The organism is Syntrophales bacterium, assembly GCA_035363115.1.
In the GTDB taxonomy this organism is placed as follows: Bacteria; Desulfobacterota; Syntrophia; order Syntrophales; family PHBD01; genus PHBD01.
This window is the reverse complement of sequence record DAOSEM010000002.1, coordinates 460,975-518,645: the sequence shown is the minus strand read 5'-3', so window position 1 is coordinate 518,645 and position 57,671 is coordinate 460,975. Positions and strand designations below refer to the sequence as shown.

Annotated in this window: 49 protein-coding genes and 2 pseudogenes (1 of these 51 running past the window's edge); 38 read left to right on the top strand and 13 right to left on the bottom strand. The window is 55.2% G+C overall.

The features are described from left to right. Window positions 1–52: 52 nt before the first annotated feature. The 3 genes from PLO63_07815 (at window position 53) to PLO63_07805 (ending at window position 3,011) form a co-directional block, all read left to right on the top strand. Window positions 53–1,048: a 4Fe-4S binding protein gene (locus PLO63_07815; GenBank protein ID HOI74036.1), complete on the top strand. Its 996-nt coding sequence runs from the start codon at window positions 53–55 to the stop codon at window positions 1,046–1,048. 466 nt (window positions 1,049–1,514) lie between these two features. Further along, entirely contained in the window at window positions 1,515–1,847 is a 333-nt protein-coding gene (locus PLO63_07810) for a hypothetical protein (GenBank protein HOI74035.1), read from the top strand. 468 nt (window positions 1,848–2,315) lie between these two features. Further along, window positions 2,316–3,011 (top strand): glycoside hydrolase family 75 protein, encoded by a 696-nt coding sequence (locus PLO63_07805; protein HOI74034.1) that lies wholly within the window; start codon window positions 2,316–2,318, stop codon window positions 3,009–3,011. A 45-nt stretch (window positions 3,012–3,056) separates the two neighbouring features. Here the strand turns inward: PLO63_07805 and PLO63_07800 are convergent, their stop codons facing one another. Continuing rightward, window positions 3,057–5,966 (bottom strand): tetratricopeptide repeat protein, encoded by a 2,910-nt coding sequence (locus PLO63_07800; GenBank protein ID HOI74033.1) that lies wholly within the window; start codon window positions 5,964–5,966, stop codon window positions 3,057–3,059. Between the two features lie 145 nt (window positions 5,967–6,111). Next, window positions 6,112–6,996, bottom strand: coding sequence for a polysaccharide deacetylase family protein (locus PLO63_07795; GenBank protein ID HOI74032.1), 885 nt, complete (start codon window positions 6,994–6,996; stop codon window positions 6,112–6,114). Window positions 6,997–7,307: 311 nt separating this feature from the next. Here PLO63_07795 and PLO63_07790 point away from each other — a divergent pair, with 311 nt between their 5' ends. The 23 genes and pseudogenes from PLO63_07790 to PLO63_07680 all read left to right on the top strand — a co-directional run bounded on the left by PLO63_07790 (window position 7,308) and on the right by PLO63_07680 (window position 32,128). Then, complete coding sequence (locus tag PLO63_07790) at window positions 7,308–8,573, top strand: HEAT repeat domain-containing protein (GenBank protein ID HOI74031.1); 1,266 nt, start codon at window positions 7,308–7,310, stop codon at window positions 8,571–8,573. Next, the gene (locus PLO63_07785) at window positions 8,570–10,006 is read left to right on the top strand and encodes a glycosyltransferase (GenBank protein HOI74030.1); all 1,437 of its coding nucleotides are present in this window, start codon (window positions 8,570–8,572) and stop codon (window positions 10,004–10,006) included. The genes PLO63_07790 and PLO63_07785 overlap by 4 nt, the downstream gene beginning before the upstream one ends. A 72-nt stretch (window positions 10,007–10,078) precedes the next feature. Beyond that, on the top strand, window positions 10,079–12,250 hold the full coding sequence (locus tag PLO63_07780) for a tetratricopeptide repeat protein (protein HOI74029.1): 2,172 nt from the start codon (window positions 10,079–10,081) through the stop codon (window positions 12,248–12,250). Between the two features lie 61 nt (window positions 12,251–12,311). Further along, window positions 12,312–13,265 carry a DUF362 domain-containing protein gene (locus PLO63_07775; protein ID HOI74028.1) on the top strand — a complete coding sequence of 318 codons (954 nt, stop codon included), beginning with the start codon at window positions 12,312–12,314 and terminating at the stop codon, window positions 13,263–13,265. A 19-nt stretch (window positions 13,266–13,284) separates the two neighbouring features. Beyond that, window positions 13,285–13,863 (top strand): DUF2889 domain-containing protein, encoded by a 579-nt coding sequence (locus tag PLO63_07770; GenBank protein ID HOI74027.1) that lies wholly within the window; start codon window positions 13,285–13,287, stop codon window positions 13,861–13,863. A gap of 64 nt (window positions 13,864–13,927) precedes the next feature. After that, entirely contained in the window at window positions 13,928–14,626 is a 699-nt protein-coding gene (gene cmk / locus PLO63_07765; protein HOI74026.1) for a (d)CMP kinase, read from the top strand. 168 nt (window positions 14,627–14,794) lie between these two features. Continuing rightward, entirely contained in the window at window positions 14,795–16,555 is a 1,761-nt protein-coding gene (locus tag PLO63_07760) for a 30S ribosomal protein S1 (protein ID HOI74025.1), read from the top strand. Window positions 16,556–16,580: 25 nt separating this feature from the next. Continuing rightward, a complete protein-coding gene (gene sppA, locus PLO63_07755; protein ID HOI74024.1) occupies window positions 16,581–17,483 on the top strand; it encodes a signal peptide peptidase SppA in 903 nt (300 codons plus the stop codon). A 37-nt stretch (window positions 17,484–17,520) separates the two neighbouring features. After that, window positions 17,521–18,309, top strand: coding sequence for an enoyl-CoA hydratase/isomerase family protein (locus tag PLO63_07750; protein HOI74023.1), 789 nt, complete (start codon window positions 17,521–17,523; stop codon window positions 18,307–18,309). A gap of 157 nt (window positions 18,310–18,466) precedes the next feature. Beyond that, complete coding sequence (locus PLO63_07745; protein HOI74022.1) at window positions 18,467–19,777, top strand: homoserine dehydrogenase; 1,311 nt, start codon at window positions 18,467–18,469, stop codon at window positions 19,775–19,777. Further along, a complete protein-coding gene (locus PLO63_07740) occupies window positions 19,777–20,988 on the top strand; it encodes a cofactor-independent phosphoglycerate mutase (GenBank protein HOI74021.1) in 1,212 nt (403 codons plus the stop codon). Before PLO63_07745 ends, PLO63_07740 begins: the two co-directional genes overlap by 1 nt. After that, a complete protein-coding gene (locus PLO63_07735; GenBank protein ID HOI74020.1) occupies window positions 20,981–21,415 on the top strand; it encodes a thioesterase family protein in 435 nt (144 codons plus the stop codon). Before PLO63_07740 ends, PLO63_07735 begins: the two co-directional genes overlap by 8 nt. After that, window positions 21,405–22,076, top strand: coding sequence for a tetratricopeptide repeat protein (locus PLO63_07730; protein ID HOI74019.1), 672 nt, complete (start codon window positions 21,405–21,407; stop codon window positions 22,074–22,076). Before PLO63_07735 ends, PLO63_07730 begins: the two co-directional genes overlap by 11 nt. Window positions 22,077–22,098: 22 nt before the next feature. Further along, window positions 22,099–23,754, top strand: coding sequence for a glycosyltransferase family 39 protein (locus PLO63_07725; protein HOI74018.1), 1,656 nt, complete (start codon window positions 22,099–22,101; stop codon window positions 23,752–23,754). An 8-nt stretch (window positions 23,755–23,762) separates the two neighbouring features. Then, entirely contained in the window at window positions 23,763–25,229 is a 1,467-nt protein-coding gene (locus PLO63_07720) for a glycosyltransferase (GenBank protein HOI74017.1), read from the top strand. Window positions 25,230–25,243: 14 nt separating this feature from the next. Next, on the top strand, window positions 25,244–26,053 hold the full coding sequence (locus PLO63_07715) for a methyltransferase domain-containing protein (GenBank protein ID HOI74016.1): 810 nt from the start codon (window positions 25,244–25,246) through the stop codon (window positions 26,051–26,053). A 373-nt stretch (window positions 26,054–26,426) separates the two neighbouring features. After that, window positions 26,427–26,618: pseudogene (locus PLO63_07710) on the top strand (DapH/DapD/GlmU-related protein). Then, window positions 26,615–27,742, top strand: coding sequence for an SGNH/GDSL hydrolase family protein (locus PLO63_07705; GenBank protein ID HOI74015.1), 1,128 nt, complete (start codon window positions 26,615–26,617; stop codon window positions 27,740–27,742). Before PLO63_07710 ends, PLO63_07705 begins: the two are co-directional and overlap by 4 nt. Then, on the top strand, window positions 27,739–29,559 hold the full coding sequence (gene iorA / locus PLO63_07700) for an indolepyruvate ferredoxin oxidoreductase subunit alpha (protein HOI74014.1): 1,821 nt from the start codon (window positions 27,739–27,741) through the stop codon (window positions 29,557–29,559). The genes PLO63_07705 and iorA overlap by 4 nt, the downstream gene beginning before the upstream one ends. Window positions 29,560–29,562: 3 nt before the next feature. Continuing rightward, the gene (locus PLO63_07695) at window positions 29,563–30,141 is read left to right on the top strand and encodes an indolepyruvate oxidoreductase subunit beta (GenBank protein HOI74013.1); all 579 of its coding nucleotides are present in this window, start codon (window positions 29,563–29,565) and stop codon (window positions 30,139–30,141) included. 220 nt (window positions 30,142–30,361) lie between these two features. Continuing rightward, window positions 30,362–31,306: a DnaJ C-terminal domain-containing protein gene (locus tag PLO63_07690; protein HOI74012.1), complete on the top strand. Its 945-nt coding sequence runs from the start codon at window positions 30,362–30,364 to the stop codon at window positions 31,304–31,306. 11 nt (window positions 31,307–31,317) lie between these two features. Next, a complete protein-coding gene (locus tag PLO63_07685; protein ID HOI74011.1) occupies window positions 31,318–31,698 on the top strand; it encodes a hypothetical protein in 381 nt (126 codons plus the stop codon). 91 nt (window positions 31,699–31,789) lie between these two features. After that, window positions 31,790–32,128, top strand: a complete 339-nt coding sequence (locus tag PLO63_07680) for a hypothetical protein (protein ID HOI74010.1) — start codon at window positions 31,790–31,792, stop codon at window positions 32,126–32,128. A gap of 41 nt (window positions 32,129–32,169) precedes the next feature. On the opposite strand, the gene PLO63_07675 is transcribed toward PLO63_07680, so the two are convergent. The 4 genes from PLO63_07675 to PLO63_07660 all read right to left on the bottom strand — a co-directional run bounded on the left by PLO63_07675 (window position 32,170) and on the right by PLO63_07660 (window position 36,760). Next, window positions 32,170–32,529, bottom strand: coding sequence for a cupin domain-containing protein (locus tag PLO63_07675; GenBank protein ID HOI74009.1), 360 nt, complete (start codon window positions 32,527–32,529; stop codon window positions 32,170–32,172). A 360-nt stretch (window positions 32,530–32,889) separates the two neighbouring features. Continuing rightward, window positions 32,890–33,657, bottom strand: coding sequence for an AzlC family ABC transporter permease (locus PLO63_07670; protein HOI74008.1), 768 nt, complete (start codon window positions 33,655–33,657; stop codon window positions 32,890–32,892). Window positions 33,658–33,869: 212 nt separating this feature from the next. Beyond that, window positions 33,870–35,543 carry a radical SAM protein gene (locus tag PLO63_07665; protein ID HOI74007.1) on the bottom strand — a complete coding sequence of 558 codons (1,674 nt, stop codon included), beginning with the start codon at window positions 35,541–35,543 and terminating at the stop codon, window positions 33,870–33,872. Between the two features lie 14 nt (window positions 35,544–35,557). Further along, complete coding sequence (locus PLO63_07660; GenBank protein HOI74006.1) at window positions 35,558–36,760, bottom strand: pitrilysin family protein; 1,203 nt, start codon at window positions 36,758–36,760, stop codon at window positions 35,558–35,560. Between the two features lie 130 nt (window positions 36,761–36,890). Between PLO63_07660 and PLO63_07655 the strand changes: the two are divergent. Together PLO63_07655 and PLO63_07650 are read left to right on the top strand one after the other, a co-directional pair. Further along, window positions 36,891–37,091: pseudogene (locus tag PLO63_07655) on the top strand (IS5/IS1182 family transposase). Window positions 37,092–37,422: 331 nt separating this feature from the next. Next, window positions 37,423–37,596, top strand: a complete 174-nt coding sequence (locus PLO63_07650) for a hypothetical protein (protein ID HOI74005.1) — start codon at window positions 37,423–37,425, stop codon at window positions 37,594–37,596. 354 nt (window positions 37,597–37,950) lie between these two features. On the opposite strand, the gene PLO63_07645 is transcribed toward PLO63_07650, so the two are convergent. The 6 genes from PLO63_07645 to PLO63_07620 form a co-directional block, all read right to left on the bottom strand. Next, window positions 37,951–38,619, bottom strand: coding sequence for a UPF0280 family protein (locus PLO63_07645; GenBank protein HOI74004.1), 669 nt, complete (start codon window positions 38,617–38,619; stop codon window positions 37,951–37,953). Between the two features lie 50 nt (window positions 38,620–38,669). Further along, window positions 38,670–42,131, bottom strand: a complete 3,462-nt coding sequence (dnaE, locus tag PLO63_07640) for a DNA polymerase III subunit alpha (protein HOI74003.1) — start codon at window positions 42,129–42,131, stop codon at window positions 38,670–38,672. 42 nt (window positions 42,132–42,173) lie between these two features. Continuing rightward, window positions 42,174–43,634, bottom strand: coding sequence for an IMP dehydrogenase (guaB, locus tag PLO63_07635; GenBank protein ID HOI74002.1), 1,461 nt, complete (start codon window positions 43,632–43,634; stop codon window positions 42,174–42,176). 30 nt (window positions 43,635–43,664) lie between these two features. Further along, window positions 43,665–44,156, bottom strand: a complete 492-nt coding sequence (locus PLO63_07630) for a DUF1285 domain-containing protein (protein HOI74001.1) — start codon at window positions 44,154–44,156, stop codon at window positions 43,665–43,667. A 6-nt stretch (window positions 44,157–44,162) separates the two neighbouring features. Beyond that, window positions 44,163–44,615 (bottom strand): D-aminoacyl-tRNA deacylase, encoded by a 453-nt coding sequence (gene dtd, locus PLO63_07625; GenBank protein HOI74000.1) that lies wholly within the window; start codon window positions 44,613–44,615, stop codon window positions 44,163–44,165. A 142-nt stretch (window positions 44,616–44,757) separates the two neighbouring features. Then, on the bottom strand, window positions 44,758–45,486 hold the full coding sequence (locus PLO63_07620) for an adenylate/guanylate cyclase domain-containing protein (GenBank protein ID HOI73999.1): 729 nt from the start codon (window positions 45,484–45,486) through the stop codon (window positions 44,758–44,760). Between the two features lie 69 nt (window positions 45,487–45,555). Here PLO63_07620 and PLO63_07615 point away from each other — a divergent pair, with 69 nt between their 5' ends. Next, window positions 45,556–46,380: a hypothetical protein gene (locus PLO63_07615; GenBank protein HOI73998.1), complete on the top strand. Its 825-nt coding sequence runs from the start codon at window positions 45,556–45,558 to the stop codon at window positions 46,378–46,380. A 493-nt stretch (window positions 46,381–46,873) separates the two neighbouring features. Then, window positions 46,874–48,049 carry a radical SAM protein gene (locus PLO63_07610; GenBank protein HOI73997.1) on the top strand — a complete coding sequence of 392 codons (1,176 nt, stop codon included), beginning with the start codon at window positions 46,874–46,876 and terminating at the stop codon, window positions 48,047–48,049. A gap of 158 nt (window positions 48,050–48,207) precedes the next feature. Here PLO63_07610 and PLO63_07605 read toward each other — a convergent pair whose 3' ends face one another. Then, the gene (locus tag PLO63_07605; GenBank protein ID HOI73996.1) at window positions 48,208–49,365 is read right to left on the bottom strand and encodes an acyl-CoA dehydrogenase family protein; all 1,158 of its coding nucleotides are present in this window, start codon (window positions 49,363–49,365) and stop codon (window positions 48,208–48,210) included. A 286-nt stretch (window positions 49,366–49,651) separates the two neighbouring features. On the opposite strand from PLO63_07605, the gene PLO63_07600 reads away from it, so the two are divergent. The 8 genes from PLO63_07600 to PLO63_07565 form a co-directional block, all read left to right on the top strand. Beyond that, window positions 49,652–50,791, top strand: a complete 1,140-nt coding sequence (locus PLO63_07600; protein HOI73995.1) for an acyl-CoA dehydrogenase family protein — start codon at window positions 49,652–49,654, stop codon at window positions 50,789–50,791. Between the two features lie 40 nt (window positions 50,792–50,831). After that, window positions 50,832–51,599, top strand: a complete 768-nt coding sequence (locus PLO63_07595) for an electron transfer flavoprotein subunit beta/FixA family protein (GenBank protein ID HOI73994.1) — start codon at window positions 50,832–50,834, stop codon at window positions 51,597–51,599. A gap of 12 nt (window positions 51,600–51,611) precedes the next feature. Beyond that, complete coding sequence (locus PLO63_07590; protein ID HOI73993.1) at window positions 51,612–52,574, top strand: electron transfer flavoprotein subunit alpha/FixB family protein; 963 nt, start codon at window positions 51,612–51,614, stop codon at window positions 52,572–52,574. Window positions 52,575–52,610: 36 nt separating this feature from the next. Continuing rightward, window positions 52,611–52,859 carry a hypothetical protein gene (locus PLO63_07585; GenBank protein HOI73992.1) on the top strand — a complete coding sequence of 83 codons (249 nt, stop codon included), beginning with the start codon at window positions 52,611–52,613 and terminating at the stop codon, window positions 52,857–52,859. Then, window positions 52,840–54,339: a pitrilysin family protein gene (locus tag PLO63_07580; protein ID HOI73991.1), complete on the top strand. Its 1,500-nt coding sequence runs from the start codon at window positions 52,840–52,842 to the stop codon at window positions 54,337–54,339. Before PLO63_07585 ends, PLO63_07580 begins: the two co-directional genes overlap by 20 nt. Then, on the top strand, window positions 54,336–55,769 hold the full coding sequence (locus PLO63_07575) for a pitrilysin family protein (GenBank protein HOI73990.1): 1,434 nt from the start codon (window positions 54,336–54,338) through the stop codon (window positions 55,767–55,769). Before PLO63_07580 ends, PLO63_07575 begins: the two co-directional genes overlap by 4 nt. A 156-nt stretch (window positions 55,770–55,925) precedes the next feature. Further along, complete coding sequence (locus PLO63_07570; protein ID HOI73989.1) at window positions 55,926–57,173, top strand: M20 family metallo-hydrolase; 1,248 nt, start codon at window positions 55,926–55,928, stop codon at window positions 57,171–57,173. Window positions 57,174–57,501: 328 nt separating this feature from the next. Continuing rightward, a protein-coding gene (locus PLO63_07565) for an NAD(P)-binding protein (protein HOI73988.1) crosses the window boundary here: on the top strand, window positions 57,502–57,671 show its 5' portion. It continues 3,271 nt past the right edge of the window; only the first 170 of its 3,441 coding nucleotides appear in the window; its start codon is at window positions 57,502–57,504; the stop codon falls past the right edge of the window.

The following is a 57,671-nucleotide window of genomic DNA, read 5'->3' as shown; positions in this document are numbered from 1 at the left end:
TTCGAAAAGGCTCCCGGTTCATGGAAAGGACCGGGGGAGGAGAGGGAACGGAATGCCTGACGGGGATGTCTACCGGGAACTGTCGAAGAAAGTCGGCGCGGGGGAATCCGATATTGTCCCCCTCATCTGGAAGGTTGTCTGCTCCGAGGACGAGGCTCGCCTGGTCAATGCCCTGCCGGCATCGGTGGAAGATCTGTCGGAGCGGTTCGAAAAACCCCGGCCGGAGATGGATACCATCCTCCAGTCTCTCTTCCGGAAGGGTCTCGTCTTCGAGTCCTTCAAAGACGGCCGGCCAATCTATCGGATGCCGCGGCACATCATCCAGTTTCACGATGCATCGAGCCTCTGGCCGGAAGCTCCCGGCGAGTTGCTCGATCTCTGGCGCCGCTATACGGAGGAAGAGTACCCGCAGGTGCCGGCCCTGCTGAAGGCAATCCAGGCCCCCCCGTTCTTCCGGGTGATCCCCATCCATGAAAAGATCGAGCCCGAAAGCCATGTCCTGGCCTACGAGGATGCCAGCCGGATCGTCGAAAGCGCGGACCTGCTCGCCGTGACGAAGTGCCCGTGCCGGATGATCATGCGCAAGTGCGACAAACCGCTGGAGGTATGTCTCCAGATGAACCGGGGGGCTGAATACGCCATCAAGCGCGGCACGGGCCGGCGGATCGACGTCGAGGAAGCAAAGGCGATTCTCCGCAGCGCCGAGGAAGCAGGGCTGGTTCACCTGACCGAAAACAAGGCCGGGATTGGAACGGTGATCTGCAATTGCTGCCAATGCTGTTGTGTCGGCCTCCCCTACGCCCGGAAAGAGGAGACGAACAGTCTGCTCGTTCCCAGCCGGTACCGGGCCGTTGTCGAGGCGTCGTCGTGTACGGGGTGTGGAATCTGCGTGGATGAATGCCCCATGGATGCCATCTACCTGGATTCACAAGACCTGGCTGCCATCCATGATGACATTTGTATTGGTTGCGGCGTCTGCAGCCATTTCTGCCCGACGGGAGCGATCGGCATGACAGTCGCACGGGATCGGGACTTCATCCCTTCGTAGCTTCCGGATGGAAAAAATCCTCGTCCAGATCTACGAAGTTCAGGAGCCCCGGGAGGCGGGACCGCTCATTGAGCTGGGCGTCGACCACATCGGCGGTGTGATCCTCTTCCGTGAAGAGTGGAAACAGCCCCTTCTCAGGGAGTCCATCGAACTGATCAATCACTCCCCATCGAAAAGCACCCTGATTCCACTGCTTACAGAAACGGATGAGATTCTCCGGGCTCTGGAATATTACAGGCCCGGCCTGGTTCATTTCTGCGACGATATTCCTCTCCAGGACCATGATGGCATAGAGAAATCGTGCGAGCGGATGGACCGGTTGCACGAACGGGTGCGCCGAGAGTTTCCGGATGTCAGCATCATTCGCTCCGTCCCCGTTCCGGAGGCGGACCTGCCGGACGCCCAGACCGCAGAACGGGCGGTTCTTCGAGTCGCATCCCTGCTCGTCGATACTTGTGATTTCTTTATGACCGATACGCGGTTGGGATGGACGGCCGGCGCCTCTTCCGGTCAGCAGCCCGTGGAGGGATTCGTTGGGATCACCGGGAAGATTTGCCACTGGGGGATTGCCTCCGCCCTGTGCCGCAGGGTTCGCATCCCGGTGATCCTGGCCGGCGGCATCTCGCCCGACAATGTCCGGGAGGCCGTTCGGACCGTCCGTCCCGCCGGCGTGGACAGTTGCACGCTTACCAACATGACGGACTACAATGGCCGGCCGATCCGTTTCCGGAAGGATCCGGCCAGGGTGCGCAGTCTCCTCGATGAGGTCCGGCTCCTGGAAACCGCCTCTGATGATTAAGGGATCCGCCTGCCGAATATACAGTGCGTTTCTTTCCGTTGGATGAAATGGATTTGACCGATCCCGCGGTGGATCATCCGGATGGTCTCTTTCCCTTCAAACAGCCCCAATCCACTTGCAAACCATTCCTGTGTCGGATAATGTACATTCCCTTTCTATAATTCGGTCGGGATTCCAACTGCGGAGGCATCGGTTGAAAGGCCTTTGAGCAAGGGAAACGATGACGCCTGATTCAGGATTGTGAAGCACAGGGCGGGGTGAAGCCAGAGCGGAATTTTCAGTTGGATCTGTATGAAGTCACAAGGCAGCCATTTGCATGAAGAACATGGTCGATCCGCAAGGAAGAGAACGGGGATCATCGTTGCCTCTCTTGTCCTGATCGCGACCTTTTGCTTGTATATAACGTTCGTTCATCACGGTCCCGGCCGTCTCGAAGCGGCATCACCGAACAGGGCTTTCTGCGACCGAATGGTCTGGCAGGTGGTCGACAACAAGGGTGAGAAGGTTGCCGTCTGGAAGCAGCGCGGGTATGACGTCTTCTTCTTCCAGACCGGCATGACCATCGACGCGGACGGGTCACCCCATGCATACCATCCCAAAAACATCGGCATAGACGATAATGCACACGGAAAGGACGAGCAGGGAAACTGGGTCGGAATCGTCCTGGCGAACAGGAAACCGTACATCCAGAATTCCACGGATCCCGCCCCCGGGTACTACGTCTCCACAACGAGCCTTTACGACAGGACGAAGAGGCGGACAGACCCGCACAGATACGTTGACTCTGAAAAAATCCCCTATCTTGCGTTGCCGAAACAGGTCATGCACCCCGATGGCAAATGCCGGCGTGACGCCAGGGCCTGTCTGGGGGATATCGCAATCGTAAGAAATACCGAGAACGGCCTGTATTCCTTCGCCATCCTTGCGGATCAGGCGCCCAAGACCGGCATCGGAGAGGGATCGATCGCCCTCGCCACGGCACTCGGCGTGGATCCGGATGCGCGAATCGGCGGGACCAAGAGCGGGATCCAGTACCTGATCTTCCCTGGAACCGGCGATGAGCAGCCGAAGACCTTAAACGAGATCAACGCCATGGGAATGGATCTTCTGAAGCGGTGGGGGGGCATGGAGAAACTCGGAGCCTGCTTCGCCGGCGCTCGCTGAGAACCTCCCGCACCTCTCGGACTCCCACCCTCCCGATTCAGAGAGTCATTTCTTCATCTCGGTCAGCATCTGCCGGAAGCTTCTCTGAAGGCTATAGTAGGCCGGTTTCATGTAAGGCTTGACCTGCATTTCATTCCACTCCGCCCAGGCATATGCCGGCAATGCATGATTGATCCTGTTGTTGACCGAGTGCGGGAGACTCTCCTGGAAACGCGGTCCGGACTCGCCGACGGTGAAGTGCATGGCCGCAATCCCGATGGCGCCGCCCTTGGTGAAGACCGGCTCCGCCTGCCCGTCCGTTCCCCCATAGAAGAGGTGGGTGGACGGATCGGCCACATAGAGCAGCCCCCAGGGAATCCTGACCTCGATCATCGAGCCTGTTTTATCGACGTTCCAGGCGGCCAGGGTTGACGATCCGGGCAAGGCGGGATCGGCCGTGCCGGCGGGCAATTCACTCCTGTTGACGAAGATGGGCGGGAAGATGCTCCCGTCCCTCCCCCAGCGGGGAGGATTGGCCTGTATCATCATCTCTTCGAAAGAAGACCTCTCCAGGACGCCGAGTTTGACGTCTTTTTTGCGCAGAATAAGGCGTCCACCCGGCACGCCGGTATCGACAATCCACTGGTTGGGATTGAAACCATGGGCAATGAGCAGGGTGGCCATATCCGGACGGTCGAACTTCAGGAGAAACGTCGCGCCGTCCGTAATGCGCGGGGCCGGTCTGGGAAGTTCCCGGCTTCCGGCGCGGCCAGGAAGGGTGCTCAGGGCCACCCAGAAGGCTTCCTTTTTCCAGTCGATCACCGACCGGCTCTTATCCAAATCGATACGGAGATAGACGTAAGCGTAGTCGGACATGGCACGGACCGCTCGAATCCGTCCGGCTTTTGGAGATGAGTCGGCCGAAATGGTCGTTGCCTTTTCCCAGTCGCTGTCATTCCCGCGCAGGAGGGGTACCGTGGCGTTCGGCCTGTACCCGACGATGCCGAAGTTTTCTTCCGGATTGAGCATGTTCTGCCAGAATGTGCGGCGCTCGGGGGGTTGATCGAAGGGCCGGGTAAAATTGTCGGCCACGGATTTCCACCACTCGTCCAGCCACGCGAAGATGAGACCGCCGGCACAGCCGGAATCTTTGATATTTCTGGTCATGCGATCCAGGAGCTCGGCTTGGCCTTTTTCGCTGAACCCGCCGTTGTGCCATCCGTCTGGATGTACATGGGCGATTCCCCAACTGGTCGGGACCCCGTACTCGGCGACGAGGAGGGGCATGCCGCGGTGGTGCTTTTTCAGGTCGAGGAGATACCCGTAATACCGGTTCGAACCGAGATCATCGCGCGTTTTGGGGTATTCCCTGTCATACATGAGAAAGTCCGGCCAGTATGTGTAGACATGAAAAGCCGCAAACAATCCGGCGGGATAGGTGGATGTAGCGTTCAGTTTCATGACGTCGAGTGAAACGGCGTCACTGTCATTCATGTCTTTGGTCGTCGCGGCGACGGGGATCCCGCGCATCGCCATTTCTTCCGCATAGTTTGCCTCGGTGACATGGCTCATGGGATCCAATGGCGGCCAGTTCACGATGGTCATCGGCCTCTGTGCGTTGTACCTCTCCATTTCATAGGAAGCGACATAATCAATTGTCTCTGCAAACCACACCTCGCTCGGGTTCCCGTTTTTCACCTCGATATAGCGGCCTTTATAGGATGTCTTGTTCGGGTGCAGCCGGTTGGTTCCCAGGACGATGGAGGTTTCCACTTCCCGTCCCGGTCCGATGGCGAAAACGTAAGGGGAGACGTCCGCCGTGTAGATCCCGGCGGCATGCCCTGGACGGTAAGGAATCACGGCATTCCCGTGGAGAAGGTCGACCACGCGTCGTGCTTCTTCCCTGAATTCGTCCCGCCATCTGCTGTCGTAAAGATCAACCGTGTCCTCCCGTTCGGTGAGCCAGACCTCCTGCAGGAGCCACAGCGGTCGGGACGCCTTTTCGTTGTGTCTTTTCAGTGCCGTGTAAAATGCCGGGGGTAGAATCGTATAGGCCCGGATCATGTTCGATTCCATGGCGGCAATCTGATCAAACCAGACCTCGTATGCCTCCACATCCCTGGGGGCCGTCGAGGGGTACTCGCCGGGAGCGGCCGGACCGATGTTCATGCCGACAAGGTAGGTTCGCTTCCAATCCTTTCCGTCAAAGTATTCAAAGTAATCCCCTTTTGCACGATAGAGAAACTGTGTTTTCGCCGGTCTGCCCCTTGTAAGCGGGGACGATTTCTGCCACCACTGGACGTCCCCCGGCCGGATGCCATAGATTCTCGAAAGCTGAAGCCTGGCCATCTCGGTGCCGATTCCTCTCTCCATCATGAGGCGATAGACGTCCGCAGCTTCCGGAACGTTCCCCAGCCGGTAATGGCAGTCCGCCAGGGCCGACAGAACCGTTTCGTTCATTTTCCCGTCGAAAGCGATCTTCTTCAGCAGAATCCGGGCCGCCCCCCATTCGCCTTTCCGGTAGGTATCGAGGGCGATTCGAATCGGATCTTCCGGCGGCCTTTCCTCCGTCAGGTCGAGACGGCGCAGTACAGCCTGGGCCAGTTCATTGGTTTTGTCTTTTTTCAGAACGGTTTCCGCGGCCTGCTTCGCCCCCGTCCTGTCCCCGGTCTGCTCCAGCGCCATGGCGAGTCCGGCCATGCAATCCATGTTCATCCTGCCCTGTTCAAGACCCTTTTTGAAAGAGACCATTGCATCCACGGGAAGGCCCCGACGAAGATTCACATACCCGAGACCACAGTGGGCATCCGATTGCTTTTCCCGGAGTCCGATGCTGCGGCGAAAAGCCTTTTCCGCACCGTCGGGATCGTTCAGACGAAGGTAGGCCCAACCCTGGATGGACGAAAGCCCTGCATCTTTCATTGCTTTCGGCGTCGACAGGAGGGTCACCGCCTGCTCCGGCTTTCCTTGTTTCATCAGGTTCAACGCCCGGTCCGCCGGGCTTTCCGCGGAATGAGCCGTAGGTGGGGCTGGAAGAAGCAGGAAGGTTGAAATCACGATCAACGAAACCAGACGCAGAAGTCCGTTCATTCTTATCTCCATAATATTTGTTTTCATATGCTTATTTGCGTGTCGGGTAACCGGATGCCGCGTCTTTCCCGGCCGGAACCGATCCGGCCATCGGAGACACGTCTCCGAAATTGGTCGTGAGAAGCTGCCCGAACTGCTCTATCGAAAACTGCCCGTAAACCGGGTATCTGCGGATTTTCATGGGATCCATGCCAGGCATGTTCACACCCTGGTCCGTGGTCACCGTCGTGATGTATCCGGAGTCCCGGGCGATAGCGAGCAGTTCTGCGTTGTACCATCCGCTGGGCCAGGAGTAATGAACAATCGGTCGTTGGAGCTTATCTTCCATACTCTTTTTCGCTCCGGCGACCTCTGCCACGACATCGGACCGCGACCGGTTCGGAGTCTTCCCGGTGAGCCAGGAAATGAGATGGTTTCCGGGTATCCAGGGATGTGTATGTGAATGGCAGCCGACATCAAAATTTCTATCGGCCAGGATCTCCGAAAATTCCTCCCAGGTCAGGAAGGCGGGATAGGCGCCGTCGATGTACTCCAGCACGATAAAGAAGGTTGCCTTGAAGTTGTATTTTTTCATGATCGGTATGGCATTCTTCACGCTCTTCCAGCCGTCGTCAAATGTCAGGACGACCGATTTCTCGGGAAGAGATATTTTTTTATCCATATATGCTTTCAGATCATAGAGATCGATGGTCGTGTAACCGTTATCCTTTAGATATTTCATCTGCTCTTCAAAGCGGGCCACTCGAACCAGCGTATGATCCGGCGACTCTTCCGGATTGTCGGAAACCTTGTGATACATCAGAACCGTAACATGTGCAGGCGTAACGGCCATGCCCGCCGAAGAGGCGGAATTGGCACACCAGCCCTGTGATAGGAATAGCAGAAAGAAGGCCGCAGAAAAAAAAGTGGTCGTCATCCTCCTTTTCCGGTTGCAATCCTTTGAATTCTTGTTCATATTACGCCTCAATTCATTGATTTTTTCTGCGAACGGAAATGGGTTCGTCCGGCGTGATTACCATTCAGGATCTTTTTTGTCGAGACGATTTGTTTTCGTGAACCGGGAGACCAATCAACCATTCATATATATTGAGGATGTCTATCAGGCAGGGAGGCGAAGGCTTTCGGACTATACCGAAAGGTATAGGTCTATTTTCTTAAAACCATTAGACAAAAAAGATATATGGATGTATAAGTCCGACGAAAAATTACAGAGAGGCGGAAGATGATATGGGTGATTTGCGACTGATCCTGATCGTCTCTATCTTGTCGGTCTTTTCGTTCGTTCTTGGTTTCATTATCGCTTCGGTATTCCGAAGGATCAGGAACGAACGCCGTTATTCTACAATTGACCAACTCAGAGACAAGTTCCGAACCAAACTCGCGGAGATCGATTCCATCACGGCGATAGATAGATTCTCCGTCAGCCAGTGGCAATCGGCCGTTCGCAAGGGTTCTGTCGAATGGGTCGCTCTTGAGGACGTTATTTTCGAATTTGCCGAAAGAAAAGGCCAGAAAGCCTTTGCCAGGCGCCTGTTTACCGCTCTCGGCTACACCAAGCATTACCAATCTCTGCTTTCGGCCCGTTCCGCCATCGATTTGTCGATGGCGGCCGATAAACTGGGGCGGATCGGCGACCCATCCTCACTGGAGCCCCTCAGCAAACTTCTGGATCATCCAAAATCGGAAGTATCCACCGTTGCCTTCCGGGCTCTCTGCCGAATCGGGAAGCGGGATGCTCTTCATCGTTTGCTGAATGCCCTACCCAAACTGATGAAGAATGAAAACGTATCTTCAAAAACCATTCAGACATCCCTTCTCCTCTTTGAACCGTGGGCCAGTGCAACGATTATAGAATATGCAGGGAAAACTTCCGACCCGAAGATTCTCGCCCTGCTCGTCGAGACGCTGATCGGCTTCCCTCCGCACAAAGAGATGTTCGATATGGCGGTTACCCTCGTTTCCCACTCGGATCCGGAGGTTCGGGGAAAGGCGCTTCGTCTCCTGGGCAGGGAAGACAATGCTTCATATTCCTGCGATCCCGCTGTTTTCAAGCCTCTCGTCTCGGATCCGGTGTGGTTCGTTCGACTGCAGGCCGCGAAGACCATCGGCAGGATAAAATGCGATCATTACATGGAGATGCTGAAGAAGTTCGCGCTTGACGAAAAGTGGCAGGTGAGGGACGCCGCCGCGTTCGCCCTCTCCGAAATGGGTGAAGCATCCATCGATTCGTTCCGTGAACTCATGGAAACTCCGGATCGATATGCAAAGGAAAGCATCTGTGAAGAGATTCAGCGAAGCGGTTATGTCCTGGGGCTCATCGATTACCTGGGAGACCGCGAAAGCGACAGGAAAAGCAAATCAAAGCGGATTCTCCAGCTGATGCATCAACTCGGTTTTTCTTCGCCGCTTCGCGATGCCCTGGAATCGGCTTCCAGTTCTCCCCAAGTTCGAACTGAAATTCAAAGTATCCTGAATGCTGGCGGTGCCCAATGAACGAGATCCTTCAAACCATCGTAATCGGTTTCAACTACTTCATCGGTTTTTACTTCGGCCTGGTCAATGCGGTGTATTCCGTTCTCCTGGCCATCGCCTTGATCGTCATTCTCCGACATATCCGGAGGATCCGGTACGCTCCTTTCCGGGATCTGGAAAACCGCTCGGAAATGCCTCCTGTAGCAGTCCTGATCCCCGCCCGGAACGAGCGCAGCGTCATCATCCGGACCATTGAATCCGTACGGGGACTCCTTTATCCATGGACAGAGATCGTTGTCATCAACGACGGTTCCACGGACGATACGCTGCAACTGTTAATCAAGCATTACAACCTGCGAAGAATCGATCCTCTATACAGGGATATCATCAAAACGAGGCCGGTCCGGGGATTCTACTACACGAGCGAAATTCCCAATCTGATTGTGGTAGACAAGGAAAACGGGGGCAAATCGGATGCTCTCAACTGTGGAATCAATGTCTGCAAAAGCCCATATATATGCACGCTCGATGCGGACTCTGTATTTGAACCGGAATCCCTCATCCGTCTGGTAACTCCGCTTGTCCAGAGTACGGTTCCCGTTATTGCGTCGGGCGGCGTCGTTCGCGTGCTCAACGGCGTCAAGAGAGAGAATGGGGTCATGAAGCAGATTGAGCTCCCCCGACACAATTCTCTCGCCATATTTCAGATTGTCGAATATCTGCGAAGCTTCCTTTTCGGTCGGGTCGGCCTGGACGCGCTGAACTGCAACCTGATCCTCTCAGGAGCCTTCTCCATGTTTCAGAAGGCCGCCGTTATCACGGTAGGCGGTTTCAAACAGGGGAACGTGACGGAGGACATGGAGCTTGTTGTGCGCCTGCACAAACATTACAGCCTCAAGGGTGATCCATATGTGATCCGTTTCGTTTCCGATCCGATCTGTTGGACGGAGGTTCCCGAAACCCTGAAAATGCTCGGAAGGCAGCGACGCCGATGGCATCTCGGTATGATCCAGAGCATCTGGGAACACAAGACGACGATATTCAATCCGAGATATGGCCGTCTGGGCATGTTCGCGATGCCGTACAACGTGTTTATCGAGATGGTCAGTCCCATCATTGAATTCCTGGGTTACATCATTGTCATCATTTCCTACATTCTGGGAATGATCGATTACGATTTCTTCATGCTGTTCCTCTTCCTGGCCATCGGGTACGGCATCTTTTTGTCCACCACCGGAATCTTCCTTGAGGAGTTGACATACCGGCGCTATCCGAAATGGACCGACCTGTTCGTTATGCTTGCTTATGGGGCACTGGAGAACTTTGGTTATCGACAGATCAACTCCTTCTGGAGGTTCTCCGCCTTCTTCCAGTTCATCTTCGGGCGTGGGCAGTGGGAAACGGTTCGCCACAAGGGCGAAAAGAAACAGGCTGCGACGACGTCTGCAGCTTGATCAGCACACTGAATGATCTGTGCCGATTGTCATCGTATCATTGTTTATAAATAACTTCTTAAGGAGAAGCGAATGAAGAGAGTTTCTTTGTTTCTGCTTGCGGCTTTTCTGTGTTGCCTGACAACCGCCTTTGCCGCCGACGAAGCTGATTTCAACAAACGCCTTGCCGGGGCAAAAGACAGTGTTGAGAGGGCGACCATTTTAAAGGAGCTCGGAGACATTTACACCGCGGAGGGACAGCACGAAAAGGCTGCGGATGTGTATTTAAAGGCATTGCCAGACCTTCGGGACCGGTTGCCTGAAGATCAACTGACGGACATTGCCATCGGTCTTTCCTGGGGAGGAAAGCTGGATGCCTCTGCCGGGGAATTGCGCTCCATCCTCAAAAGAAATCCCAAAAACACGAAGGCAAGAAACCATCTGGCCAAGGTCATGCTCTGGACTGGCAAGAATGATGAAGCCCTGGCGGAAGTCAATACTGTTCTGGCCGCACAGGCTGACGACCCGGATGCCCTGCTGGTGAAGGCACACGTTCTCCGGATTAAGGACGAGCTTGATGCGTCCATCCAGATCTATAACAAGCTGCTGAAGGGGGGCGAAAATTTCGACGCCGCCATCGGACTGGCCTGGGCATACTTTCAGAAGGGGGATGTTGCCACCACACAAAACATGATCCCTACGGCGAAGCCTTCCTATCCCTATCAGGAGCAGGAACTGAAGAATCTAAAGGCAGAAATTCAAAAAGTCCTGGATACCAGAAAGGCCGCTGTCGAGGCCGTGGGACCGGAGGCGGATAAACTGAAAACGGAAGGAGACGTCCTCGCGGAAGGCGAGAAATATCCGGCTGCGGCAGAAAAATACGCAAAGGCGCTGGAGCTCTCCCGCGGCTTCCCGATTGCGTCCCGGATGGAGATGGCGACGGTTATGGCCTGGGCGGGAATGCACAAAAAATCCGCACAGGAACTGAAGGATATCATCGAGAAGGACCCCTCCAACATGGGGGCTCGCGTCCAGTTGGCCCAGGTACTGCTCTGGCAGGGCGAATTTGATGCTTGCATCCGGCAGGCCGACGTTGTTCTGGCCAAGGACCCCCAAAACCGTGACGCCAGCCTGTCCAAAGCGAATGCCCTTCGGTCGAAGGGTTTTTTCCGCAAGGCGGACCAGCTGTACAAGGCCCTTCTGGCAAAATCGGACGACTTCGATGTCCGCGCAGGCCAGACATATGGGTTCCTTGCAAGTGGGAACAAAACCGCCACCGACGACAGCATCGCACGCCTGAAGCCCCGAAACGCCGCAGAGCAAAAAGAGCTTTCCGATATGCGTGTTGAACGCGACTGGACGATGCGCCCCAGGCTCTATGCAGGAACGAATTTCTACTACGACAACGACGACAACCGGGTAACGACCCTCTACGGGGGAACCCAGTTCTGGCTGGCCAACTTCAGAACGAACATCGATTATTCCCGTCTGAGACTGCAGGGTGAGACCACCGGGTACACGGACGCAGGAAATGCTTTCCCCATGAATACGGGCAAGGAGACGGACTATGTCCAGCTCTCGACCTATGCGAGGATGCCCTGGTACGGCGGACTCGGGGGAGGAGTCGGACTGTCGGACGGCAAGTTTTTTACCTGGCACGGGAAAGCGGATATTGACGTGCTCTGGGGATCTGTTGGAGCCTATGTGGCAAATGAACCATATAATTATCTTGTGTCGCTCACGGACAACAACATAAGGGCCAAGACTTTCCAGGGCTGGATCAATCAGCGCCCCACGGACCGTATCACCGTGCTGGGTACCTTCACCCATCGCGAATATTCCGACAGCAACGGTTCTGACGACATTCAGGCAAGCATCGCCTATACCCTTTTGAGAAGACCTTTCGTTTCCGTTGGCTACCAGTTTCGCCACATGGATTTCCGCCGTCAGAGCGGAGGGGGCTACTTTGATCCGGATGACTACAGGGCCCACTCCATGTTTGTGACCTTCGGTTACTACGAAATGCCGTTTTACATGAGCGTCACGCCTTATGCAGGCTACCAGGATTTCACGCGCAATGACCAGCATGAGCACGGCATTTTCGGCGGTGTGAGCGGCCTGATCGGGTATCGATTCGGCAACCGGATGGCCGTCGAGGCGACTGGCGAGTGGGGGAACTCTCCCGCCGGCGGCGGTTCATCGGCCACGGCCGGAACCGGCTGGTATTATTACGTGGCCGGTTTGAGGATCATTTTTGTCCTCTAACGATCATTACAGGGAGCAACATTCAAAAATCGAATCCTGGGCTTACACTCTCCAGGTAGAATTGGAACGCCTTGCATACCCCTTTCATCCCGGTGACAGCATCGGCATCAAGCTTCACTGGGGTGAAAGGGGGAATCGCAGTTTCCTCCCCCCCGATTATGCAAAAGCAGTCATCAACTGGGTCCGGAACCATGGCGGACGTCCGTTCGTCTTCGACACAACGGTGCTGTATTCCGGAAGCCGACGGAATGGGAAAGATTCTCTGGCAACCGCCTCCAGTCACGGTTTTTCAGAAGAATTCCTGGGGTGTCCCGTCCTGATTGCGGATGGCCTGGACGGACGGGATGTCGTTTCCATCCCCGCCGGTTACCTCCATTTCGAGTCCGTTCAGGTGGCGAATGTATTCGAACGGACGGATGGTTTTGTTGTTTTCTCGCACTTCAAGGGCCACTTGGCATCGGGCTTCGGAGGCGCCATCAAGAACCTCTCCATGGGTTTTGCCTCCCGGGCACAAAAGCAGCGCATGCATGCCGATGTGTCCCCTGCGCTCGATGAATCGCGATGCACGCGATGCGGCGTATGCGTTACGGTCTGCCCTGCCGGCGCCGCCTGTATGGAAGAAAGCAGCTTTCCAACGTACGATCTGGATGCCTGCATCGGATGTGCGCAGTGCATCGGAGCCTGCCCGGAAGTAGCCCTGAGGATTCTCTGGGATACGGATGTGACCGTCTTTCAGGAAAAACTCGTGGAAACCGCGGCCTCCGTCTGGCGGATGATGGAGGGCAGGGCTCTCCTGATTAATGCATTGCTCAATATAACCGTGGACTGTGACTGCCTTCCCGGAAAGAACCCGACGATCGCGGAGGATTCAGGATTTCTATCCGGTACTCATCCCGTGGAAATCGATGAAGATTCCCTCCGCATCATCGGAACGGAGCCTTTCGATCGAGCCCATCCGGGTATTCCATGGCGGAGGCAGTTATCCTACGCCCGGGAGATCGGATTTTCCCCCTGAAGGAGATGTTGACCTTTTCATGAAACAGAAAGAGCGGATTCACTCGAGAAATATCGGCATTGACTGTTACGAAACACCGGATGGCAATCTCTTCGTGGAGGCATCCCTAACGGATGAACGGTATGTTCCGTTTTTCCTCTACACGGCGAATCGGGTTCACGACCCCGGCGTCATTCATGGCATGATTGCACGAATGACCCTGAGTGTTCCGGATCTGACCATTCTGGATGCCGAAGCGGAGATGCCCCATGTTCCCATTGAAGAATGTACCGACGTCAGGGATTCCATCCGCCGTCTCGTCGGCATGCGGATCCGGTCCGGTTTCACCAACGAGGTGAGGGAGTTGCTGGGCAAGAGGGCAGGCTGCCAGCACTTGACCAACCTGATCATGACCATGAGCTCCGGCGCCGTCCAGGGGCTTTGGACCATCATGAGCCGTCTGCGAGACGAAGAATCCGCTCTTCGGCAGCACCTGGATCCGGAACTTCTCCTCGACAGCTGTTGGTTATGGAGGAGCGACGGCCCCCTGGCCGAACGGCTTCGTCAGGCGCGGGAACTCCGAGAAGGGGAGAAGGAGACAGATTCAGGGAATCCCTGATGAACTCGTTTGCAGATAGAAATCAAATCATCCATGATCGTTTCCAAGTCATACCATCCATTCCATGCGCTCTCCCTTTCTGATCACGATTGACGGACCCGCGGGAGCGGGTAAGAGCACCGTGGCCAGGGAACTGGCACGCCGCTTGTCTTTTCTCTACCTTGATACCGGTGCCCTCTACCGGGCACTGGCGCTCAAGGTGCAGCGGGAGGGGGGCCTTGCGTCCAACACCCAGGCGCTTGAGCAGTTGTGTAAACGAACAAGGCTCGGTCTGATCCATGACGATGCCGGCATGCGGGTGCTGCTGGACGGAGAAGATGTGACTTCCCTGATCCGGGCAGAAGCGATCAGCATTCTGGCATCCAACATCTCGGCACAAGCCCCGGTGAGGGAAGCCCTGCTTTCCGTCCAGAGGCGGGTCGCCGATCAGGGATCCCTGGTAGCGGAGGGCCGGGATATGGGAACGGTGGTCTTTCCCGACGCAGATGTGAAGTTCTATCTCGATGCCTCTCCTGAGGAGAGGGCGCTCCGTAGATACAGGGAACTGGAATCCTCGGAAAACGGCGTGAATCTCGACTCGGTACAGCAGGATATCAGGAAAAGGGACCTGCAGGACCGCGGGCGATCTGTGGCACCTCTCAGGATTGCCGAGGATGCTCACGTGATTGATTGCTCTCTCCTGACAGCAGCAGAGGTCGTTGATGAAATGCTTTGCGTGATCGGCAGGATAACAGGAAATCCCCGATCTTGCCCCGGGGATTGAAATCAACCCGTCCCGAATCCGTGCAAAACCGGATGATCGGTGGAACCGAACAGTACCGTCCTCATTTTCGGATACGTTCCCTGCTTGAAATTACTTGATCTTTAAGGGTGCCTATGTTACGCGCCTAAATTCATACGGGTTGAAAAATTTCAGGGGGTAATCAGGTTTATGGTCGACGGCAACGAGACGCAATTCAATCAGGACACAGACAGGGAAAACCAGAGTCAATCCAGCGAAATCCAGACTGACAAACCAGATGAGGGGTTCGGTTTCAAGGAACTGTATGAGCAGAGCCTTCAGAACCTCCAGATGGGTGAAATCGTCCGGGGCAAGGTCGTACAGATCGGGCAGGACGTGATCATGGTGGATGTGGGCTGGAAGACGGAAGGTTACATCCTGGCACGGGAGCTGAAGGACGCCGATGGGAATATCACCGTCGCCGTCGGAGATGAAATCGAGATTCTGGTGGATAAGAGAGATTCGGACGGAAATCTGGTTCTCTCCAGGGAAAAAGCGGCAAAAATCAAGGTGTGGGAAAATGTGCGCTCCGCCTACGAGCAAAACAGGCCGATCCACGGGACGATCGTCGAGCGCCTCAAAGGAGGTCTATCCGTCGATATCGGGATTCCGGCCTTTCTACCGGGTTCGCAGGTGGATATCCGCCCTGTCCGGGATCTGGAACGATATATCGGTCAGAGTTATCTTTTTGAAATCCTCAAATACGACAGAAAAAGGAACAATGTTGTGCTTTCCCGCAGAACCATTCTCGAACGGGAGCGGGAAGAGTTGAAGAAGGAGACCCTGGCCAAGATCGAAGAAGGGATCATCGTCGAAGGGATTATCAAGAACATTACCGACTACGGCATTTTTGTCGATCTGGGCGGCATCGACGGTCTCCTCCATGTGACGGACATTTCCTGGGGCAGAATCTCCAGGCCTTCAGACGGCTTTTCCAGGGGAGACAAGATCACGGTCAAGGTTCTTTCCTTTGATCGTGAAAAGGAGAGGGTTTCCCTCGGCCTTAAGCAGCTTGCCGACAACCCCTGGCATACCATTCTGAATAAGTACCCAGTCGGTTCCGTCATTGACGGCCGCGTCGTAAACGTCACCGATTACGGTGCCTTCATTGAGTTGGAACCCGGCGTGGAAGGCCTCATTCACATCTCGGAAATGTTCTGGACCCGGGAAATCCGCCATCCGTCAAAAGTGCTCCAGGTAGGCCAGAAGGTTCAGGTCATGATCCTGGACATCAACCAGGAATCGAAGCGCATTTCACTCGGCCTCAAGCAGACCACCCAGAATCCCTGGGAGAATCTCCGCCAGAAATATCCCGAGGGAACGGTGATTCGCGGGACGATCCGTAACATAACCAATTTCGGAATCTTCGTGGGCGTTGAGGACGGCATTGACGGCCTGGTCCATGTTTCCGACATCTCCTGGAAACAGCGTGTGAAGCATCCTTCGGAATTCTACAAGAAGGGACAGGAAATCGAGGCCGTCGTTCTGCATGTGGACGTGGAAAATGAAAAGTTCTCGCTGGGAATCAAGCAGATCGAGAGGAATCCCTGGGAAGAACTGGCCCAGCGTTTCGCCATGGGTACCGTCGTTTCCGGAAAGGTGACCAACCTGACGGATTTTGGTATTTTTGTTGAGATCGAAGAGGGCATTGAAGGGCTCGTCCACATATCCGAACTGAGCCAGCGGCGCGTGAAATCACCCTCGGAGCTGTTTGCAGTGGGAGATGTAATCTCCGCCGTGGTCAAGAGTGTGGATTCGAAGAACAGAAAGATCCGCCTGAGCGTCAAGGATTACGAGGCTTCCGTAGAAGGCAGCCACTCCACGACGCAGTACCTCAACAACCGGGAGAACATCGGATCCAACCTGGGGAAGGCACTGGCAAACGCGAAACTGCATGATTCGGAGCGGTGAAGTCCCGGAAGGTACTTCCTGAGCAATGATCCGTAGGCATCCCATCCTCTTCGGCCTGCTGCTGCTCTTTGTCGCGGGAGCGGTTTTTTTGGCAGCCGTGTATTCGCTCGGCAACGTGACGGGGGGCAAACGGTCCCTCTCCCTAGCCGACAAGGTCGGAGTTGTCCCGATCGACGGTGTGATCACCGCCTCGAAGGACACCGTGGAGCAACTCGAATCGTTCGGGAAAGATCCTTCCATCAAGGCGGTCGTCCTTCGAATCGACTCCCCTGGAGGCGGAGTGGCTTCGTCCCAGGAGATCTTCGGCGCGATCCTGGAACTGAAAAAAAAGAAAAAAGTCGTTGCATCACTCGGATCCATCGCTGCTTCGGGAGGCTATCTGATCGCCTGTGCAGCCGACCGCATCGTCTCCAATCCGGGAACCATTACTGGAAGCATCTCCGCCATTATGCACTTTGCCAACGCCGAAGAGCTGATGAAGAAAATCGGCGTCCGCGCAACCGTGATCAAGAGCGGGAAATTCAAGGATATCGGAACGCCCGCCCGGGGTATGACGGATGAGGAGCGCGAACTCCTCCAGGACCTCGTGGACGATATTTACGATCAGTTTCTCGACTCGGTCGCCGTCAACAGGAAGCTTTCCAAAGATACCGTCCGCACCTTTTCCGATGGACGCGTTTTTTCGGGTCGCAGGGCGATGAAACTCGGACTGGTGGACGAGTTGGGAGACTTGACAGCAGCGGTTCGAGTTGCCGGCGGTATGGCCGGAATCAAGGGGGACCCCGAGGTTGTCTGGCCACCGAAGAAACGCTCCTCCCTGTTCGATTACCTTCTTCAGGACACACGCTCTTACCTGACCAAGGCACTGCGGGAGCAGTCCACAGGTCCCGTCGGTGCACATTACCTGTACCCTGGATTCGCCCTGTGAGGCTGGTATCTCTCTTGAGAGGCAAAGGATTATCCATATGAAACCTGTGCCGGAAGATGCGACGATCCTTCTGGAGAAAAGGAATAGCGTTGCTGTCCTGACGCTGAACCGGCCTCACGAAATGAACGCCCTGTCCTCCGACATGCGCCGGGAACTCCTGGAGGCACTGCTGCTCCTGGGAGACGATGATGAGGTTCGAGCGGTTGTACTGACCGGTGGTGAGTACGTATTTTCCGCAGGCATGGACATCAAGGAAATGTCTGAGATCCCGGACGAAAGGATCGACGATTATTTCCGATCCATGGTCCGGTACCTTTCCAAGATCTACACGTTCCGCAAACCCGTAGTCGCTGCGGTAGGGGGAATTGCCCTCGGCGGAGGCTTCAACCTGGCCGTTGTCTGTGACATGATCATCGCCTCGGAAAGCGCCATCTTCGGACATCCGGAATTGAAATTCGGCCTGAATCCGCTCTTCGGACCCCTCATGCAGTTGGTCGGCATGGCCAAGGCCAAGGAAATCACCATGCTGGGAGAGCCGATCGGAGCCAGGGAGGCCCTTCGCATCGGCCTTGTCAACAAGGTTGCCCCCCCTGACAATTTTATGAAGGAGGCCGTGGCCGTGGCAGAGGAACTGGCAAAACGCTCTCCCAAGGCCCTGGAGACGGTCAAGAAATTGTCCGATGTCGTGCCCCGTCTCGACAAGGCATCGGCCCTTGAACTCGAATTCGTGGAAAGCGCCTTCCTTTTCTCCATGCCGGAGCGAAAAGTGCTCATGAACGAATTCATCATGAATCAGTTCCTGCACAAGATTCACAAGCCCTCCTGACCCGTTCATCCCCGCCAAGCCCCGAATCTCCTCGATTCCCGGACAACAATTGCTTTGACAATCCGAATTTCCTGATATAGAAACAGCGGGTTCGCAAAGCCTCGCTCCTGCGACAACCTGCATGGATTTCAAAGAATTCGTGGAAGGGGATCGACGAATGAAAACCATCTCGCTCGGACTGATCGGTTTCGGCACGGTAGGTACCGGCGTAGTCAGGATCCTTCAGGAAAGCACGGAGATGCTGTCCCGGAGGCTCGGAGCGAAGATCGTCCTGAAGAGGATCGCGGATCTGGACATGGAGAGCCCCCGTGCCGTCTCCGTGAAAAGAGACCTGCTGACGACCGACGCGGAAACGATCCTCTCCGATCCGGACATCGACATCGTCATTGAGTTGATGGGAGGATACGAACCGGCCCGCACGTTCATTCTGAAGGCGATAAAGAACGGCAAGCACGTCGTGACCGCCAACAAGGCGCTCCTGGCCACCCATGGGAACGAGATCTTCCGGGCCGCGGAAACCGCAAAAGTGGACATCGGCTTCGAGGCCAGCGTCGGCGGAACGATTCCCATCATCAAGACACTCAAGGAATCCCTCGTAGCCAACCGGATCCTGTCGATTCTGGGAATCATGAACGGGACCTCCAATTATATTTTGACGAAAATGACCGACGAGGGAAAGGCCTTCGACGTCGTTCTCAAGGAGGCCCAGGCCCTCGGTTTCGCTGAGGCCGATCCGACGTTTGACATCGAGGGAATCGACACGGCGCACAAACTGGCGATCACCCTGTCCCTTGCCTACGGCAAACGAGTCAACCTCGATGATCTTTACCGGGAGGGAATCACGAGGATCAGCGAACAGGACATCGAGTTCGCACGGGAACTCGGTTACAGGATCAAGCTCCTGGCCATTGCCATCCAGCGGGGGCAGGCCGTCGAGGCACGGATCCATCCGACCATGATTCCATCGAATCACCTGCTGGCCAACGTGAACGGGAATTTCAACGCCTTCCATCTCGTGGGAGACGCAGCAGACTCGGTTTTTCTGTACGGTCAGGGTGCCGGCATGATGCCGACTGCCAGTGCGGTTATCGGAGACGTGGTCGACATCTCCCGGGAAATCCTGAAAGGCACCTCGGGCAGGGTACCCCACCGGACCCTCGAAGAGGATCTCCTCGAAGACATCCACCTGGTTCCCTTCGACGAGATGACGACGAACTATTACTTCCGCTTCACCGCCGCCGACCGGGCCGGTGTTCTCTCGAAGATCTCCGGGATTCTGGGCGAGAAAAACATCAGCATCGCGTCGGTCATCCAGAAGGGGAAGAAGCAGGGCGGGGCTGTACCGGTCGTGATGACCACCTACAAGGCCAGGGAAAAGGATGTACGGGAGGCTCTCAAGCATATCGACCAGCTCGACGTGGTCCACGGAGAGACGATCCTGATCCGGATTGAGGACGAGAACCTGTAATGAAATATGTCATTCTCCTCGGAGACGGCATGGCGGACCGGCCCCTGGCTGAGTTGGGTGGAAAGACTCCCCTGGAAGCCGCCCGGACGCCGAACATGGACCGGATCGCCGGAACCGGGCTGGTCGGCCTCGTGGACACCATCCCGGAAGGTCTCCAGCCGGGAAGCGACGTGGCGAACCTGTCCGTTCTCGGCTATGACCCTCGCCTTGTCTACAGCGGCAGGGGCCCCCTGGAAGCGGCCAACATGGGTGTCCGTCTCGATCCGGAAGACGTGGCGTTCCGCTGCAACCTCGTAACCCTCGGAGGGGACGGCCTGGACATCATGGACAGTTACAGCGCCGGCCACATCGGGACGGACGAGGCCGCGGAGATCATCGCCGACCTGCAGCGGGCTCTGGGGAACGCGGAGTTCCGGTTCCACCCCGGCATCAGCTACCGGCACCTCCTGGTCTGGAAGGGGGGAAACGCCTCTCTCCTCACCACTCCTCCGCACGACATCACTGGGCATAACGCGGCATCCCGCCTGCCGAAGGGAGACGGAGAAGAGGCCGTTCTACGCCTGATGCGAAGCGCAGCCCCTGTCCTGAAAGACCATCCTGTCAACCGGCGGCGGACTGTCAACGGGAAAAAGCCCGCCAACAGCATCTGGCCGTGGGGCCAGGGGCATGCCCCCCGCATCGTACCGCTCACAGAGACATACGGCCTCCGTGGGGGTATGATCTCGGCCGTAGACCTGCTCAACGGCATGGGGGTATACGCAGGCCTGAAGGTCATCCGGGTCGAGGGAGCCACCGGTTTCACGGATACGAACTACATCGGCAAGGCGGAAAAAGCACTCGATGCCTTGAAAGAGATGGACTTCATCTTTGTTCACGTGGAGGCCCCTGATGAGATGGGCCACGCGGGAGACATCGAAGGGAAAATAAAAGCCATCGAAGATTTCGATGAGAAGGTTGTCGGGACGGTTCTGAAGGGACTGGAGACGCTGAAACCTTATCGGGTAATGGTGTTAAGCGACCATCCGACGCCGATCTCCATCCGCACCCATTCGTCCGAACCGAGCCCCTTCGCGGTCCTTTCCTCCGAGGACAACGAGAATCCATGCCTGGGAGCCTCCTACTCGGAGTCGGAGGGAAGAAAATCAGGGATCCTGCTGTCTCCCGGGCACCATCTGATGGAGCGGTTCATCCGGGGGCGGCTCCATGCCTAAGCATCGCGTCCAGGTCCGGGTGTTCTACGCGGACACGGATGCCATGGGGATTGTCTATCACACGAACTATATCCGCTGGTTTGAAATCGGGCGGACGGAGCTGCTCCGTGACATGGGCATCAGCCATGACCGGATGGCGGGAGAACCGTTTCTTCTGCCCCTGACCCGCGTCTATTGTCACTATTTCGTCTCCGCCCGGATCGACCAGCTGCTGACGATGGAGACGGAAATCGCTTACCTCAAGCGTGCAAGTATCAAGTTTCACTACGAAATCTGGGATGAAAACCGGGATGTGAAGATGGTGGAGGGATACTCGGTTCATGCCTGCACCGACCGGAGCGGGCGGATTGTACGGATGCCCGATTTCTGTGTCCGTCAGGTTCTTCATCATGAACCGCAACTGAAAGGAGAAAGGAATGGCAGATAAGAACCTGGAACTGGACCTGAAAGGGCCGGATCGCTTTCAGGCCCTGATCATGGACATAACCCGGTACGTGTCGGAAAACAGAAAACAATTCTATATCGGCGTGGCGGCGGTGGTGGTCATCGCTCTGGCGGCCAGCGGATGGTTTCTCTATCGATGGCAGGACGAAAAGAGCGCTTCCGCACTTTATGCACAGGCCATGAACAAGGCCCAGGGCGAGCAGGTTCAGCCGGCGGATATCGTCAAGGCTTTTCAGGAGGTTGTGACCCGGCATCCTTCAAGCGAAGCGGCTGCCCTGGCATCGTTCCGCCTGGGGAATATCCATTACCTCCTGAAAGACTACGATGCCTCCCTGAAGGCCTATCAGGCCTTTATCTCCCATGCCCCAGCCCGGAGCGATCTCACAACGCTGGCGTATACGGGGGAGGGTTACTGCTATGAAGCGAAAGGGGATTTCAAAAACGCCCTTTCTTCATTTGAAAAGGCCGAAAAATCGACAGGCGGTACCCACTTCGAGTCCATGACACTCCGAAACGTTGCGCGGATCCACGAGTCGCTGAACGATCCGGCGAAGGCACTGGAATACTATAAGAAGGCCCTGGGAAAGAGCAACGACCCCTTTGTCGAAAGCCTCATCAAGGTAAAAATCGCCACGCTGGGGTAGACAATCCCCAATCCGATCCATCATGCCGAGTCTATCCAGCCTGCGGGCTTTGCCGGCATTCCTCCACAACGAGGATTTCCGGAACCGCCTGCTCTTCAGCATTGTCATCGCGATTCTGGCGGTCCAGGTCTGGGCCGCCCTGATCAACATCCATTTTGGAATCGACAACATCCAGATGATGTCCGTTTTCGAATCGGATGAAACAGCGGCCGTCCTCAGAACCCAGAAGAACATTGCCGAGGGAGACGTCTCCCCCGACGGGATGTTTCAGTACGGCTTCCTCTTCAACACATTGGCCTATTGGAGCGCTCGATTCTTCAAGTTTCTTGGTTACAGCCGGGACACGACCGTCGCTTTCATAGCCATCAACTACCGCCTGCTCACGGTTTTTTCTTTCATCCTGCTCCTCTTCTTCTTTCAACGCCTCTCTCTTCTGGTCGTCAAATCCCGCGAGCTTTCATGGCTCAGTGTCCTTCTTCTGGCTTCCGTCCAGCAGATCTATTACTGGTCCCAGACAATCCACCCGGATATCACACAAACCCTCCTGATCGTGGCCGCCGCCTGGGCCGCCCTTAGAAAGCACACGTTCCGAAGTGCATTCCTGGGGGCATTTCTGGCCGGTATGGCCTTCGGAACGAAATACGGCGGGATTTTCATCCTTCCGTTTCTCTTCGTTCCGGCCCTGCTGAACGACCGTCCGGACCTTTCCATGAAGGAAAAAATCCGCAGCAAAGCACCGCTTTTTCTTGCCTGTTTTCTGCTGGGCTGGCTTATTTTCAACCCGTACGTCATTTTCAATTTTATTCACTTCGTCCGCTGGCTGAAGTTAATCGTATTGTACACACTGACGGGGTTTGTCGGATCACAGGGACAGATCGCACCAGCCAATCCTATACTCTGGTTTCCGGTTCTCTACAGGGCGTTTTCACCGCCAAGTTCGCTGGTCCTGCTGGCAGGGCTGGTTCCCGCTCTGTGGTCCCTGATCCGCGCCCTGAATCGCAGAGAAAGCCTCCGGACTCCGGATACCCTGAACCGGATCGTCATCGCCGCCTACTGCCTGTTCGCCCTGATTCACATCATCCTGGGCGTCAAGTCCCGGGAAATTCGATACGCCTTTCATCTCGTCCCGTTTATCGTGCTCCTGTCCTTTGTTGGATGGTCGGTTCTATCCCGTTCGATAGAGGAACGTGGACGGACGATCCTTCTATTCGCCCTGCTGCTTCTCATCGCCCCGGCAAACCTGAACGCGGTCCAATCCATGGCTTTCTGCTCGAACAAGGAATCCGACATGCGCCTCGCATCGGGACGGATACTGGAGGAGCGATATACTCCGGACACAAGAATCCTTGCAGACTTCTACAGCTTTGTTCCCCCGAAATTCAGGAATTCGCATATAGAGTGGGGCATCAAACAGGAATCGATCCTGCGCGAAAAACCCCTGGTTGTTCTTATCAACAAAAACATGACGGGTCGCTGGATCTGGAAGGCGCCGGGAACGTCTTTCCGTGACGGTTCATTCGTTACGAATCCATCCTTCCGGGAAAGTGATCTGCGGGAAGCCCGGGAAGTATTCTCCACACTGTTCCAGGGCGAAGATGGACCGTTTCGGCTCGTCTACGAGGACGACCATGTCGGGATTCTGGAACGGCGGGGTTCCCCCGATTCCCAAAAGGAGTGACCGTAGCGATGGCCTCCCCGGAAACGAATGAATTCATCCAGGCAAGACAGAGCGGCACGCATTTCTCTCGAACCCGAACCGAGCACTGGGATGCGGTTGCCCGCAGGGATAAGCGCGGAAAGGAGTGGGGAAGCACCTACCGGAGTTATCTGAAGCGGACATATCGATTCCTCGTTCCGAAAGGACGAAGGGTTCTCGAACTGGGCTGCGGGCAGGGGGATCTGCTGGCCTCCCTGAAGCCTTCCCGCGGTGTCGGGGTCGACTTTTCCGCTGCCATGATCGAACGAGGAAGACAACACCATCCTGACATTCATTTCATCTGCCAGGATATCCATCACCTCGAACTCGATGAGACGTTCGATGTCATCATTCTCTCCGACATCCTGAACGACCTCTGGGACGTTCAGAAGGTATTCGAGGAAATGCAGAAGTTCTGCCATCTCCGGACCAGAATCCTGCTGAACCTCTACAGCCACCTCTGGGAAAAGCCTCTTGAACAGGCCCAGAAACTGGGCATGGCCACGCCGACACTGCCTCAGAACTGGCTGACCGTGGATGATGTGACCAACCTGCTGTATCTGACCGGCTTCGAGGTGATCCGCGCCTGGCCGGAAATCCTCCTGCCGGTTCGTATCCCCTTGCTTTCCTCACTCCTGAACCGCTATGCCGTCAGGGTCTGGCCTTTTCGGTGGTTTGCCCTCACGAATTACATCGTTGCGCGTCCAAGTCCGAAAACTGAGGCAGCGGATGCACCGCCTCCGCTGGTTTCGGTTCTCGTCCCTGCCAGAAACGAAGCGGGGAACATCCCCCGAATCTTCGCACAGGTGCCGGAAATGGGCCGGGGCACCGAGCTTGTGTTCGTGGAGGGCCATTCCCAGGACGAAACCTACGAGGCAATCGAGAAAGCCATCACCGAGCACCCGGAGCGCCGCTGTCTTCTTTTCCGGCAGACAGGGAAAGGAAAGGGCGATGCCGTCCGCCTCGGTTTTTCGAAAGCGACCGGTGATGTTCTGATGATTCTGGACGCGGACCTGACGGTTCCACCTGAGGACCTGCCCCGTTTCCTCGCCGCCCTGACATCGGGAAAAGCTGAATTCGTCAATGGAGTTCGACTCGTCTATCCCATGGAACATCGGGCAATGCGCTTTTTCAATCTCCTGGGGAACAAATTTTTCAGCATGGCCTTTTCATGGCTTCTTGGACAGTCCATCAAGGACACCCTCTGTGGAACCAAGGTTATGTGGCGGGAGGATTACCGGCACATCGAAGAAAATCGATCTTATTTCGGCGACTTCGATCCGTTTGGGGATTTTGACCTGATTTTTGGGGCGGCAAAGTTGAACCTGAAGATCGTCGATCTTCCGGTGCGATATCGCGAGCGGACCTACGGCAGCACCCAGATCCAGCGCTGGAGTCACGGTTGGCTTCTGCTCAAGATGGTTGCTTTCGCCGCCCGAAGAATCAAATTCATCTGATTACGGTATGCCGGATGATCAAGAAACTGTTGTGCCATCCTCTGGCTCGCGGCCTGGATATCGACAATCCGGCCATGACGGAAATCCGGCGGCGGATCATCCGGGAGAAACCGTTTCTGAGCCGGTTATACCGCGAATGGTATGAAAGCATCCGGGAAAATCTCCCGGACATCAAAGGCGAGGTCGTCGAGCTGGGATCGGGAGCCGGTTATCTGGAAGAGGTGATTCCCGGTGTTGTGAAATCGGAAATCCTTCCCTGTTCTCATGTTGATATCGTCCTGGACGGTTGCTCCCTGCCGTTCGCCGAAGCCTCGCTTCGCGCGCTGGTCATGACAGATGTTTTTCATCATATCCCCCGTCCAAGGTCCTTTCTCCGCGAGGCTGGCCGTTGCCTTCGTCCCGGCGGGGCGATCATCATGATCGAACCGTGGGTGACGCCCTGGTCACGGTTTGTCTATAAACATCTCCACCACGAACCCTTCGAACCGGAGGCAGCGTCATGGGAATTCCCGCCTGTGGGGCCCCTGTCGGGAGCCAACTCGGCTCTACCCTGGATTGTATTCAGCCGGGACAGGGGCCGCTTCGAAATGGAGTTTCCGAAACTCCGGATCGAGGCTGTCGATCCGATGATGCCCCTGCAATACCTCCTGTCCGGGGGTGTCTCCTTGAGGAGCCTCCAGCCCGGTTGGGCATTTCCGCTGTGGCGTTCCCTGGAGGGAATCCTTAAGCCGATCCGGCCGGCCGTTGCCATGTTTGCCCGGATCATCCTCCAGCGAGTCGATGGGAAAAAACAGGGACAGGGGAACGATGATGGAAAAGAGTAGCAATCCAATCAGCCGGTTTCTGAAAAAATACGGTTCTCATGCGCTTCACCTGTGGTGCGAGGAATACGCAGGCTGGCTGATCCGCAACCTGCCTTCCCTGGAGGGGATGGCCATCCGTTATGCCTTCTACCGCCTCCTGTTCAAGAGGCTGCCTTCGTTCCCCCTGATCTACCCGGGGGTATACTTCACCCACACGTACGGCATCTCCGCAGGAAACCGGTTTTCCGTGAACACGGGTGCACTGCTTGACGGAAGGGGAGGCATTACAATCGGTGATGGAGTCATGATTGGCCCCTTCGCCGTCATTGTCTCTTCGGATCATGATCTCGGCCGGCTGGAGATACCCATGTCATCCATGGACCATGTCCTTTCGCCGGTTACGATCGGGGATGATGTCTGGATCGGCGCCCATGCTGTAATTCTCAAGGGGGTAAACATCGGCCGTGGTGCCGTTGTGGCCGCGGGAGCAGTCGTTTCGTCCGACGTCGAACCCTGCACGGTGGTTGCAGGGATGCCGGCAAAAACGATCCAGAAGAGAATATCCGCCAAGGAGGTATCGGAATGACGGGGGATCAGAATGGGGAGGGGAAAAAGGGCATGTCAACGCCCTCTTCCGGAAACCGATTGCGGGAAGGGATGCTCAACGGATTCCTTCTTGTCGTGACACTTGCCGTTGGCTTGATCCTGATTGACTGGCTCAGCACCTTTTTTATCGACAGCCGATCCCCCTTCGAGCGCATGTTTCCCGTGGAGCAGACAAGACACCCGGAGCCGTTCATCATGTTCAAGGGCAAGCCGGGCGGAGGGCACAACGATCTCGGATACCGCGGAAAATCTCCAACCCAGGCACGGCCCGGCAGTTATCGCATCTTCTTTCTCGGGGGATCCACAGCCTATGACGGGGAGCCTCCGATTGCCGAGCTGGTTGAACAACGCTTCCATGAAATGGGCGCAAAAAATGTCGAAGTATTCAATTTCGGCGTGGTCAGCTCCAATTCCGGAATGGAACTGGCCCGTGTCGTCCACGAGATTCTTGATTATAAGCCCGACTATGTCATTTTTTTCAATGGCGGCAACGATCTCATCTCTCCCCTCGGTTGGGATCCGCGTCCCGGTTATCCTTTCAATTTCATGGCCTATGAGAAGAATCCCCTGATGGAGACCCGCCGGCAGTACAGCCTCGCGAAATCCATTGCCCTGGGAAGCAACCTGTTCCGGATCGCCGCTGGCCGCTATCCGTCTCTCAACGAGTGGCTCCTGGGCCAGAAAGTACTTCGGAAAAAGTCTGGATTCGAGACCGCCCCCTGGAAAGAAAAGATCGCCACCGCCTATCTGGGAAACGCCATGAAGGCCCAGACGGCCCTCTCGGGCGCCGATGCGCGCTTCGCCGTCTTCTTCCAGCCCCTGATCTATTACAAGGACCACCTGGGGGCGAAGGAAAAGCCCCTCTGCGCCGAACAGGGCCGGGCCTATTATGAGGAGACGCGGGCGATGATTCGCTCTATGCGCCAGGAGCGCTTTCCCAGCCTGAATTTCTTTGACGTCAGCGACATTTATGATACAGAGCGGGGCGACGTTTTTACGGACATTATTCACACAACCCAGGAGGGGCGAACGGCCATGGCCGTCACGATCTGTGACCGGATCGCGGCCGATGCTCTCAGGGACATGAAGAGGAAAGGCAAATGACAGCAACGAAAAAGAAAGGTTCAGCGGGAAAGAGGCTGATGTCGGGAAACGAGGCCATTGCCCGCGGCGCGTACGAATGCGGCGTCCGCTTCGGCTCCGGCTATCCGGGAACGCCCAGCACGGAGATCATGGAAGAGTTCGCCCGGTATGAGGGTGTTTATGCCGAGTGGTCCCCCAATGAAAAGGTGGCCATGGAAGTGGGGATCGGCGCCGCCCTGGCGGGGGCGAAGGCCCTGGTTACCATGAAGCATGTCGGTGTGAATGTTGCCGCCGATCCTCTCTTTACCGTCAGTTATACAGGAACAAACGGTGCCCTGGTGATCGTCTCCGCCGACGACCCGTCGCTGCACAGTTCGCAGAACGAGCAGGACAACCGGAATTACGCGAAATTCGCCAAGATCCCGATGCTCGAGCCGGCTGACTCGGAGGAGGCGCGGCAATACGTCAAGATCGCCTTTGAGTTGAGCGAACAATTCGATACGCCGGTCTTCCTGCGGTCCGTAACGAGACTCTCCCATTCCAAGGGAGTCGTAACACCCGAAGATCCCGTCCCGGCGGAGGACCGCACAGCCATTCGCTTCAATGCCGCCAAGTATGTCATGGTCCCCTTCAACGCCCGGGTCCGGCGCGTGGAAGTGGAGAAAAGAATGAACGCCCTTCGGGAATTTGCCGAGACGTTCCCGGAGAACCGAATGGAAATCAACGATCCCGAAGTGGGGATCATCACGGCGGGCATGTGCTACCACTATGCAAAAGCCGCCTTTCGGAATTATTCCTACCTGAAACTGGGGATGGTATACCCGCTCCCGGTGAATCTGATCCGTGAATTCGCCCGAAAGGTAAAGAAACTCTATGTACTCGAGGAGATGGATCCGTTCTTCGAAGAACAGATCAAAGCCCTCGGCATCCCCGTGATCGGAAAGGAAATCTTCCCCTACACCGGGGAGTTCGATCCGGGAATCGTAGAGTCGGCCATCTCCGGTACCAAACCGGAATCCCCCTCCTGCCCGGTCGAAATTCCTCCGCGGCCGCCCAATCTCTGTCCCGGCTGTCCCCACCGTGGCCTCTTTCACGTTCTGAACCGCCTGAAGACCTTCGTCACCGGAGACATCGGCTGTTACACCCTGTCGTTCATGAAACCCCTCGAGGGCCTGCATTCCTGCATCTGCATGGGCGCCAGCATCGGTATGGCCCACGGGATGAGCAAGGCCCTGGGAGAAAAGGGAAGGGGTAAGATCGTCGGTGTTATCGGCGATTCCACGTTCCTTCACAGCGGCATCACGCCCCTTCTCAACCTGGCCTATAACAAGGGGGACGCCGTGATCGTCATCTGCGACAACCGGACGACCGCCATGACGGGCATGCAGGAGCACCCGGGGACTGGTTATACCCTGCAGGGAGAGAAGACGAAGCCTGTGGATCTCAAGGAGCTGGTCACCGCGCTGGGCATCGATTCCGTCAGGGTTGTGGATCCCTATGATCTGAAAGCGACAAGGGCTGTCCTCAAGGAGGAGCTCGACCGGCCGGGCCCCTCGGTTGTTATCTCCCAGCGGGCCTGCGTCCTGTTTAAGCGGGAGACACAGGCCGCCCGGAAGCCCCTTCGTGTGGATCCGGACAAGTGCATCGGCTGCCGTAACTGTATCGGCCTTGGCTGCCCGCCCATCGCTTGGCGGCCCTTCGAGGGAATGCCGCCGGAGCAGGTAAAGAAGAACGCCAAGAAGCAGGATGGAATGGCCGTAATCGATGGAACCCTCTGCAACGGCTGCACGGTCTGCCAGCAGCTGTGCAAGGTCGGGGCCATTGTCGAGGAGGACTGACGGATGAAAAGCAACGTAAAAAGCATACTGATGGCCGGGGTGGGCGGACAGGGCGTCCTCCGGGCAAGTGACATTCTATGCCAGGTGATGATGGATTCGGGCCTGGATGTGAAAAAGAGCGAGGTTCACGGAATGGCCCAGCGGGGTGGATGCGTTACCAGCCACGTCCGCTATGGGCAAAAGGTCCATTCCCCTCTGGCGAAAAAGGGAAATGTGGAGATCCTGCTGGCTTTCGAAAAGCTGGAAACGCTTCGTTACCTGGATTACCTGGAACCGGGCGGCATCGTCATCATCAACGACGAACAGATGAACCCGCCGTCCGTCAACCTGGGGGCGGCAGCCTATCCGGACACCGTAGTTCCCATCGTCCGGGAGCGATTTCCCTCGGTTATCGTGGTCAACGCCCCGGAACTGGCCAATCGGGCCGGAAACCACCGGACCGTCAATACGGTTCTGCTCGGGGTGCTGTCGAAATATCTCAAGATTGAAGAGAAGCAATGGGAGAAGGGGATCCGCGATTCCTTCTCGCCGAAGGTCGTGGAAGCCAACATCAAGGCGTTTCACCTGGGCCGGGGCGCTTGAAATTTCATTCCGCTACCTTTGCGCTTTCCAGCCGCGGAAAAGGTGACCATAGGGACATCCCCTTTCCCAGGTCGTTCTTGACAAATTCCATGCGATTGCTACTGTTCTTGCAGTCGGAGCTTCGCGGGATCCGTAACCGGAAACGATATGACCCATAACGGAATTCCCGGCGCCTGAGGAAATCCTTTTCGAGCGGTAAGAGAGCGAGCAGAGACAGACCATGGCGGAAGATTATTACAAGACCCTCGGAGTCGAAAAATCGGCCTCGTCGGAAGAAATCAAGAAGGCTTACCGGAAGCTGGCGCTGAAGTACCACCCGGACCGAAACCCTGACAACAAGGCCGCGGAAGAAAAGTTCAAGAAGATCAGCGAGGCGTATGCGGTCCTGAGCGACCCGGAAAAGAAGCAGCAGTACGACCAGTTCGGATCCGATCAGTTCCGGCAGCGCTATTCCCAGGAAGATATTTTCCGGGGAGTCGATCTGGACGAAATCCTCCGCGGTTTCGGATTTGGCGGATTCTCCCGGGGTGGGGCGAGAACCTACCGGACCACCACAAGAAGGGCAGGGGGGTATGGCGGCGCGGAAGCGGATCCGTTTTCGGATCTCTTCGGCGGAGGGCAGGCGTACACAAACATCCCCCAGCATGGCCAGGATCTGGAATACAACCTGGCTATCACCCTGGAAGAATCGGTTTTCGGCGCGGAGAAGAAAATCGCCGTTCCCCAGGAAGGGAAGGTTGAGGAGATCAACATCCGCATCCCTGCAGGCATCGCCGCCGGCAAGAAGCTGCGCCTGGGCGGGAAGGGCTATCCCGGCGCCTTCGGAGGTCCCCCGGGCGACCTCTATCTCCACATATCCCTTTTGCCCCACCCGATCTTTGCCCGGGACGGGAACGACATCTACTTCGAAAAATCCGTGACGTTCAGCCAGGCCGCCCTCGGGTCCACCGTCGAAGTGCCCACCCTGGACGGTACAACCAAACGGATCAAAATCCCCCCGGGAACGCAAAACAACACGAAGATCCGCATGAAAGGCTACGGCGCACCCAATATGAAGGGCTCCGGGAAGGGTGACCAGTTTGTCAAGATCAGCGTCCAGGTACCCAAAAACCTGACAGATCGGCAGACCCAGCTTTTGAAAAAGCTGGCCGAGGAAGGGATATAGGGGGAAGGGATATGGCCAGACGATTCCTCTTCACGGGATTGATCCTGATGATCCTCTTTGCTGCGGGCTGTGCGGCCGTGGGGCGGACCCGGGATTTTCGCCCCATTGAACCGTCATCGCTGTCTCGTGTCACGCCGGGGGTTACGACAGGCGCAGAGGTGATCCGCCTCTTCGGGCCGCCATCCCAGATCGTTCGACTGTCCAACGGAAACGCTTATATTTATTCAAGTAAACTGTCCAAGACAACGGGGCTCTGGCTGGCCATCATCACCTTTGTCAACATGGACACCCGCCAGGACCAGGTGGTGTTCTTCCTCAATTCCCAGGATGTGGTGACCCACCATGGCGCATCGTTCCATGCCGGAGAGGCCTCTTACGGCCTCCCGTTTTAGATCAGCGCTTATTCTTTTCATCCTTGCCGGCATCGTCTTCATGACGGGTTGCGCTTCCTTCCGGATCATGCACGCCCGGGAGGGAAATGACGTGACCGACCCGGGAAACCGTTTTCAGCCCGGGAAAAGCAGCCTCGGGGATGTCCTTGCCGTCTATGGCGCTCCAACGGAGATCCATAAACTCGGGGTGGAAACCCTCCTCGTCTATGAACGGATGCACTACCGCGGCGGCCAGATGACCGTCGGCATCCCCATGAGCGACATCCTTCCCAGCAGCGTCAATCTCAGCGGCCACGGCGACCTGATCCGCTACGACACGGCGGCCTTCTTTTTCCGGCCCGATTCCGTCCTCATCCGGACCGCCTACGTTCAGGGAAGCTCTTATCCTTTCTGGGACACCTTCTGGAGCGACAAAACCGGCCGGCCGTAATTTTGCCTATCTTTTATTTGTCAAATAAATACCGGATAGAATCAGGACATGACCCCGTTCCCGGTCACATTTTTAGTCAGATATCTTCGAGGCTCATTAAAGAATGTTACATCAGCATATCCAGCATATATTTTGCCAGAGTGTAATACCCCTTTCGGAATAAAATATCGATCACCCTTCATGTATGTTTTCCTTATCCCAGCTATTGAAAGATCAATTGATCCTTCCAAAACAATTCCCCATTGCGATTCATGTGAGTGCTCGGGTAAATCAATATCTTCTGAAAAATGCATGAAGATGATCTGATGAGTTTCCGCCTGTGAGAGATAAGCTGATACCCCGTTCATTGGAATATCCGCCTCGTCAAGATTTACTATAGGTTCGGGAAAAATTGAAGTCATGATAATAACTCCTTCTTTAAATTTAGCTGAATAATTTATGATGAAATCACAAGGAAAGCGCTTTTATAAAAATCATGATAGTAACCCCGAATATCACGGTGACTACCGCTTTTTTTGATATTAAAGCTATAAAAATAGAAATGATTCCAGCTATTAGATAATGATTTGATAACGTTGTGTTCAGTTCTTTTCCTGGAACAAGAATACACGGAAAAATCAATGCACTTAAGATAGAAAAAGGTATATAGGATAAAAATACTTGACAGTTTTTCGTAATTTTAAAGTCCAAGCTTAACATAATACTTCTTGTTATGTATGTGACAATTCCCATTCCAATTATAATGATAATTACTTTATCTATCACAATCCACTCCTTTCTGATTTATATCCTACAAATGCTCCTATTATTGCTCCGAATAAGATGAAAATAGGATTGTTTAATATAAGTTTAAGAATGGTTGCAGTTATCGCTGAACTAACAACTGTATTCATAATATTTCTGGATCTCACCTGAGGAATTAGAATACCTATAAAGGTAGCAGGCATGGCAAAATCTAATCCCCATTTTAAAGGATCTTGTATTTGTTCGCCTAAAACGTAACCCAAAAAAGAACTTCCCACCCAACCAAAGTACATCAAAACAGCAGATGAAAACAGAAATGAAATGTATCCCTCTTTTTTTTCCGTAAAATATAAACTACTTACAGCAAATGTTTCATCAATAATCCCGAATGCAATAGCGAGAGTTAACATTTTGGGATATTTGCTCAAAAAAGGCTTCAGAGATAAGGACATTAGGATGTGACGCAAATTAATTACAAGAGTAGTTATTAGAATAGCGATAATCCATGATTTTAGTTTCATCATTTCGATCGCAATAAATTGCGCTGCACCAGCAAAAACGATTAATGACATCAACACTGTCTGGAAAAGATTCAAACCAGCTGTTTTAGCTGAAATTCCATATGCAAGTCCAAAAGGTATGACTCCTATGAAAAGCGGAAATGTTCTTTTAAGACCTTCTATAAAATGATTATTTATCATTATAATCAGAAGCTTTCTTACGTATAATATTCGGTAAGAAGAGGCGCTAAATTCTCCTTCTTTTATGATTGTAACTGCACTCATGAAGGGAATTTAGCGCCCGCCCATCATAGATGATGATTGGTTAAATTACTTCTTTTTCACCTCGTCGAGCTTCTTTGAAACATCAGCCGACAACATTACATTCTGATCGCTACCTTTAGGTGCCATTAAGTTGATACCCATTCTGTTTCACCTCCTTCCATCCATCAAGAAATGATGTTATTTTTGACCACCTTCCGAAAGGAAAGTCCATGTTAAATTGTCTCAGCAACTTTATTATTTATAATTTTCTCACTTAAGGATTTGTCTACTGTTCGCAGCATATCATTATATAAATTATCGAGATCTCGAACACTCTTATCAGATGAAGACAAGTATTCTGATTTGTATTTATCTATTTTGTCCTGAGGAACACCGCTCTCGTAAGAACTAATTATATTCACAAAATAGCTATGATTCAATTCATTGATTTCTTTTATTTTTTTATTGATCAATAAATTAATAGGATGAAGGAGTTTGATAATATCAGGAAAATCAGAAACAGATTTGTACAATTCAGGAACGGCCCCACGTACATACCTCATGATGGCATTATCATTTATTACAATGGGGTTGTCATTCATTGCGATAAGGTAATTAGACATTTTTTCAATGCTTTGCGATTGAAACTTATATGAATACACTTCATTAGAATTTATTTTGTTATCGAGTAAACCTTCACTTGATAATTTTGATATAAGCTTAACCCCTGGAAATAGTTGTAATTTTTGTGACATATTCCAAAATGAAGCCAAATTATATTTCAGTAAGAAATCTGCTGTTCTTCTTAATCCTTGAAAAGTGCTATACGGATTGAACATTATAAGCCCTTGAGTAAGACCGAAAATATCATTCTCAATTAAAAAATTAATAGTTCTCTCCATGTTATCTGTTTCTATTTTTTTCCCAAACACATTCAAATCATTCTGATCAAAAGATTCGATACCAATAAATACGGAGCTGAGTCCGGCTTTTTTTAGAATATCTATAAGCTCTTGATCATGCTCAGGAGAAACAGAATCACCTCGCATATACACTTCAAAAGGAATAATTATATTTCGCTTGATAATTTCATGAGCAAGCTCTTGAGCCCACTGTTTTGATTGTCTACTACCGTCAATAAAATTTGCATCATAAAAATACATCTTTTCTATCATATTAAAACGATAGTACTTTTCATGCAATATTTCTATTTCATCAGCTATGTTTTGAGGTGATCGCCTTCTAATAAATTTACCGCCACCTAATCGAAAAAAAGTATGTGCATTACAAAAATGACAATCTAAATTGCAACCACGTTGAGTAAGCATGCCTATTATGGAGGTTTCCTTATGTGTTTTACAGTAATCAAGAGTATCTCTACGTGCAAAGGGGATATCATCTAAATTGTCAATCGCTTTCCTATCCGGATTTTTGAACACCTTACCGCTTTTTTGATCTCTATAATATATTCCAGCCACATTACTTAATATATTGAAATTATTTATAAGTTCGACAGAGGTAATTTCTCCCTCTCCGCGAACAATTGCATCGACAAAATGATAATTTGCTAAAATTTCATCTGCTGAATATGTACAATGCTCGCCACCCATGAAGATAAATGGATTATTGTCGACTGAAGCAATATTCCTTGCTATATCAATAGCATCTTCAAATCCTATGAAATTACATGTTATTCCAACAAAGGAAGGCTTAGCACGAAGTGCTTTCTCAATTAATACTTCTTTGGACAAATTCAGGGCATATCCATCGATTATTTCAACGCTGATACCGCTTCTTTCTAAACTGGCCGCAACCAAACCCAACCCAAGGTGATCCAGTACAGAGTAATGATCCTTTTCCTTATCAACTATATTAATATTGGGGTTTATCAACACAACATCAGACATCTCCTATCCTCCCGTCAAATACTATGACATAAAAAGCCTTCGCCGCTAAATACACGTTTTGCCATAATATTAATATTTGATGATAAAAGATTATCAATAAATAGTAAATCATCATCAATATTATAAAATTCCGAAAACCATAATTCATGCTTAAGTAATCTGATGATTCGTATATTTATATCATCCAAATTCATTAGCAGGTTTTTTTTCATATGTTTTGCGATATTGTGAAGAAGTACGGAATCAAAATTCATATTTTTGCAATCTTCTAAAATGTTATTAATATTAAGCATAACCTCTGAAAAGTTGTTTTGAGACGTCAAGCCTTTTATTAGTAGGAAACCAATATCGGAGAAAAGCTGATATTCAGAAGCTATCGTGTAAGCTAATCCTTTTTCTTTGCGAATAACTTGATATAACTTTGAATAATCTTCTTCACCTAAATAATTGCTAAGTGCGTATATTAGAAGTCGCTCTTCAGAACTTCTTTCGGGCACTTCAAATCCATAAATGAAGTATGTCAACTCCAAATTTGATTTTACTTGTACTCTGAACGGTTTAGGATGGCCTGAGTGAATTCTATTAGTAATCGCTGAACCCTTCAAGTGTTTGGTTATGCTCTCTATCGTATTTAATATTCTATCATTGTCAAGATCACCACTCACTGCTATGACTAAATTGGTTGGTATTGAATATAAAGAAAGGTGATTATTCACATCAGCTAATTGAATCTGTTTAATACCAGATATATTGCCCGAAATAGAGTGTGACATTTTTTTTCCTACGAATGCTTTTCTAAAAAAAGCAGATTCAATTTTACTAATCTCGCTATTATCATATGCATGAATTTCTTCAGAAACAATATTCTTCTCAATAAATAAATCCTCATTGGTTATGTTATGCTGGGAACAAAAATACTCAAACCATCTTATTGCGGATGAAAATTTATCTTTTAAAGATCTGATGAAAATGAACGTCTCTTCTCTTTCAGTGAAAGCATGTATTTTTAAATTATCTCTATCTGTCGAACTTATTTTCTTATCGCATGATCTGATGATTATATGCTCACATAGATGTGCCATTCCATGTAGTGAATCAGGGTCATTTTTTGATCCTATTCTGATCGAAATTCCTAACATAACGGAATTGTAACTGGTCGATTCCAAAAGCAAAGTCAACCCATTTGATAATTTAAACTTTTTTGCAGTGCCCTTCATTAATATAGTTGTCCCCGATAAAATGTAATATATTGTAATTATTGCTTTATTAATGGCTTGTTCTATGAATAAATCGCCAGCAAAAATTCAAAATCCCTCAAAAGCTGGTCATTTTATGCAACTGAAAAATATGTCCGCCCAAGAGGCCCAAGGCGATCTGTTCCGTTCCCGCCTGGATCAGATTCTCAACAACGGGCACCCTCTCTTCAAGCTTGCCCGTCAGATCGACTGGTCATTCTTTGACACCGAGTTCAGTCAATTGTTCGTAGAGATGGCCGGCTGTCCCGGACTTCCGACTCGGCTGATCGTCGGGCTGCACTACCTAAAGCACACCATCTTATATGTTCCGACAAAACAGATGCCAAAAGCGGAAGCGTTGTTGTACGAAACCCGACCAACCAATATAAGAATGATCCTAATCACTTAAATTATTGAGTAAATAATATGAAAACAATTGGAAAATATCAATGCCTGATTATACTATATACGTACCAAATGATTCTGTAGGTGGGATATCTGAATATCTGGCCTAGTATGATTTGATTTGGAAAGTTATGATCTCATAATTTTTGGTAATTGATCCTGTTCTGGCACCTGTGTTAAGGGTGCCTCATGGACTTAACTACTTATCATGACTTAATATCTGGCGAGGCAAAAGCATTATGGAGGGCTTCTGGAGCTGGGCCAAGGAGCGGCTGATCAAGCACCATGGCGTCTCCAAGGAACAGTTCCCTCTTTATTTGAAAGAGCTGGAGTTTCGGTATAACAATCGGAATGCCGACCTCTTCGACCAGGTCGCTACATTCCTCTGCGATCTGGTGCCAAAACGGGACTAATTACCTAATTTTTTTATATGAACAGAAGAAACAGCAGTCAGTTGACTCTCGAGAGCTGCCTAAGTTCTTCTGCGCGACTTTTTATAAGAAGCTTTATGGAACCGAAAAGGAGAAGCTGTCGTCGAAGTGGAAAAGAAAATCCTAAAAGACGATACATGTCCGATAAGATATGTTATGTAAACTATGCTGTCCGCTTTTTTTTAGATGACGGTTAACGGTCAGGATGAACTGCCTCATGCAATCGGACGGGCACGTTCCCGCTCTATGTGATTTTTTCTTCTCAGGCGATTGATGATTTGGTTGGAGTGGATTTCCTGTCGATTGTACCTTCGCCATCAATCTCTGCATTCTTGATCACGCCAGCTCGACTTCACCCCAGGCACCCATCCTGTCGCCGACGATGATGACGACTCCCAGAACACCGTCTATTTCTTTCGCCCTTTCGATTCCATTTCCGATTGTCGCGGGATTCTGAACCAGGTTTCCGATGGAACTGGCTGCGGCATCGGCCAGGGCCGCCGATTTGGAAATCACGGTCACGGCATCCGCCCGGCCGAGACTCAGGCTCGGTCCGACGGTGCCCGAGGATGTGCAGATGCCCAACGGTGTCTGTTCCGGGAGGATTCGCAATGCAATCCGGTCGCTTAGAGGCGATGTCCCGGCAAACAGGCCGACCCGGACTTCCAGATCCATCCCGATAAAAATGTCTCCTCCGTTTTCGACCATGATGTTGCATGATAACGGCAGGAGGTCGCGGCCCACCCGTTCCGCCATGGCGCCGGCAACCGCCGCCATGGGACCGACGCCGGCCCGATCCGCGGCATCGAGCATATCGCGGACAATCGGTGGGGCCAGATTGTCATTGGACAGTGGAATCAGTGACTTCAGAAAATCAGGGCGGGACTCGATGTACGACTCGATCTGGCGACGATACCGATGGACAGCCTGGAATGCGGGTTCAGTCAGGTCACGGGAAGCGCTGATCATCAGGTCCGTCTGGCCGACCTGAATCGAAAAGGACACCAGACCCGGGGTTGAGGTCCTCCGCCGATACGTTCGCTCCCGGTATTCCATTATTGAAAACGGGTGTTCCCTTTCCCCAGGAATTGCTCCGCCTCGTTTTTCAATTCATCCGAGATATGCAGGCGGGCGTCTTGTCCCAGATAGATCACCGTCTCGCAGCCATTCACATGAATATGAAGGAACCCGTCGTATTTACCGGGATATTTCAGAACCAGCGTCTTCAGGGCTGCCAGATCATCCGGCCGGAAGCGGGACGAATCGACTGTGAAATGGACGGACGAAAAAGGATGCTCCGCTACATCCGCCAGGTTGGTGATCTCTGTCGCCTTGACACGCACGTTTTCTTCGTCGGCATCCAGTGTCCCCGTCACGAGGAGAGGATCCGCCCCTTTCAGCAATGCCTCGCACTGGCGATAGGTGTCCCCAAAGACGATAACCTCGACAGATCCCTTCAAATCTTCAAAGGTTACATATGCCATGGTATCTTTGCGTTTCGTCTTGAGCTCCTTGATGGCGCTGACGATCCCGCCAAAGGAAACCGTTTCCTTGTCCTGCATCTGCCTGAGCGCCTCGATGTCCGCCGTGGCGACCCGTTTGAGCTTCTCTTCGACAAAAGCCAGGGGATGGCTGGTGATGTAGAAACCGATCAACTCCTTTTCATAAGAAAGCATTTCCTTTTGATTACCTGGCTTTTCATCTACATTACTAATGTTATCGTTTAATTCATCGCAGTCGTTCTCATCCAGCGTGTCGAACAAACCGGCCTGGCCGGCTGCCCTGTGCTGGGATTCCCGGCTTGCCAGTTCCAGGTCGTGTTCAAAAGACTCCATCAACCGGCGGCGATTCGGATAAACGGAGTCGAAGGCGCCGCACTTGACCAGGCTTTCCACGACCCGCTTGTTGATCTTCCGGAGATCGGCACGACGGCAATAATCCTTAAAAGACAGGAATTTCCCCTTTTCACGTCGGGCATCGAGTATGGCTTCCACAGCACCGACCCCGACGTTTTTGACCGCCGCCAGACCGAAGCGGATGTTTCCGTCCTCGGAGACACTGAAGTCACGGAGCGACGAGTTGATGTCCGGGGGCAGAACGGCTATCCCCAGGGACCGGCAACCGTGGATGTACCGAATGATCTTATCCCGGTTGTCTTTTTCCGATGTGAGCAGGGCCGCCATGAATTCCGCCGGATAATGGGCTTTCAGGTACGCTGTCTGGTAGGTGATGATCGCATAGGCGGCGCTGTGGGATTTGTTGAAGCCGTACTCGGCGAAGGTCTCCATCTGATCCCAGATCTTCTGTGCCTTCTGCTGGGGAATGTCGTTCCGTTTCGCCCCTTCCAGGAACTTGGGCTTCTCCTTCTCCATTTCCTCAGGCTTCTTTTTGCTCATCAACCGGCGCAGGTTGTCCGCATCGGCCATGGAATAGCCGCCGATGGATCCGGCAATCTGCATGACCTGCTCCTGATAGACGATGACGCCGTATGTTTCCTGAAGAACATCCTTCAACTGCTGAACTTCGTAGGTGATTTTCGTCCGTCCCTGCTTGCGGGCGATGAAATCGGGGATCTGGCTCATCGGCCCGGGACGATACAGGGCGATCAAGGCGATGACATCCTCGATGCAGTCGGGACGAAGGTTGACAAGGAGGTCTTTCATGCCGGAGCTTTCCAGCTGGAAAACGCCGTCGGTGTCTCCCCGCCCCAGGAGTTCATAGGTCTTTGGATCGTCGAGAGGCAGATCCTCGATGTTCAGGTGGACGCCCCTTCCCTCTTCGATGAACTGGAGACAGTTATTGATGACCGTCAGTGTCTTGAGCCCCAGGAAGTCGAACTTGGTCAGACCGATGTCCTGGAGGTCCTTCATGGCGTACTGTGTCACCACCGAATCGTCGCCCTTGGGACTCCGATAGAGGGGCACCCGTTCCACCAGCGGTACGTCGGAGATGACCACACCGGCTGCATGGGTGGAGGCGTGGCGGTTCAGGCCCTCCAGGGACCGGGAGAGGTGGAGGAGCTTCCGGATCTTTTCACTTTTTTTGGCCTCCTCCTGAAGGCGGGCCTCATCATGAATGGCCTGATCGAGGGTAATGTTCAGAACGCTGGGAACCAGCTTCGCGATCGCATCCACTTCCCCGTAGGGAATGCTGAGAGCCCGTCCGACGTCACGGATGACCGCCTTGGCCTTCATCTGCCCGAAGGTGATGATCTGGGCCACCCTGTCATGGCCGTATTTGTCCGTCACGTACCGGATGATTTCGTCCCGCCCCTCCTGGCAGAAATCGATGTCGATATCGGGCATGCTCTTGCGGTTCGGATTCAGAAACCGCTCGAAGAAGAGGCCGTAACGGATCGGATCGATGGAAGTAATGTCGATGGCGAAGGCCACCAGGCTTCCCGCGGCGGATCCCCGGCCGGGTCCGACGGGGATTTTCCTCTTTTTGGCGTACCGCACGAAATCCGCCACAATGAGAAAATAACCGGAAAATCCCATATTGCGGATCATTTCCAGCTCTTCCCGGAGCCGTTTCAGATATACGAACCGGAGTTCCGGATCCCTGCCGCGGAGCAGGGCCGGCATTTTTTCCGCCAGCCCCTTTTCCGCCTCCCGGACCAGGAGTTCGTCCAGGGATTCTCCCGAGTCACTCTGGAACTGGGGGAGCAGGAACTCGCCGAAGGTGAAGGAAAGATGGCAGCGTTCGGCGATCCGGAGTGTATTTTCGATTGCCTCCGGGTGGTTCGCGAACAGCCGGATCATCTCCTCGGGCGAGCGGAAATAGAGCTGATCCGTCTCGAACCGCATCCGGTCCGTCGTTTCCATGTTTTTTCCGGTCTGGATGCACAGCAGGACTTCATGGGCCTCGGCATCCGAGCGCTGCAGGTAGTGGCAGTCGTTCGTCGCCACCAGGGGGATGGATCGTTTGCGGCTGATTTCGATCAGGCCGGTGTTGGCTTCCTTCTGCTCTTCCAGGCCGTTCTCCATCAGTTCGAGGTAGAAATTCCCATCCCCGAAGATGTCCCTCAGCTCGTCGGCGGCCCGCATGGCGCTTTCCCGACCCTCTTTCAGAAGGCGGTCCGCAACCTCCCCGTGCAGGCAGGCGCTGGAGGCGATGAGTCCTTCATGGTGTGCCCGGAGCAGGTCCCTGTCCACGCGGGGACGATAGTAAAAACCCTCCGTCCATCCGGCCGTGACGAGTTTCATCAGGTTCCTGTACCCGGTCATGTTCTCGGCCAGGACGACAAGATGGCGGGCGGTTTCCCCGATGCCCTGGGACTGCCTTTCAAAGCGGCTTCCCGGGGCGACGTAGAGTTCGCAGCCAATGATGGGTTTGATGCCCGCTTTCAAGGCCCGCTGGTAGAAATCGATGGCGCCGAAAAGGTTGCCGTGGTCCGTGATGGCCAGGGCCTGCATCCCGTACTCTTTCGCCTTCTGGAAGAGATCGCCCAGGCGGATGGCGCCGTCCAGCAGGCTGTACTGAGTATGAACATGAAGATGGACGAAATCGGAGGGCATAGGTTTCTCGACGGCGGACAACGAGGTCGTCCGGACCGGTGCTTAGTCCAGCCAGTAGTTGGGAGCTTCCTTCGTGATGATCACATCGTGGACGTGACTCTCCCGGAGCCCCGCAGATGTGATGCGGACAAACTTCGCTTTTTCGTGCATTTCACAAACCGTGCAGCAGCCCACATAGCCCATCCCCGATCGTATCCCGCCGACCATCTGGTAGATGCTGTCGGACAGGAACCCCCGGAAGGGAACCCGTCCCTCGATCCCCTCGGGAACGAGCTTGAGCGGACTCTCCATCTCGTCCTGGAAGTAACGGTCACGGCTGCCTTCCTTCATGGCCTCCAGGGATCCCATCCCGCGATAGACCTTGTAGCTTCGCCCCTGGAAAAGAACCGTTTCCCCGGGGCTTTCGGCCGTCCCTGCAAAGAGCCCCCCGACCATGACGGAGTGTGCTCCCGCCGCCAGGGCCTTGACGATGTCACCCGAAAACTTGATGCCCCCGTCGGCGATGACCGGAATGCCATGTTTCGACGCTACCTTGTATGTATCGCGGATGGCGCTCATCTGGGGAACCCCGACACCGGCAACGATGCGGGTCGTACAGATCGATCCCGGTCCCACCCCGACCTTCACCGCGTCCACTCCCGCCTCGATGAGCGCCTCGGCGCCCTCTCCCGTGGCGATGTTGCCCGCGATCAGGCTGCAATCCGGGAAATTTCGCCTCGTATCGCGCACCGCATCGATGACCCCCAGGGAATGCCCGTGGGATGTGTCGATGACGATCACATCCGCTCCCGCTGCCAGGAGGGCCTCCACCCTTGCCTCCCGGTCGAGCGTTCCCACGGCGGCTCCCACGCGGAGCCTTCCCAGGGAATCCTTCGACGCGTTTGGATATTTTCTTATCTTTTCAATGTCTTTGATGGTTATCAACCCTTTCAGGTTGTAATGGTCGTCCACGACCAACAGCTTTTCGATCCGGTGCTTGTGCAGCAGCTCCTTCGATTCCTCCAGTCCAATGGTGGAAGAAACCGTAACGAGGTTCTCCCTGGTCATCACATTTGCAACGGGCTGATCCAGTCTCGTTTCAAACCGCAGGTCGCGGTTCGTCAGGATTCCCACCAGTTTCTTGTTTTTGGTCACCGGAACTCCGGAGATTTTATAGCGGTGCATCAGTTCGAGCGCATCGGAAACCTTCCGCTCCGGCTCGATGGTGATGGGATCCACGATCATCCCGCTTTCGGACTTCTTCACCTTGTCCACTTCCAGGGCCTGCCTCTGGATGGACATGTTCCGGTGGATGATCCCGATCCCTCCTTCCTGAGCCATGCAGATGGCCGTGGCGGATTCTGTCACCGTGTCCATCGCCGCACTGACGATGGGGATGTTGAGCTTGATCTCGCGGGTCAAAAGCGTCGTGGTATCGACGTCTTTCGGCATGACTGCCGATTCCGCCGGCACCAGAAGCAGGTCATCGAACGTCAGGGCCTCTCTTACCTGGTCACCCAACATGACTTTTCCTCCCATGTTTCATTCAGGATTTTAAATCTCCGGGAATTTCCGCTGGAGAAGGTCGTAGGCCTGCCCGTTCAGGGACAGATAGAATGCATCCCTCCGGGCATCGTACTCAATGTGCTCGGCCAGCTGGTAATAAGCAGGCCTTGAGAAGCGCGCGGGAAAACGGCCCCCCCTGACCGAACAGTAGGGTACATTCTCCTGTGTCATGGACAGGCTGGCCGGATCGAGGAGTTCAAGTGTGTCGTCGCACAGGAGCAGATCGATTCGTTCTCCGTTCCCGTTGTCTTCCCGGGACCGGTAGACGGCCCGGACAACGAACGGGGTATCTTCCACGTCAATGACGCAGCAGTCGTGCCCCAGATCGATCCAGTACCTCCCCTCTTCGTCGAGTCGGAGGTGCTCATAGAAATAATTGACGATTTCCTTGCGGAACATGACGGCGCCCCGGAAGTACCAGACTCCGTCCCGGTCGATCCGAATATCACAGAGGGGGATGTTTTCCTTCACGTTTTCCATCTTGATTCAGGTTTCTCTCCTGCTGTCGATCCATATCGTGACGGGACCGTCATTGACGAGGCGAACCTTCATCATGGCCTGAAACTCGCCTTGCCCGACTCGGCCGTCGAGCCTGTCCCGCGATTTTCCGACGAAGTATTCATAGAGATCCCTGGCTCGTGCCGGTTCCTCCGCATGTGCAAAAGAGGGCCGTCGTCCTTTCCGGCAATCCGCCAGCAGGGTGAACTGCGAGATAACGAGCATGGAACCTCCCGTATCGACCAGGGAAAGGTTCATTTTGCCGTCCGGATCCTCGAAGATCCGCAGATTGATGATCTTTTCCAGGAGATAATCGGCGTCCGCTTCCCCGTCCCCCTGCTGTACACCCAGGAAGACCAAGAGTCCGGCACCGATTGTGGAAAGGCTTTCTCCTCCGACCGTTACCCCGGCCTCGGAGACACGCTGGATGACGGCCCGCATCTGCAACACCCCGTCTCAATCGCGGCGCATGTTAGCAGCAATCGGGGCGACCTTCAAGCGCTTTGTGTTTCCGGTATCCGGAAAGGACAAGGGGCCCCTTGTCGGGACCCCTCGAAGCTCATCATGCATGCGGGAAAAACGGTCAATCGTTCTTCTGGGGTGCCACGGAGAGGACCTGGGTGATGGGGAGCGCCGCGATATCAAGGAATTTTCGATATTTGGGGCTTTCCGGACTGATCATGTCCATGACCCTCGAATACAGGTTCTCAATGGTGACCTCCCGGCCTTCCTGATGGCTTGGCACCCCGTATCGGATTCTCTTCCGTTCTTCTTCGCTCAACTTGCTCAGAAGATTCTTCGTTGTCCAGATGGAACCGCGACGCGCAAAGTCCGACAGGCGGGATGCATAGTTGACCGAATCCCCCAGAGCAGTGAACTCGACATTCGGGGCTGTGGGGATCGTGCCGAAGAACTCCTGACCTTCGTTGATTCCGATGTTTAGATACAGATCGTTGAACCATCCCTTGCGAAGCTTCCATTCATGGCTGAGGCGCGCCATCTTTTCCTTCAGCTCCACCGAGCAGGCGATTGCGTTCATCAGGTAGTTGGAATCCCGATCCCGGAGAAAGTAATAAACCATCCCGTCGCCGACATGCTTTCCATACGTGCCGTAGTAGCTCCGGAAGGAGCTTTCCATGGTCTTCCAGATATCGTTGATGAGTTCGAAATAATCCTCCGGCGCCAGTTCCGCGCAGATCCTGCTGGAATCCTGGAGGTCGGCTACGAGGACACAGAAGGAGGTCAGGGTGGGCATGCGCTGCTTCATGAGTTCCCGGACGACCTGATCGCGGCTGGACAATAGCTCAGCCACCCCTTTAAGGATCCTTTCCACATTCCCGTACACAAAGAGAATTCCCTCACGAAATATAGCGTAATATACATGATAGGGTTGAGCCTTGCCGTGCAGATTGGGCGTCTCGAGAAAAATGTCTTTCATGGGGTCATGGGGAGCCGTTTCCGAACACCCATAAAGATTTTCCAGATATTCCCTCTCTTCCATGCTCATGTCGCCATACATCTTTTGAAGAAATGTCTTTTCATGCCTGGCCTTCACAAACGACATGTGAAAGGCGCACAGATCGAGATCCATATTCCCCAGGGTTCGGCTCGATGCCCCTCCTCGCAGGAGCAAACGAAACACATTGCGGTTCTCCGCTTCGCGAACCGTGCGGACGGTCCTGCGAAAGATTTTCTCTTCCGCCAGGGGATTGATCCAGTCGACTTCGAAATTGTTGTTCAAAAGGTAGGCGGGACATGGAATATCGTCGATTGTCAGCTGCAGAGACAAGCCTCTCTGCCGGCCTGCATGTACGGTACGTTCCACTCCCTTACTGAGATTATCCCTGCCGCTATCCACTTCTGTTTCATCACGCCCGGCTCCAGGATCCATTTCCGGTGTTCCGGGAATTTGCGCATCATCTCCGATCTTCGATTCAGGGACTTCCTTCGCAACGGGAAAACGAACGCCAAGTTCATCGAGAATACTTTGCATGCTTCTCCCCTCCCTTTTCATTCGCTGCACCGCTTCGATCCGTTCCAGCACGGAAAGCGGAAAGTAGCCGACCCGTCTTGCTTTGACACGTTCTCCTTCCGGCTTTGCGATTCGTGGCCTCGGAATCAGGCCCATCTGAATGTAGTTGTTCAGGGTGGCCCGAGAGATACCGGTCTTCCGCAGGATGTCCAGGCTGCTGATCCAGGAGGCTGAAATCTGATTGTCCAAGTTCCGTCCCCATTCTATAATTGAACAGTCTATATAATTGACATTTGTCGTGTTCGAAAATACCCTACAAAAAATTCCACCGCCTGTCAAGAATTAATATTATACAGTCTAACTATAGAATCAGACCCACCTACCCAATGCATATACACTAGTAATAACTATAGATTGGACAATTCATGTCGCCCCGCCTCCCCTTCAGGCCGGTCGATTTTGGTTGCTGTCCTTTTTCCCGGCCATGTGATAAGGATGAACAAACGAAGCGGGAGATTTGCTGAAATCGATTTTACGTGACACCTCAACCATGAAGAAGATCCTTCTTGTCAATCCCTGGATCCACGATTTTGCTGCTCATGACCACTGGGCAAAACCGATGGGACTCCTCTATATAGCATCGATTCTAAGATCATTAAAATATGATATAAGATATTTGGACTGTTTAATATCATCCAGCAGTTCATATACTGACTCGGGGTTGCCGATGCCAAAGCGAAAGAGCGACGGCAGGGGCGCCTACCACAAGGAAGAAATACCCAAACCCCCGGTCTTCCGTGAAATCCCGAAGCGCTACCGCCGTTACGGTTGTCCCCCTTCCCTGATCGAATCCGCGCTGAGCGGCATGGACGAACCGGACCTCGTACTCGTCACTTCTTTCATGACGTACTGGTATCCTGGTGTGGCGGAAGCCATCGAACACATCCGGACAAGATGGAGAAAGGTTCCCGTCATCCTGGGAGGGGTCTATGCCACCCTCTGTACAGACCATGCAAAACAGCACTCCGGTGCGGACTTCGTCATCCCTGGAGACGGAATCGATGCACTCCCTTCCATACTGGAGGATGTCTTCGACCAGAAACACGACATGCCCACGGGAAAAGACAACCTGGATGATCTCCCCTACCCCGCCTTCGATCTCCTCCCCTTCCTGGACCAGGTTCCCATCCTGACCTCCAGGGGATGCCCTTTCCGCTGCACTTACTGCGCATCCGCCAGGATGGAACCGTTTTTCCGGCGGCGCGACCCCCATGCCGTAGCCGATGAGATCGCCTACTGGCATACACGGCATGGGATCAGGAATTTTTCCTTCTATGACGACGCACTCCTGGTGAATCCGGACGAGATGATTCGTCCGCTCGCCCGGGAGATCATCCGTCGCGGGCTCCGCCTCCAGTTCCACTGTCCCAACGGACTTCACCTCCGGGAATTGAACGAAGAGCTGGGCCGTCTCCTGTTTGAGTCGGGCTTCCGGACCCTTCGTTTCGGCTTTGAAACGGTGGACGTCCTTCGGCAGAGGGAAACGGGAGGCAAGACCGGCTCCGACGACCTGAAGGCGGCGATGGAGTGCCTGCGGAAGGCCGGTTACCGGAACGGCGAGACAGGGATCTATCTGTTGTGCGGGCTGCCGGGACAGGGCGTCCAGGAAATCGAGGAAGGAATCGACTTTGTCCGCTCCTGCGGGGCGAGGCCCATCCTGGCGGAGTACTCCCCGATTCCGGGGACCGCCCTCTGGGACGAGGCCGTGGATGCGTCACCCCATCCGATCGCCGACGAGCCGCTGTTCCACAACAACAGCCTGCTCCCCTGCGCGGAGAAGGAGCTGACGATTCCGGTCTTTCGGGAACTGAAGCGCCGGGCTCTCGTTCCCTTGGATGGATAGCGGGAAAGGTCCGGATCGGAAGGAATCCGGCCCCTCGGGAATGAAAATACATCGAGGCCGGAAAGGAAATGTCCCGCTCTCGGGCTGCAACAGAATGGACGTTCGCCGGCGACTCCGGCCGGCACGGCAAGTCGCCCTCCACGGCAGGAGCGGAACGGTCAGGATCTTGCCTTGCGGAGGATCTCCGTGGCCTGAATGATTTTCATGACCTCCACCGTTCCGGAGGCGGGGAAGAGCTCCAGGGCATCGTTGAGAAGCCTGGGCAGGTGGGACTGGGGATTCACTCCCTGCCCTCCCAGGATCTGCATGGCCTTCTGGGTGACCCATAAGGCCGTCTCGGCGCCTACGGCCTTGGCCCGGGCCGCCCATTTGCCGACCCGGCGCGGCGGGAGTCCCCGATCCAGCGCCGCTCCTGGATAATACACAACCCAACGGGCCTTCTCGATCTCCGTTTCCATTTCCGCCAGCATGAACTGGATGTGCTGCAGCCGGCTGATCGGCCTTCCGTACAGGACCCGCTCCCGGGCGAAACGGAGCGCAATCTCGAACGCGCCTTCAGCTATGCCGAGGCCGATGGCCCCGATGATCGGACGGGAAACGATGAAACTGGACAGCGCAATGGCATGCCCATCTCCTTCCCTGCCGATCAGGTTACCCACGGGGACCCTGCAGTCCTCGAAAACGAGTTCGCTGATCGGGACGGATCGGAACCCCGTCTGGATCTCCCTCCGCCCGATGCTGAAGCCGGCCGTCTTCTTTTCCACGGCCAGCATGCTGGCGCGGTTTCCCGTCCGGACGAGAAGCAGGCAGATGTCCGCGATGCCGCCGTTGGTGATGTAGACCTTTCGGCCCCGGACCCGGTACGCATTTCCATCCCGCACGGCCTCCGTGCCGAGGTTGGCCATGTCCGATCCGCCGGTCGGCTCCGTGGCCGCCAGGCAGACGATCTTCCTGCCCCGGATGACGGGTGCCAGATAACGGACCCGCTGCCTGTCGTTTCCATAGTGTTCCAGGGCATGAACGGGAGCCTGCGTTCCCTCCAGAAAGAAGGCGAGGGAGGGATAGACACGAGAGATCTCCTCGGCGGCGATCAGACCCGCCACGTAACCCATCGCCGAGCCGCCGACATCCGCAGCAGTCGTGGCACCGATGATTCCCAGGGACACCAGGGAAGGAAGCAGATCCCGGGGGAACTCGCCCTTCTCGTCCAGATCCAGGGCTCGGGAAGCGAGTACCTCCTCCGCCATCTTCCGCACGGTCTCCCGAAACGCCTCCAGTTCCACGGTCATCTCAAACATCGCTTCATTCCTCGCCACGGGATGGTTTCTTCCTTTCAGGGCCGTTCTCTACCATATTCGCAGAGGGAATATCCTCCCCTTTCTCCCAGGGCTCCAGAAAACGGCTTCCCGTCCGAGCCCGCCGGGATTCGCTTCTTCCCGCCGTTCCGGGAACGCAACGTCCTCATTGCCGGTTGAAAAAAAAACCGTCACCTGTTAGGTGACAGAAACGAAACGGCAAATCCCGATCCGGCGCGTTGTCCCTGCCGGAGCCCACGGGACGACCGCTTCCGGTCCTGAAAAATCCCATCGAAGGAGGGCGATCATGGATTTCAGACTTACGGAAGAGCAGGAACTCATTCGCAAGAACATGAGGGAATTCGCCGAGAAGTACGTTGATCCCATCGCCGCCGAGATCGACGAGAACAGCCGGCATCCCGTGGAGCTGTTCCGGCAGCTCGCCGAGGGGGATTGGATGGGGATTCCCATTCCCCAGGAATACGGCGGAGCCGGTGCGGATTATCTGACCCATACGGTGGCCGTGGAGGAGCTTTCCCGGTCTTGCTCGTCCACCGGGTTCACCGTGTCCATCCACGTCGGCATTGCCTGCATGCTGATCAACCTCTTCGGCAGCGAAGAACAGAAGAAGAAGTTCCTCGTCCCCATGGCCAGGGGCCGGGATCTGGGCGCGTTCGTCCTGACGGAGCCCGGGGCCGGAACGGACGTCATGGCGGCCACGACCATGGCCGTGGCGGACGGAAACGATTACGTGATCAATGGCACGAAGACCTTCACCTCCAACGGCCCCACGGGCGATACCTACCTGGTCTTCGCCTGGACGGACAAGGCCGCGGGCCGCAAGGGCATGAGCACCTTCATCGTTTCCAAGGAGACCGCCGGGATGAAGGCGGGGGAGCACTTTGACAAGATGGGTCTCCGCTCCTCCCAGACTTCCGAGATGGTCTTCAAGGACTGCCGGGTCCCGAAGGAAAACCTGCTGGGAAAGGAAGGAAACGGCATGGCCATGGCCATGACGGGGTTCGACCACGGGCGCGTCGGGATCGCGGCCCAGTCCGTTGGAATCCTGCAGGCGGCCCTGGACGAATCGATCAAGTACGGCAAGGAGCGCGTCCAGTTCGGAACTCCCATCGCCCGTCACCAGGCCATTTCATGGATGATCGCCGACATGGCGACGGACCTGTCCGCCGCCCGCTATCTCACGTATGCCGCCGCCTGGCTGAAAGACCAGAAGCAGCCCTTCAGCAAGGAGGCCTCCATGGCCAAGCTGTTCGCCGCCGAGGCCGCCATGAAGCACACGATCAAGGCCGTTCAGATCCACGGGGGATACGGGTACTGCAAGGGTGCCAAGGTGGAGCGCCTCATGCGGGACGCCAAGATCACCGAGATCTACGAGGGTACGTCGGAGGCCCAGCGGATGGTGATCTCCGGAAACGTACTCCGTTAGGAAACGAAGGATCGAAATCGGCCGGACGGAGGGGATGAGGATGCCAGTCCTGGTTGCCTGTTTCAAGTGGGTCGTCGATGAGGCGTACATCCGGCGGACCTCCGCAGGAGAACTGGACCTTTCTTCGGTCAGTTACAAGATCAGCGATTATGACCGCAACGCCCTGGAAGAGGCGGCCCGCCTGAAGGAAGCGGCCGGGGGCTCCATTGCCGCCGTGACCGTGGGCATCCCCGAGGCGACCAAGGGCGTCAAGGACGCCCTCTCCCGGGGCGCCGACCAGGCCTTCTTTGTCGCCGACGCCTCATTCGGCGATATCGGCGCCCCCGAAACGGCAGGCATCCTGGCCGAGGTCATCCGGAGCCGCATCGGGAATTTCGATCTGATCCTCTGCGGGGAAGGATCGAGCGACCGTTACGACCAGCAGGTGGGAATCCGCCTGGCGGAGCGTCTGGGCATCCCCTGCATTTCCTTTGTTCAAAGGATCGACCTGGAGGACGGGCGTCTGTTGGCCGAACGGCGTCTGGAGGACGGCATCGAACGGGTTTCCGCCCCACTTCCCGCCGTCGTGACGGTCCTTCCAGACATCAACGTCCCCAGGATCCCCGGTGTAAAAGACACCCTTTCGGCCTCCCGCAAACCCGTCGTCACGATCGGCAGGGAGGAACTGTCCGGATTGCCGGAAGCGCATTTCCGCACCGTGTCGCTGACGGCATCAAGACTGGAACGTCAATGTGAGCGTTTCGGAAATGACGGACCGGAAATCAGCCGCTTCGTCGGGGCGCTCCGGCAAAAAGGGATTCTCCTATAAAGGGGACTTGCCATGGCAGGAATCTGGATTTTCGCGGAACATGCAGGGCAGGCCCTGGAACTTCTCCATGCGGCTCAGAGCCTCGTCGATGCCGGAATGGGCGGGGAACTTACCGCCTTTTCCTGGCCCGGCGGCCCCGCTCCGGATGAACTGGGCGCAGGCGGCGCCGACGAAGTGCTGATGCTGCCGGCCCTGGCCGAAGATCAGCCCCTCGAGGCCTATGCACCAGCCATTCTGGTGGATGCTCGGCAGGAACGGCCGGACCTGCTCCTCTTCGCCGCCACGGCCCGCGGCAAGGACCTGGCGGCCCAGATCGCCGCAGGCCTGGACGCCGGACTCTGCAGCGGATGCATCTCCCTCCACTGGGACAAGGAATCCAAAACTCTGGAGATGGAGCGGCTCCTCTACGGAGGTGCAGCGGTTCAACGGATTGCTCCTCTCGCCTTCCCCGTCCTGGCGGCCGTTCCCCCGGGTACGTTCCGGGCGGGCCCGGGAAATCCGGGCCGGGAGCCCCGGATCCGGCATCTCATGCCCCCGCCGGCTTCACCGGTCGCCGTGCAGGAACGGAAGCCCCGGCAACGGCTGGAGCAGGATATTTCGGCGTCGAAGGTCGTCGTCTGCGCCGGCCGCGGTTTCGAAAAACGGGAGGATCTCGCCCTCGCACGCGAGCTGGCCGATGCCCTGGGAGGGGCCCTGGCCTGCACAAGGCCGCTGTCGGAGGAAATGCACTGGCTCCCGGAAGACCTCTGCATCGGCCTCTCGGGCATCCAGGTCAAACCGGACGTTTACATCGGCATCGGCGTCTCCGGCCAGGTCCAGCACCTGACGGGGATCCGCGGCGCCAAGGTCGTCTGCGCCGTCAACCGCGACGAGCAGGCACCAATTTTTGCCGCAGCCGACCTGGGCGTCGTCGGTGACCTCTATGCGGTCCTTCCCCGCCTCCTTCAGGCATTGAAGGAAGCGGCGTCTTCCTGAAAAGCCGGACGAGCGAAGGAACAGAGAGGCGCATTCATGGGAACACCCCGCTGGTGGATCAGAAACGCAATCATCGCACTAGGATCGGCATTCTTTCTCGCCTTTGGAATCGATACCCTCGTTGGAGCCTATCGTCTCCGGGACGCCCACCTGTTTATCGTTTATTTCTTCTCCTCCAATTTTATCATCCTAATCAGCATGGTGGGGCTTCTGTACCCGATCCTGCAGATACACGCTTATTTCCGGGCCAGGAAAGGCAGAGACCATGATGAAGAAGACGCCTGAAAGACACCTTTTTCTCTTTGTCCTTGCGGGCCTGCTTTTCTGCGGAAGCATCGCCCACGGCCAGGACCTGGAAGACAGGGTCATCCGCAGGGTTCTGCCCAACGGGCTGACGGTTCTTCTTCTGGAGCGCCCCCTGAGTCCTACTGTATCGCTCTACATCCGCTACAAGGCCGGGGCGGTCGACGATCCCGACAGCGGCACAGGAGCCGCGCACCTGCTGGAGCACATGCTCTTCAAGGGCACCGAGTCCATCGGTCCCCTGGATCGGGCCGCGGATGCGGAGCTTCTGGAGCGGATCCTCCAGACGGGACGAGAGCTTGATCGGGAGCGTGCCCGGGGGAATCGGGCCGACGCGGAAAAATTGAAGGCCCTGTCCGCCCGTTTGCAAGACCAGCAGTCGCGCCATCGGAAAACGTTCCGTTCGAATGAAATCGACCGGCTCTACACCATGAACGGCGGCGTGAGCCTCAACGCCTCCACGGGACAGGACGTGACCACCTATCACGTCAGCCTTCCTATGAACCGCATCGAGCTCTGGGCCAGGATCGAATCGGACCGCATGATCCGGCCGGTGTTCCGCGAGTTCTACTCCGAGCGCGACGTGGTTCAGGAGGAGCGCCGGCAGCGTACCGATGCGGACCCGGAGGGCCTCCTCTACGAGCGCTTCATGGCTGCCGCCTTCATCTCCCATCCCTACAGGAGACCGATCCTCGGCTGGCCTTCCGACATCGCTTTCCTCGATCCCGCGGTGCTGCAGTCTTTCCTGCTCCATCACCATGCCCCGAACAACACCGTCATCGCCGTCGTCGGTCGAATCCGCCCGGACGAGGTCTTCCGCCTGATCGAGCGGTACTTCGGAGACATTCCCAGGCAGGAGATTCCCCCCGGCCGCCTCACGGAGGAACCTCCCCAGAAGGGCGAACGGAGGATCCGGGTGCATTTCGACGCCCGTCCACAGCTCATGATCGGTTGGCACAAGCCGGCGCTTCCCCATTACGACGACTATGTCTTCGACGTCATCGAGGCGCTGCTTTCCCGGGGCCGGACGTCCCGGTTCTACAGGAACCTGGTCGAGGAAAAAGGAGTGGCGGAAAGCGCGGCCGCATCGAGCAGCCTGCCCGGCTCCCGGTATCCGAACCTGTTCGCGTTCTTCGGAACGCCCCGGGAGCCGCATTCGCCGGAAGCGCTGGAGAAAGCCGTCTATGCGGAAATCGCCAGGCTCCAGGAGGAGCCGGTACCGGAAAAGGAACTGGCAAAAGTGAAGAACCGGATGCGGGCTGATTCCATCCGGGAGCTTGCATCCAACGAGGGAATGGCAAGCAGGCTGTCCTATTACGAGGCCGTTGCCGGCGACTGGCGGTATATCACCGGACACCTGAAGGCCATCGACCGGATCACCGCTGAGGACGTCCAGCGGGTTGCCCGGACGTACCTGATCCCGGATAATCGCACCGTGGCCGTGCTGGAGAAAAAACGATGAGGCGTCTGCCGGCTGTATTGCTTGCGTTTGTGCCAATCCTTCTTCTCTGTTTCCCCGTGGCGGCAGCGGGCGCGGAGCCCCGCCGGACTGCACCGGCGTCTCTCGTTTCTCCGGACAGCCTCTCCTATCCGCCGCTGGAATTTGAGGTTCCACGGGCCGACCGCTTCCGGCTGAAAAACGGAATCGTCGTTTTTTTTCTTCAGGACCGCGAGGTCCCGATCGTCAATATCCAGGCCTTTCTGAAGGCGGGGTCCCTTCAGGACCCGGACGGCAGGGAGGGGCTGGCGGAGCTGACCGCCACGGTGATGCGTACCGGCGGCATCCGTTCCCTTCCTGGACGCGAAGTGGATGAACGCCTGGACTACCTGGCCGCCGAAGCCGGTTTGGCTGCGGGTCCGCAGGCCGTCACGGCGACCCTGTCCATCCTGAAAAAGGACATCGAGGAGGGGATGGCGATCTTCGCCGGCATGCTTCGCAGCCCTGTCTTCGAGGAGGACAGGCTGCGCCTGGCAAAGGAACTGAAAAAGGAGGAACTGCAGAGGATCGCCGACGATCCCCAGCGCCTGGCCTTCCGTGAATTCAACCGCTTTTTCTACCGGAACAGCCCCTGGGGCCGTATGAGTTCCCTGGCGTCCATCGACGCCGTCCACCGGAAGGACCTGGTCCAGTGGCACCGGCGCTACTTCTCCCCGCGCAATCTCTGGATTGGCGTAAGCGGCGACATAACCCGGGAAGAAGCGGAGGCCGTCCTCGATCGCCATTTCGGAACCTGGACCGCCCCAGAGGCTGTCGGGATGGAGACGCCCCCACCCGCTCCCCAACGGCGCGGAATCCGGCTCGTTCCCAAGGAGACGCCGCAGTCCATCGTCATCGCCGGCTATCCGGCCCCGCCGAAAGGCGCCCCGGACTCTCCCGCCTTCGAGGTCCTCGATTTTCTCCTGGGAAGCGGCGGCTTCTTCTCCCGGATCTTCCAGGAGGTCCGGACCGACCGCGGGCTTGCCTACAGCACGGGCAGCTTTTACCGGAGCCGCACGGACCACGGACTCTTCGGCTCCTATGCCTTTACCGGAACAAAGACCGCCATACCGGTTCTGTCGCTGCTGGAAAAAATCATTGGGGAGAGCGGGAAAGGCACCTTCACGGAAAAAGACCTGAAGCTGGCCCAGGATTCCCTGCTCAACAGCTTCCTCTTTTCATTCCATTCGTCCGGACAAATCGTCAGGAGCCGCCTCTCCGTCGAATTCGACGGCCTTCCCGCCGATTATCTCGAGACCTACCGGGAACGGATCCGCCGCGTCACCCTTGACGACCTTAAGAGGGCGGCGAACCGCTGGCTGGACCCCGGACGGGCCTCGATCCTCGTTCTGGGCAATTCCCGTGAATTCGAAGGCGGTCTTGAGCCGTTCGGAGACGTTTCGACGGTTCCATAAACGGAATGCCCCCGTCCGAATCCGATGGAAAGGGCATCCCGATCCGATCAAGCGGGGGACGGTCCCTTTCCAGCCATCGTTTTCTTTGCCTCCGGTCTGTTCCTGTGGTAGTAATCGCGCTCTGTTTATCTTTCAAGGGACAGGAATCAAACGACCATGATCCGGCAGGACCTTTACCATCGCATAGCCGCACGCATCGATCGCTACGAAGCGGACATGATCCGCCTCCAGACCGAGTTGACCGCCATCCCCGCCCTCGCCCCGGAAAACGGCGGGGACGGAGAATACAAAAAATCGCGGCGTCTGAAAGAGCTGCTCGGGGAATACGGATTCCCGGAGGTCCGGGAGATCAACGCCCCCGACGACCGCGTATCCGACGGCGTCCGCCCGAATCTGGTAACTCTGATCCCGGGACGGACCAGCCGGCGGGTCTGGATCCTGACACACATGGACATTGTTCCGCCGGGCGAACTCTCCTTCTGGGAGGGAGATCCCTACACGGTCCGCGTTCATGACGGCAAGGTCTTCGGAAGAGGAACCGAAGACAACCAGCAGGACTTGGTCGCCTCGGTCTTCGCCGCCAAGGCATTCCTCGATGAGGGGATCACCCCGGAGGCGTCCATCGGTCTGGCCTTCGTGTCGGACGAGGAAACGGCCAGCCACAAGGGCCTCGATTACATCCTGCAAAGTCCTGAAAATCCTTTCCGAAGGGACGATCTCCTGGTGGTTCCCGATTCAGGAAACGAAGACGGCTCCCTGATCGAGATCGCCGAGAAGAGCATCCTCTGGCTCTGCATCACAACCATCGGGAAGCAATGCCATGCCAGCAGGCCCGACATGGGCGTCAATGCCTTCCGGGCGGCGTCCCATTTGGTCGTTCGCCTGAACGGACTCCATGAGCGTTTCGGAGCCGCCGATCCCCTCTTCAATCCTCCCCGGAGCACCTTCGAGCCGACCCGGAAGGATGCCAACGTCCCCAACGTCAACACGATTCCCGGTGAAGACGTCTTCTACCTGGACTGCCGGGTTCTCCCGCAATACGACCTTGGCGAAGTCGAGACGGTCATCCGCTCCATGGCCGATGAAATCGAGAAGGGGTTCGGTGTTTCCATCTCTGTCTCATCGGTGCAGAGGATCCAGTCTCCCCCTGCAACCCCGCACTCGTCGCCGATCGTCTCCGCCCTCAAGGAGGCCATCCGCGATGTGTACGCCGTTTCCGCCGAGCCCCGGGGGGTGGGGGCCGGCACCGTCGCCGCCTTCTTCCGGGCCGCCGGGTATCCCGTGGCCGTCTGGAGCCGCTGCCGCTACATGGCCCACCAGCCGAACGAATATGCCCTTCTGTCCAGCATGACGGGCAATGCCAAAGTCTACGCCCACCTGGCCCTCCAGGAAACGGAATCCTGAACCGGAACGTCTTCCTGCTGCCGGCGCAGAACCAGCGGCGCTTTTCCCGGATACCGGGACGCCGATGTACCACCACATTTCCATTGACACGCCTTTGCGATTTCCCTATGCTCGTGTGGAATTTCAATGACTTGAATTGCAAGTTATAAATAGCACAGGGCTTTTCAGGCATCCGGCCCTGATTCATCCGGCGGGGGCCGCAGCGGCAAATGGGGGGTTTGCTCTTTCGGGCAAGCCCCTTCCTTGTCTTTCGAGACCCGTACCGGAAGAGCGGGAATCCGGCCATGGTAATTCAACGCATTAACGGACCATTACAGGCAGGTTTTCTATGATCACCATTCGCATCGACGGGAAAGAATGCCCGGCCCAAAAAGGGCAGACCATCATTGACGCCGCCCGCGCCAACGGCATCGATATCCCCTCCCTCGGCTACGACCCCCGTGTCACTCCACCCAGCAATGTGGAAGCAGCCTTCGTAGAACTCCATGAGAAAGAAGG

What these genes read in the sequence shown, in the direction of transcription:
- PLO63_07815 (HOI74036.1), top strand. Translation starts at nt 53, where the DNA reads ATGCCTGACGGGGATGTCTACCGGGAACTGTCGAAGAAAGTCGGCGCG.
- PLO63_07810 (HOI74035.1), top strand. Translation starts at nt 1,515, where the DNA reads ATGACCGATACGCGGTTGGGATGGACGGCCGGCGCCTCTTCCGGTCAG.
- PLO63_07805 (HOI74034.1), top strand. Translation starts at nt 2,316, where the DNA reads ATGGTCTGGCAGGTGGTCGACAACAAGGGTGAGAAGGTTGCCGTCTGG.
- PLO63_07800 (HOI74033.1), bottom strand. Translation starts at nt 5,966, where the DNA reads ATGAAACAAGGAAAGCCGGAGCAGGCGGTGACCCTCCTGTCGACGCCG.
- PLO63_07795 (HOI74032.1), bottom strand. Translation starts at nt 6,996, where the DNA reads ATGACGACCACTTTTTTTTCTGCGGCCTTCTTTCTGCTATTCCTATCA.
- PLO63_07790 (HOI74031.1), top strand. Translation starts at nt 7,308, where the DNA reads ATGGGTGATTTGCGACTGATCCTGATCGTCTCTATCTTGTCGGTCTTT.
- PLO63_07785 (HOI74030.1), top strand. Translation starts at nt 8,570, where the DNA reads ATGAACGAGATCCTTCAAACCATCGTAATCGGTTTCAACTACTTCATC.
- PLO63_07780 (HOI74029.1), top strand. Translation starts at nt 10,079, where the DNA reads ATGAAGAGAGTTTCTTTGTTTCTGCTTGCGGCTTTTCTGTGTTGCCTG.
- PLO63_07770 (HOI74027.1), top strand. Translation starts at nt 13,285, where the DNA reads ATGAAACAGAAAGAGCGGATTCACTCGAGAAATATCGGCATTGACTGT.
- cmk (HOI74026.1), top strand. Translation starts at nt 13,928, where the DNA reads ATGCGCTCTCCCTTTCTGATCACGATTGACGGACCCGCGGGAGCGGGT.
- PLO63_07760 (HOI74025.1), top strand. Translation starts at nt 14,795, where the DNA reads ATGGTCGACGGCAACGAGACGCAATTCAATCAGGACACAGACAGGGAA.
- sppA (HOI74024.1), top strand. Translation starts at nt 16,581, where the DNA reads ATGATCCGTAGGCATCCCATCCTCTTCGGCCTGCTGCTGCTCTTTGTC.
- PLO63_07750 (HOI74023.1), top strand. Translation starts at nt 17,521, where the DNA reads ATGAAACCTGTGCCGGAAGATGCGACGATCCTTCTGGAGAAAAGGAAT.
- PLO63_07745 (HOI74022.1), top strand. Translation starts at nt 18,467, where the DNA reads ATGAAAACCATCTCGCTCGGACTGATCGGTTTCGGCACGGTAGGTACC.
- PLO63_07740 (HOI74021.1), top strand. Translation starts at nt 19,777, where the DNA reads ATGAAATATGTCATTCTCCTCGGAGACGGCATGGCGGACCGGCCCCTG.
- PLO63_07735 (HOI74020.1), top strand. Translation starts at nt 20,981, where the DNA reads ATGCCTAAGCATCGCGTCCAGGTCCGGGTGTTCTACGCGGACACGGAT.
- PLO63_07730 (HOI74019.1), top strand. Translation starts at nt 21,405, where the DNA reads ATGGCAGATAAGAACCTGGAACTGGACCTGAAAGGGCCGGATCGCTTT.
- PLO63_07725 (HOI74018.1), top strand. Translation starts at nt 22,099, where the DNA reads ATGCCGAGTCTATCCAGCCTGCGGGCTTTGCCGGCATTCCTCCACAAC.
- PLO63_07720 (HOI74017.1), top strand. Translation starts at nt 23,763, where the DNA reads ATGGCCTCCCCGGAAACGAATGAATTCATCCAGGCAAGACAGAGCGGC.
- PLO63_07715 (HOI74016.1), top strand. Translation starts at nt 25,244, where the DNA reads ATGATCAAGAAACTGTTGTGCCATCCTCTGGCTCGCGGCCTGGATATC.
- PLO63_07705 (HOI74015.1), top strand. Translation starts at nt 26,615, where the DNA reads ATGACGGGGGATCAGAATGGGGAGGGGAAAAAGGGCATGTCAACGCCC.
- iorA (HOI74014.1), top strand. Translation starts at nt 27,739, where the DNA reads ATGACAGCAACGAAAAAGAAAGGTTCAGCGGGAAAGAGGCTGATGTCG.
- PLO63_07695 (HOI74013.1), top strand. Translation starts at nt 29,563, where the DNA reads ATGAAAAGCAACGTAAAAAGCATACTGATGGCCGGGGTGGGCGGACAG.
- PLO63_07690 (HOI74012.1), top strand. Translation starts at nt 30,362, where the DNA reads ATGGCGGAAGATTATTACAAGACCCTCGGAGTCGAAAAATCGGCCTCG.
- PLO63_07685 (HOI74011.1), top strand. Translation starts at nt 31,318, where the DNA reads ATGGCCAGACGATTCCTCTTCACGGGATTGATCCTGATGATCCTCTTT.
- PLO63_07675 (HOI74009.1), bottom strand. Translation starts at nt 32,529, where the DNA reads ATGACTTCAATTTTTCCCGAACCTATAGTAAATCTTGACGAGGCGGAT.
- PLO63_07670 (HOI74008.1), bottom strand. Translation starts at nt 33,657, where the DNA reads ATGAGTGCAGTTACAATCATAAAAGAAGGAGAATTTAGCGCCTCTTCT.
- PLO63_07665 (HOI74007.1), bottom strand. Translation starts at nt 35,543, where the DNA reads ATGTCTGATGTTGTGTTGATAAACCCCAATATTAATATAGTTGATAAG.
- PLO63_07660 (HOI74006.1), bottom strand. Translation starts at nt 36,760, where the DNA reads ATGAAGGGCACTGCAAAAAAGTTTAAATTATCAAATGGGTTGACTTTG.
- PLO63_07650 (HOI74005.1), top strand. Translation starts at nt 37,423, where the DNA reads ATGGAGGGCTTCTGGAGCTGGGCCAAGGAGCGGCTGATCAAGCACCAT.
- dnaE (HOI74003.1), bottom strand. Translation starts at nt 42,131, where the DNA reads ATGCCCTCCGATTTCGTCCATCTTCATGTTCATACTCAGTACAGCCTG.
- guaB (HOI74002.1), bottom strand. Translation starts at nt 43,634, where the DNA reads ATGTTGGGTGACCAGGTAAGAGAGGCCCTGACGTTCGATGACCTGCTT.
- PLO63_07630 (HOI74001.1), bottom strand. Translation starts at nt 44,156, where the DNA reads ATGGAAAACGTGAAGGAAAACATCCCCCTCTGTGATATTCGGATCGAC.
- dtd (HOI74000.1), bottom strand. Translation starts at nt 44,615, where the DNA reads ATGCGGGCCGTCATCCAGCGTGTCTCCGAGGCCGGGGTAACGGTCGGA.
- PLO63_07615 (HOI73998.1), top strand. Translation starts at nt 45,556, where the DNA reads ATGATAGGGTTGAGCCTTGCCGTGCAGATTGGGCGTCTCGAGAAAAAT.
- PLO63_07610 (HOI73997.1), top strand. Translation starts at nt 46,874, where the DNA reads ATGCCAAAGCGAAAGAGCGACGGCAGGGGCGCCTACCACAAGGAAGAA.
- PLO63_07600 (HOI73995.1), top strand. Translation starts at nt 49,652, where the DNA reads ATGGATTTCAGACTTACGGAAGAGCAGGAACTCATTCGCAAGAACATG.
- PLO63_07595 (HOI73994.1), top strand. Translation starts at nt 50,832, where the DNA reads ATGCCAGTCCTGGTTGCCTGTTTCAAGTGGGTCGTCGATGAGGCGTAC.
- PLO63_07590 (HOI73993.1), top strand. Translation starts at nt 51,612, where the DNA reads ATGGCAGGAATCTGGATTTTCGCGGAACATGCAGGGCAGGCCCTGGAA.
- PLO63_07585 (HOI73992.1), top strand. Translation starts at nt 52,611, where the DNA reads ATGGGAACACCCCGCTGGTGGATCAGAAACGCAATCATCGCACTAGGA.
- PLO63_07580 (HOI73991.1), top strand. Translation starts at nt 52,840, where the DNA reads ATGATGAAGAAGACGCCTGAAAGACACCTTTTTCTCTTTGTCCTTGCG.
- PLO63_07575 (HOI73990.1), top strand. Translation starts at nt 54,336, where the DNA reads ATGAGGCGTCTGCCGGCTGTATTGCTTGCGTTTGTGCCAATCCTTCTT.
- PLO63_07570 (HOI73989.1), top strand. Translation starts at nt 55,926, where the DNA reads ATGATCCGGCAGGACCTTTACCATCGCATAGCCGCACGCATCGATCGC.